A 56,447-nucleotide genomic window follows, 5' to 3' on the forward strand; every position below is an offset into this window, starting at 1 on the left:
AGAAATGACTGCTCCAGGCTTTCATGCCACTGCGGTCGGCCTCGGGGAAGCCATTGCCGCCGTAGTAGACCTTGCCGTCGCTGTCGCTCTGGCGGTGGGTGTAGGCCGCCTTGAGCAGCCAGTCGTTGCCCAGTTGCTGATCGAGGGTGGCGAACACCGTCTGGTCCTTCAGCGGCCAGGACGACCAGGGGGCCGCCAGGTTGGTCGAGCGCGGCAGGTTGGCCTTGCTGCCATCGGCGTTCCAGTAGGGCACGGTGCCCCAGCTGGAGCCCTGGACATGCTTGTTCTGGTAGTCGTAGCCGACCGCCAGCACCGTGCTGTCGGTAAGGTCGGCCTCGAGAATGCCGTAGGCCACCTCACGTTGGGTCTGGTAGTGGTCCATGTACGACTTGTTGTCGCGATAGGCCAGCACCGTGCGCCCACGCAAGCGCCCGTCCCAGCCCAACGGGCCGCCAACGTCCAGGTAGCTGTAGTAGTTGTCGAAACTGCCGGCACTGATGCCGGTCTTCACCGCCAGCTCATGGGTCGGGCGCTTGCGCACCATGGCGATGGTGCCGGAGGGATCACCCGCGCCGGTGGTCAGGCCGGTAGCGCCACGCACCACCTCGATACGGTCATAGATGATGGTGTCGGAGTCGGACTTGAGCCCCGAGAAGGTGTTGAGCATTCCATCGATCTGGAAGTTGTTGATCGAGTAGCCGCGCGCATAGTACGTCGGTCGCTCGGAGTCGTTGCGCTGGACGGTCACGCCAGTGACATGGCTCAGCGCTTCGGAAAGGGTGTCGAGCTGGAAGTCGTCCAGCTGCTGGCGGGTCAGCACCGAGACCGATTGTGGGGTTTCCTTGATCGACAGGTTCAGGCGCGTGGCGGCGCTCATGCTGCCGGTGGTGTAGGAGCCGGTGTGCTCGGTGGTGCTGCCCAGGCCCTGGGCGAGGATTTCGGTGGAACCGAGCTCCAATACGCCTTCCTCGGAACGCTTTTCGCGCTCTTCGGCCAAACCTGCCGGGCTGATGACGGTGGCGCACAGACCCAGGGTCAGGGTCATGCTACGGCTGATGGGCGCGAACATCGCTGCCTTTCTCCTTGTTCGATTCGATGAAAGTCCTGGATACCGGTTGACCGGCACCCATATGACAACGAATCTCGTATGAGAATCATTATCGAATTGTCATCAAAACGGAAACAGAGGATCAGCTTGTAAGGTTCAGAGCCTTGGTCGGGCCGGAATTACCCACAAAATAAAACTATTAATATCAATAAGATAAGAAACATACATGAGGTAATTTATAGAAAACCTCATGTAGTTTCTCAACAGTTGGCAGGCACCTATCGCTTACGCTGCAGTGCCCTGAAGGCGCCTCAGCAACCGGTCAGGGTCGCTGCGCGCCGCTCGCCAGCGAAGAACAGCGGCCGCAGTCGCACACCGATCAGGTTGCCAGTATAAGCCGCCACCAACCACAACCAGCCATGCACGCTGCCCGAGGCGATGCCGCTGAAATAGGCGCCGATGTTGCAGCCATAGGCCAGGCGCGAACCGTACCCCAGCAGCAGGCCACCGATCACCGCGGCGACCAGCGAACGCGTCGGGATCTTCAGGCTCGGCGCGAAGCGTCCAGCCAGGCCGGCGGCGAGCAAGGCGCCCAGTACGATCCCCAGGTCCATTACCGTGGTGATGTCCTGCCACAGCGGTGCAGCCAAGGCCTTGGCGTTGGCCGGCGCCTGCCAGAACACCCAGCTGCCCACATCCACGCCCAACCCGTTCAAGGTCTTGGCGCCCCACAAGGCGAAGGCCGAGGTAATGCCCCAGGGGCGTCCGGCCAGCGCCAGGGTGGCGTAGTTGAGCAGCGCCAGCGCGATTGCGCCCCACACCAGCGGCCACGGTCCGCGCAGGAATCGACGCAGGCCTTGGTGCTCGCTGCCCACGGGTGCTTCCAGTGCGCCATGGCGACGCTTCTCCAGCACCACGGTGACCCAGGCGATCACCCCGAACAGTGCGAGGCTGGCCACCAGCGCAGGCCCCATGCCCCAGGCCTGGACGATCGAGGTGGCCGGGAACGAGGGCAAGGCGAACCACCAGTCGGCATGGTGGGTCGCGGTGACCGAGCCGATGATGAAGAACAGCAGCGTCACCAGCATCCGCGCATTGCCGCCACCGACAGTGAACAGCGTGCCCGAGGCACAACCACCGCCCAGTTGCATGCCGATGCCGAAGATGAACGCGCCGAACACCACCGATACCCCGGCTGGGGCCACAAGACCGGTGACCGGGTTGCCGAACAAGCTGCCCGCCGACAGCGCCGGGAAGAACAGCAGGACCGCCAGCGCCAACATGACCATCTGCGCGCGCAAACCTGCGCCACGGCGTTCATTGATGAACACCCGCCAGGCCGAGGTAAAGCCAAAAGCGGCATGGTAGAGGGTCAGGCCCAGCGCCGCGCCGACCAGCAGCAACAGCACCTGCTTGAAACCGGCATTGAGGTTGAGGAACCAGGCGCCTGCCAGCAGCAGGGCCAGGGCAATCAGCGGCGCGCCAAGGCGACGCGGCTCAGGTGTGACGGTAGCGGAAAAACCCATTGAAATACTCGGATTAACAGTCGAACGGGCGGCGAGTATACCGCCGCACATTCGCGGATGGGAGCAACCGTCTTGCTCACACCCTTGAAAGCAGACCTGCCGCTCAACCGCGCTTCTTCTTCACGCCACCCTGGCGCGCCTTGAAGCGCGGGTTCGACTTGCAGATGACATACAGGCGGCCGCGGCGCTTGACCACCTGGCAGTCGCGGTGGCGCAGCTTGGCGTGCTTGAGGGATGACAAGACTTGCATGGTGATTCTCCGACAGGGCGTTTGATAACGTAATAACATTACATTAACGAGAATCATTAGCGATTGGCAAGCCCCCTCTCCTACTGCGTCAACGCTTGTTCGCCCACACCCCGAAGGCCATGTCGCCGATATAGATCCCCTGCGACTGCATGCGCTCGGCATCCAGCCGTGCCTGTAGCGTTTCGATCCCCACCTGGCGCGCCGTGGCGATGCCGTGCTCGAGGATTCGTGGCAGGCACGCTCGTATGATCGCTGCCAGCCCGTAGGGACTGTCCGGGGTCTGCAACAGGCATTCGGCGCGTAGGCTCTGCACCTGCAGTCCGGCTTCAGTGAGGATGCGATGCAGGTTGAAGCCGATATGCAGGTCCGCCCCTTCGTGGGCGAGCATGCGCTGCAGCCACTGCTGGGCACGGCGATGCAGCGGAAAAGGCGCCAGGCTTGCCGGGGTCAGGGTGCTGTCGTGTTCCTGGAACACCAGCACGCCACCAGGCAGCAACAGCCTGGACAACCTGCGCACAGCCAGGATGACGTCTGGCTGGTACATCAGCACTCGCCGACCGACGATGGCATCGAACAGCCCCAGGGCTTCAGGCAAGCGATGCAGGTCACAGGCGACGAACTCGACCGGGGCATGGCCCGAAACAGGCGAACGCTGGCGCGCCAGCTCAAGCGCGGCCAGAGACTGGTCGACCCCGACCACCGCCCCGTCACGCCCGACCAACTCGGCGAGCAGCACGCTAACATCACCCGTTCCACAGCCGACATCCAGCACCCGCATGCCAGGGCCGATGCCCGCGTCAATCATCAATCGGGTGGTGAAATCCGTCGTCGAAAGTGCCATGCGCTGCTCCTTGTCCGGGGAGGCCAGTGTGGCGGCGGCATGGGTCGATGCACAAGTATCGCGGCAGCGTTGCACTAGAATGCTGTTCATCGCCAATGTGAGCAGGCCAACCGATGCCCGATCCCACCACCCAGTTGCTGGACAGCTGGCAGCGCAATGCCGAGGCCTGGATCGAGGCCGTGCGCAGCGGCAGCATCGCCTCGCGCCGCCAGGTCACCGACCAGGCGATCTTGCTGGCGATCCTCGGCCGCCAGCCGGAGCGTGTGCTCGACCTCGGTTGTGGCGAGGGCTGGCTGCTGCGCGCCCTGGAGAGCCGGGGAATCGAGGCGGTGGGTGTCGACGGCGACAGTACCTTGGTCGAGTCGGCCAAGGCTGCAGGCTCAGCGCAGGTGCACCTGGCCAGCTACGCGCAACTGATTGGCGCCGAGGTGGAGATCGGTCGGGACTATTCGCTGATCTGTGCCAACTTCGCCCTGCTGCATCAGGACATCATCCCGCTGCTCGGCGCCTTGGCGCCAAGGCTGGCACACGACGGCGCACTGTTGATCCAGACCCTGCACCCGTGGAGTGCTGCAGCGGGCAACTATCAGGATGGCTGGCGGGTCGAGTCCTTTGCAGGCTTCGAGGGCAACTGGGAACCCATGCCCTGGTATTTCCGCACGCTGTCCAGCTGGCTTGCCGCACTGGACATGGCAGGCTTCAACCTGTGCACGCTGCAGGAGCCGCAACACCCCCAAAGCCCGGTGCCGCAGTCGCTGCTGCTGATCGCGCAACCCAAGTGAAACGCTTGCCGGCCCTGGGAGGGCTTGCCGCAACGCATTGCCCGCCCAACGGGCCAAGGCTATTGCGCGTCGAGGCTGGCCACATGCGCATCCAGTTCCTGCTCGGGCGGCGACAGGTGCAGGATGCGATCGCGGCCGCCTTCGGCGAGCAGGTAGCCTCCCTTGCCATCGGGCACGATCGACTGCGGCGCCTTGAGGAAGGACAACACGGTATGCCGCTTGCCATCGGCATCGATGCGCAGCAGGCGCGCGCGATGCGTGGAGTCTTCGCTGATCCACAGCCCGCGCTGGTCGCAGAACAGGAAGGTGGGATTGCGCAGCCCCTCGGCCACCACCGGGTCTTCACCCCCTTCGTTCAGCGCGCGGATCTTGCCGGCAGCCTTTTCGGTATAGAGCAACTGGCCACCGCTGCAGCGGGTCAGGCCTTCGGTTTCAGTCAGCGCCGAGCGCAGCACTTCCACCTGGCCGCTCTGCCAGTCGTAGCGCATCAGGCGGCCATCGCCCTTGCGATCCTCGATGGCGTAGAGGTGATCGCCGTCGTTCCATAGGCCCTGCACGCTTTCGCCGTTGAACAAGGCGGTGATCTGGCCATCGCGAGACACGCTGACCGGGGCCAGTCCGCCCTCCTGGCTGAACACCCAGCCGCCCTCGACCGCGACCATGCCGTCAGGCTTGGACAGGCTATCGACCACCACCACCCGCTCGCCCTGTGGGGTGATCTTGAGAATGCTGCCCAGCCCATCGTCCAGCTCACGGCTGACCAACAGGCTGCCATCGGCCAGCGGCAGCAGCGAGGCGGCCTTGGCCACGTCACGGTGCAGCACCTGCACATGCCAGCCATCGGAGGCCTGCACCGGATAGAACGTCTGCCAGGCAAAGAAGCCCAGGGCGCAGGCCACCACGCCTGCCGTCGCCGTCAAGGTCAGCCTGACACCACGCTTGCGCAACACTTGAATCATCGATCGCTCCTTCTTGTGGCGGCGATCCTAGCAAGGGGATGTGAAAAAAATGTCGTGAAGCGCATCGCACCCGCAAACCAGCAAGATCGTTCAAGCCAGGCAGCTTTTTCCTCTGGCATGCTGGACATCCCTGCCCTTGTCCGTAGCCGCCATGTCCAGCAGTCCGCCCCTCGCCCGCCATGCCTTCACCCAAGGCACCGTCGCCATCCTGCCGTTATCGCTCGCCGTTGCGCCCTGGGGGCTGCTGGCCGGCTCCATGGCCATCGAAGCCAACCTCAGCGCCTGGCAAGGTCAGGGGCTGTCTGCGATCGTTTTTGCTGGAGCTGCGCAACTGGTGGCGATCGGCATGCTCAAGAGCGGCGCCGGGCTGCTGTCGATCCTGCTGACCACCCTGCTGCTGACGTCGCAGCACCTACTCTATGGGCTGTCGATGCGCCCTGTGGTGTCCGGCCTGCCGACCCGCTGGCGACTGGGGCTGGGCTTTCTGCTCACCGACGAGCTTTTCGCCCTGACCAGCCACCACGACCAGCAACAGTTCAACCGTTGGTACGCATTGGGCGTGGGCCTCACCTTCTATGTGGCCTGGAACCTGTTCACACTGGCCGGCATCATCCTCGGCCAGAACATCCCGCACCTGGACCAGCTCGGCCTGGACTTCTCGATCGTCGCCACCTTCGTCGCGTTGATCACCCCGCTGGTACGCAGCTTGCCGACCCTGGTGTGCGTGGCGGTGTCGCTGTTCTGCTCGGTGCTGTTCAGCCATTGGCACTGGGAAACGGCGCTGGTGGCCGCCGGCCTGCTGGGCATGGCCGCGGGTTTTGTCTGTCAGAAATTCGCCGGGAGCCGCGCATGATCTGGCTGCTGATCGTCGCCATGGGTGTGGTGGTGTTCCTCAATCGCTACGTCTTTCTCGAGCCGCGCCTGCCCCTGCGCCTGGGCTCCAACGTGCGCCAGTTCCTCGGTTTCGCCGTGCCGGGAATGCTCACGGCAATCTGCGGGCCGATCATCTTCCTGCCCGAGCATCAGCTGAACCTCGATCCGCTCAATCCGTACCTGCTCGGCTCGCTGGTAGCCATCGCCCTGGTGCTGTTGACCCGCAGCGTATTGCTGAGCATGCTGGCGAGCATGCTGATCTTCTTTGTCCTGCGCAGTTGGCTGACATGAGCACGCCCCTGCGCGAACAGATCCACCTGTGGCAGGCACCCGCCCTCGGCGATGTCGAGATGCTGCACGCCCGCTACGTACAGCAGCGCTTTGCGCCGCATGTGCACGAAGGCTATGTGTTCACCGTGATCGAGTCCGGCGCTCAGTGTTTCTGGCACCGTGGCAGTGATCACCTGGCGCCGGTCGGCAGCGTGGTACTGATCAACCCCGACGAATTGCACACCGGCGCCAAGGCCCACGAGGCGGGCTGGCGCTACCGTGCGTTCTATCCGGAACACGAACGTGTCACCGGGGTGCTGGACGAGCTGGAGCTGGGCCGCCACGGCTTGCCGCACTTCAGGCAGAGCGTGGTGCAGGACCCGACCCTGGCGGCGGCCTTCAGCCGTGTGCATCGCCTGTCGGAGGCCGGCGCGAGCGCGCTGGAGCAGCAAACCGCCTGGCGCGAGGCGGTTCTGGCGCTGGTACAACGTCATGGACACTGCAGCGAACCTGCTGCCCCCGGCCACGAACCGCTGGCCGTGGCACGGGCCCGCGAACTGCTGGAGAGCCAACTGGCCGACCCGCCTTCGCTGGAGGCACTGGCCGCGGCGGTCAACCTGTCACCCTTCCACTTTGCCCGGGTGTTTCGCCAGGCCACCGGGCTGCCGCCCCATGCCTGGCTCAAGCAGCGTCGCCTGGCCCGTGCCCGGGAATTCCTGCGCCGTGGCCTGCCGGCTTCGGAAGTGGCCTTTGCACTGGGCTTCGCCGACCAGAGCCACCTCAGCCGGCAGTTCAAACAGGCCTTCGGCGTGACGCCAGGCGCCTACCGCCTCGCCTGCCTGAACCACTGACCCGTCGCCCGGCAATACCGCCAGCCGCTGCTACACTGAGAAGGCTGAACGGAGGAATCCTGCCATGTCAGAACGAGAGCTCACCACCCTCATCACGCTGATGAACCAGCGCCAGGCCTGCCTGAGCAGCGCCTGCAAGGAAATCGCCGACTGGATCGACCGGCAGGGCGATGTGCCCTCGGCCGGCAAGATCCGCGCGAGCCTCAAGGCCCTGGAGGCCGACGAAGCCCAGGTTCGCAAAACCCTGACTTCGCTGACCATCGACCGGCCGCTGCCGCGATTCCGTAGCTGAACGACAGCAAGCAGAAAGAACAAGGGCCGCTTGCGCGGCCCTTGTCGGTACTCAGTGCTTCATGTGCATGTGGTCGTGCCCGGCATCCATCTCGGCGGTCAGCGGCTTGACCGGCGCCTGCACCTCGAGTGTCTGCTTCTGGCCCTTGGCATCTTCGATGGTCAAGGTCAATGGCACCTGCTGCCCTTCCTTCACCTGCTCGTTCAGGCCCATCAACATCACGTGCAAACCGTTGGGATCGAGGGTCACCGGCTTGCCGGCCGGCAGCTCCACGCCCTTCACTTCACGCATGCCCATCACATCGCCATTCATGGTCATCTCGTGCACCTGCACGGTCTTGGCCACCGGCGAAGCCACGTTCACCAGCTTGCTGTCGGTGCTGGCGGTCAGGGTCATGAAGGCGCCGGTGGACTGCTGGTGCGGCACGCTTGCGCGCACCCAGGCGTCGCTTACGGTGGTGTCGGCCAGGGCCGGCAGGGCCAGGCCCAACAGGGCGAGAGCGGCCAGGCCGCGCTTGATCGGTTGCATCGACATTCAGCAGATCTCCATCAAGGTGCGCAGGTCTTCGGCGCATTCCTGGGCATTCAGGGAATGGCCCAGACTCAGGCGCAGGGTGCCACGCGTGTCGTAGACGTAGCTGGTGGACGAGTGGGAAATGGTATAGGTGTCGCCGGCAGGGACCTTTTCGTAGAACACCTTGAACTCCCTGGCCACCTCGTCGATTTCTTCCGGGGTGCCGGTCAGGGCGACGAACGAAGGATCGAAGGCCTTGACGTAGGCGTCGAGCACCTCAGGGGTGTCACGCTCCGGATCCAGGGTGATGAACACCACCTGGAACAGGTCACGGTCACGGCCCTTGAGCAGTTTGCGGATCTGCGCGGCGCGTGCCAGCGTGGTCGGGCAGACCGCCGGGCACTGGGTGAAACCGAAGAAGATCATCGGCATCGAGCCGTAGAAGCTCGACAGGGTACGCTCGTTACCCTGCGGATCCTTGAGCTTGAACTTGCGCCCAAGGATCTCGTTGCTCATGTTCTTGCCGTACTTGAAGTCCAGGCCCCGGGCCGGGTTGCAACCCGCCAGCAGGCCAAGCCCCAGTACGCCCATCCCGGCGACGACCGCGCGCCGGGTCAGTAGATCAGTCATGGAACCATCCTTTACAGGGAAGGTGCCGGCCCTCGAGCAGGGCCGGTCGAAAAACCGGGGCATTCTGGCATGACACCCCGAGACCAGCTACCCGACACCCGGAAGATCGGCCCGCAGCCCTTGATTTACGGGCTGCGGCCTGTTGTCGCAGGGCTTGAAACAGTAACACTTTGTTGCTAGGCGAAGGCATTTTTGGCGGGCGACGAATGCAATCGCGGGCCAAGCCCGCTCCTGCAGGTACGACGCCGTACCTGCAGGAGCGGGCTTGCCCCGCGATAGGGCCTATCAGTAGTAGGCGTTCTCTTTTTGCGTGTGGTCGGTCACGTCACGCACACCCTTGAGCTCCGGGATGCGCTCGAGCAGCGTACGCTCGATGCCGTCCTTGAGGGTGACGTCCGCCTGACCGCAACCCTGGCAACCGCCACCGAACTGCAGCACGGCGATGCCGTCGTCGACCACATCGACCAGGCTCACCTGGCCGCCGTGGCTGGCAAGACCGGGGTTGATCTCGGTCTGCAGGTAGTAGTTGATGCGCTCGTTGATCGGGCTGTCTTCGTTGACCATCGGCACCTTGGCGTTCGGCGCCTTGATGGTCAGCTGGCCGCCCATGCGGTCGGTGGCGTAGTCGACCAGTGCGTCTTCGAGAAACGGCTCGCTGACGGCGTCGATGTAGGCAGTAAAGCTCTTCAGACCCACGGCGGTGTCGTCAGGCTTTTCTTCGCCCGGCTTGCAGTAGGCGATACAGGTCTCGGCGTACTGGGTGCCCGGCTGGGTGATGAAAACGCGGATGCCGATCCCGGGCGTGTTCTGCTTCGAGAGCAGATCGGCCAGATAATCATGGGCGGCGTCGGTAATGGTTATAGCGCTCATGGAAGTTCCTCACAGACTTGCCGCCCAGTGTACGCCAAGCCAGGCCTCGAACAAAGTCCTAGTAATTGACTCGGGATAGTGCAGGCGCCACCTGCCGTGTCCCGCGCGCCCCGAACCAGGCCTTGAGGCGCCGATACAGGCCACGCTCCAGCCACTGGTAGCTGAACCACGACATTAGTCCGATTGACGGTACGCAGAAGGCGAACACCAGATACGGATTGAGCCGCAACCGCTGGCTGATGAACCAGCCGCCCCACAGCACCAGCACGTGGGTGAGATAAACCGAATACGAACAGTCCCCCAGCGCCTTGAGCACCCGATTGCCGCGAAAGTACGGCTCCAGCGCGATGAAAGCCAGCACCACCATCGCACTCGGCAGGCCCCAGTGCAGCAGGCGCTGCGAGGCGTCGAGCTGGTACAGCGCAAACCCCGCCGCCGCCAGCACCGCCAGCGGCAGCCAAAGCCCCTCGCGGATCAGTCCGCGTCGGTACAGCACACCCAGACCGATGCCCAGCAGGAACTCGTAGATGATGTCGTTGTTGTAGAAGCGGCTGAGCACACCCAGGCGCCCCAGCACCTCGCTGACCAGCAGCAGCGCCGCGGTGACCAGCACCAGGTGATGACGCTGGCGTACCAGGAACGCCAGGCCGAACAACAGGTAGAAGAACATCTCGAAGTTCAGCGTCCAGCCCACATTGAGGGTGGGGTAAAGCCCGTAGCCACCCGGGTTTTCCGCTGGCACGAACAACAGCGACAGCACCAGGTGCTGCCACTCGAACACCTGATGCGGCATCCAGCGGCTGGCCACCAGCAACAGCAGCGCCATGAGCAAGGTGTAGAACCAGTACGCCGGGACGATGCGCAAGGCGCGGTTGAGCAGGAATTCGCGCGGGGCGATCTCCTTGTCGCGGGTCGAGAGGTAGATCACCAGGCCGCTGATGACGAAGAAGATGTCGACCCCCACCGCACCGCGCTCGGCGAGCAGGCGGCCGACGGGGCCTTTGGCATTGAAATCGAAGAAGATCTGCATGAAGTGGTGGCAGACCACCACCCAGGCGGCGAACGCCCGAAGCGCTTGAAGCGAATACAGCATGGGTTGTCCTGCGGTTCTTGGTGCATTCAGGCCCACAGGCGAGCATTGCTCGCGCGAATCACGGAACCTGCCTGCTCCCGCCTGTGGGAGCGGGCTTGTTCCGCGATGGGCTGCAACGCATCGCCGGGGCCACCCACAGGTCCGACCGCAGAAAGCCGGGAAAGGTCGGACGCCTTTCCCGGCAATCGATCAGAGGTTCTCGTAGCGGTTCATGTCCAGCACGCCCGCCTCCACCGGCTCGGTCTCCTTGATGTAGGTGTTCAGGTCGTGGAAGTACCGCCAGAACTGCGGGTGGCTGCGGCGCACGCCCCAACGCTCGACGATACGCTCGAACTTGCCTTGGTCGTCACGCGCAGCCTCCATGTCCTCGACGAACTCCGGTACGTCACTGGCCGGAATGTTGAAGATGAAGTTCGGGTAGCTGCTGAGCACGCCCGGATACAGGGTCAGGGTGTCCAGCCCCGGCTGGTAGCGATAGGCCTCGCCCAGCAGGAAGGCGACGTTGCTGTGCGCGCGGTTGCGCAACAGGCTGTAGACCTGACGCTGACCGCCCAGCCCTTCGATGCGCAGCATGGTCGCCTCGGGCAGTTGGCCGATCACCTTGAGCCCTGCCGCCGGGCGCGACACCAGGCGGCTCAGGCTCTGTTCCACATCACGAAACTCTTCGTTCATCTGTGGCCGCGAGCAATAGGCGCCGGTGCAACGGTTGATCGGATCGGGTGCTGCGTTCAGGCTGCCGGTGCGTTGCAGCAGCTTGAGGCCGAAGTCGCGCGTGGCATTGTGTTCGTTCAGTTGCAGGGCGCTTGGGGTATCGGTGTCGATGTCGGTGTAGTCGAGCCACATCTTCACCTTGCCGCTGTTCTGGTACCAGTCGCTGAGGATCGCGCCGCGCTTGTTGGCCGGCATCAGGCGCAGGAAGTTGACCTCGGCGCCGTTGCGGATCAGGTCGAAGTACAGGCGCGTCTGCAACTGGTGCGAGACATTCCCGTACACGTCGAAGTTGACCGCCAGTTGATAGTAGGTGCGCTCCAGCAGCGGGTAGTCGAACAGCCAGATGGTCAACGGCACGTCACCGATCAGCCCCTTGCTCACCGAGGCGCTGTCGAAGTGACGGAAGATGCTGAGCAAGGCGTTGTCGTTGCCTGCCCACAGCGTCGACCAGCTCGGCGCTGGCATTTCGGCGTAGGCCTCGCGGCGCAGGGTCTCGTAGTCGTTGCGCTTGTCGCGGTAGGCACGCCACAGGCTCAGCACGCTGCCGACATCGTCGATCTGCCCCGGCATGGCCAGCAACGGCGTGGCCTGGCCGCGGTAGGCGGCATCGGTGACGTAGCGGTCATGGGCCGGCTCCTGGAACAGCGCCCAGAAGTTGTCGCGGATCACGTCAGTGGCGATCTGCCCGCGGCACACCGGGCCACGGATGAAGGTGCGCACGAAGTACTCGGCGTTGTCGAGCATGAACTGGTAGCGCGCCACCGCCGGGATCGCCTCGAAGGTCTCGAACGGGTTGGCCCGGCGCTGCGGGCCATAGCCCGGCAGCGAGGTGGCGCGCCAGTCGCCGCTGTAGAACAGCTGCTTGACCCGCTTGAGCTTCTGCGGCCCCATCGGGTAGGTGATGTGCGTCTTGTGCACGATCACGCCCTGCACCGGGATCAACCGGTAGTAGAAATCATTGCCCGGCGGGTCGTTGGGGCGGCGCGTGGCGATCACGTCGATCGGCTGGCCACTGGGCGTGCGCGAGCGGACCCACTGGAAGAAGTGCCCCTGCTCGCCGCCGACGAAATAGATGTGCGCCAGGAACAGATGCTCGTACAGCCAGCGCCCGACCAGCGCCTCGGTGGAGCCCGGACGGTTGAGCAGAGCTTCCCAGTCGGCAATCTGCTTCGCTTCGCTGGGGCTTGGCTGGATCGGTTGGTACTCGACCGGTGCACCGGCCGCCAGCCAACGCTGCAGGGTCGAATATTCCTGGTCGGTCAGCCCGGTAACCGCCAGCGGCATGCCCTCTTTCGGGTGCGCACCGGCATAGGCGTCGAACTCGTGCGGCAGCGGGCACATGTTGTTGCGGTTCAGGCCCAGGACGATCTCCTCGGGCAGCTTGGCGTTAGGCGTGAGCGGCGTCTTGTGGCCCAGTTCGAGCATGCGCGCCATCAGCGCGGCCTGGCTGCCCTGATTGTCGAGCACCGAGTAGAAGCCTTTCTTGCGCCAGCCCTCTTCATTCTGCGCGTCATAGAACAATCGCGTGGTGGCGACCGCCTGGCTGCGCTCGCCCTGGTACACCGGCACCTTGGAGGCGCCGCGCTCGGCACCTTCTGCGCTGCCCAGGTTGAGCTGGCAGGCGGCGTCGTTGCAGGCGTGGCAGGCCACGCACTTCTGGGTGAAGATCGGCTGGATGTCACGGGTATAAGAGATGGCCGAGCTCGATTGAGGGGCCTGCGCCAATGCTGCGCCACTGACGAGCAGGGCGAAGATGGCAACGATAAAACGATGCACCATGTGCCGAATGTCCTGGTTCTTGATAGCTGTCACGATTTGCCTTTCTGTCCCTGGGACTGAGCCTTGGCACCACCAACATGAATCAAATTCATGAGACCGGGCGATGCGCCTAAAATCCGTGCAGCTTTGTTATTATTCCGCACTTCCGTTATTTGTCCGACCAGGTAGTTCTCATGTCCGACCGCAGCGCTCGTCTCCAAGCACTCCAGCATGCCCTCAAGGAGCGCATCCTGATTCTCGACGGCGGCATGGGTACTATGATCCAGAGCTACCGCCTCGAGGAAGACGACTATCGTGGCACGCGCTTCGCCGATTGGCCAAGCGATGTTAAAGGCAACAACGACCTGCTGCTGCTCACCCAGCCCGATGTCATCGCCGCCATCGAGAAGGCCTACCTGGACGCCGGCGCCGATATTCTCGAGACCAACACCTTCAACGCCACGCAGATTTCCCAGGCCGACTACGGCATGGAAGCGCTGGTGTACGAGCTCAACGTCGAGGGCGCGCGCATCGCCCGCCAGGTGGCCGACGCCAAGACGCTCGAAACCCCCGACCGCCCGCGCTTCGTCGCCGGCGTGCTCGGCCCGACCAGCCGCACCTGCTCCATTTCCCCGGACGTCAACGACCCCGGCTACCGCAACGTCACCTTCGACGAGCTGGTGGAAAACTACATCGAGGCCACCCGCGGCCTGATCGAAGGCGGCGCCGACCTGATCCTGATCGAGACCATCTTCGACACCCTCAACGCCAAGGCGGCGATCTTCGCCGTGCAGCAGGTGTTCGAAGATGACGGCATCGAACTGCCGATCATGATCTCCGGCACCATCACCGACGCCTCCGGCCGCACCCTGTCGGGCCAGACCACCGAAGCCTTCTGGAACTCGGTGCGCCATGCCAACCCGATCTCGGTCGGCCTGAACTGCGCCCTGGGTGCCAAGGACCTGCGTCCGTACCTGGAAGAACTGTCGACCAAGGCCGGCACCCACGTGTCCGCGCACCCCAACGCCGGCCTGCCCAACGCCTTCGGCGAATACGACGAAACCCCGGCGGAAATGGCCGCCGTGGTCGAGGAGTTCGCTGCCAGCGGTTTCCTCAACATCATCGGCGGTTGCTGCGGTACTACCCCGCCGCATATCAAGGCCATCGCCGAGGCCGTGGCCAAGTACCCGCCGCGCGCCATTCCGGACATTCCCAAGGCTTGCCGCCTGTCGGGCCTGGAACCGTTCACCATCGATCGCCAGTCGCTGTTCGTCAACGTCGGCGAGCGCACCAACATCACAGGTTCCGCCAAGTTCGCCCGGCTGATCCGCGAGGAAAACTACACCGAAGCCCTGGAGGTCGCCCTGCAGCAGGTCGAGGCCGGCGCCCAGGTGATCGACATCAACATGGACGAAGGGATGCTCGACTCCCAGGCCGCCATGGTCCGCTTCCTCAACCTGATCGCCGGCGAGCCGGACATCTCGCGCGTACCGATCATGATCGACTCCTCCAAGTGGGAGGTGATCGAAGCGGGCCTGAAGTGCATCCAGGGCAAGGGCATCGTCAACTCGATCTCCATGAAGGAAGGCGTCGAGCAGTTCAAGCACCACGCCCGCCTGTGCAAGCGCTACGGCGCCGCCGTGGTGGTGATGGCCTTCGACGAGGTCGGCCAGGCCGACACCGCGGCACGCAAACGCGAGATCTGCCAGCGCAGCTACGACATCCTGGTCAACGAAGTGGGCTTCCCGCCCGAAGATATCATCTTCGACCCGAACATCTTCGCCGTCGCCACCGGCATCGAGGAACACAACAACTACGCCGTCGACTTCATCGAGGCGTGCGCCTACATCCGTGACCACCTGCCCTACGCGCTGTCCAGCGGCGGCGTGTCCAACGTGTCGTTCTCGTTCCGTGGCAACAACCCGGTGCGCGAGGCGATCCACTCGGTGTTCCTCTACCACGCCATCCAGAACGGCCTGACCATGGGTATCGTCAACGCCGGCCAGCTGGAGATCTACGACGAGATCCCGCCGGCACTGCGCGAGAAGGTCGAGGACGTGGTGCTCAACCGCACCCCCGAAGGCACCGACGCCCTGCTGGCCATCGCCGACGACTACAAGGGTGGCGGCGCGGCCAAGGAAGTGGAAAACGAAGAGTGGCGCTCGATGCCCGTGGACAAGCGCCTGGAACACGCGCTGGTCAAGGGCATCACCGCCTACATCGTCGAAGACACCGAGGAGTGCCGCCAGCAAGCGTCGCGCCCCATCGAAGTCATCGAAGGCCCGCTGATGAGCGGCATGAACGTGGTCGGCGACCTGTTCGGCGCGGGCAAGATGTTCCTGCCGCAAGTGGTCAAGTCCGCGCGGGTGATGAAGCAGGCGGTGGCCCACCTGATCCCGTTCATCGAGGCCGAAAAAGGCGACAAGCCCGAAGCCAAGGGCAAGATCCTCATGGCCACGGTCAAGGGCGACGTGCACGACATCGGCAAGAACATCGTCGGCGTGGTGCTGGGCTGCAACGGCTACGACATCGTCGACATGGGCGTGATGGTCCCGGCCGAGAAGATCCTGCAGACCGCCCGCGAGCAGAATTGCGACATCATCGGCCTGTCCGGCCTGATCACCCCGTCGCTGGACGAGATGGTCCACGTCGCCCGCGAGATGCAGCGCCAGGACTTCCACCTGCCCTTGATGATCGGCGGCGCCACCACCTCCAAGGCGCACACCGCGGTGAAGATCGAACCCAAGTACGCCAACGACGCGGTGATCTACGTCACCGACGCCTCGCGCGCCGTGGGCGTGGCCACGCAATTGCTGTCCAAGGAGCTCAAGCCTGGCTTCGTCGAGAAGACCCGCCAGGAGTACGTGGAAGTGCGCGAGCGCACCGCCAACCGCAGCGCCCGCACCGAGCGTCTGAGCTACGCGCAGGCGATCGCCGCCAAGCCGCAGTACGACTGGGCCAACTACCAGGCAGTGGTGCCCTCCTTCACCGGCGTCAAGGTGCTGGAGGACATCGACCTGCGCGAACTGGCCAAGTACATCGACTGGACGCCGTTCTTCATCTCCTGGGACCTGGCGGGCAAGTTCCCGCGCATCCTCACCGACGAGGTGGTCGGCGAAGCGGCTACCGCGCTGTACCAGGATGCCTGCGACATGCTCGAGAAGCTGATCAGTGAAAAACTCATCAGCGCCCGCGCGGTGTTCGGTTTCTGGCCGGCCAACCAGGTCGCGCATGACGACATCGAAGTCTATGGCGACGACGGCAAGCCGCTAGCCACCCTGCACCACCTGCGCCAGCAGACCATCAAGCCCGACGGCAAGCCGAACTGGTCGCTGGCCGACTTCGTCGCACCGAAGGACAGTGGCATCAGCGACTATGTGGGCGGGTTCATCACCACCGCCGGCATCGGTGCCGAGGAAGTGGCCAAGGCCTACCAGGACAAGGGCGACGACTACAGCTCGATCATGGTCAAGGCGCTGGCCGACCGCCTGGCCGAGGCCTGCGCCGAATGGCTGCACGAGCGCGTGCGCAAGGACTACTGGGGTTATGCCAAGGACGAGCAACTGGACAACGATGCGCTGATCAAGGAGCAGTACAGCGGCATCCGCCCTGCCCCGGGCTATCCGGCGTGCCCGGATCACACCGAGAAAGAGACCCTGTTCCGCCTGCTCGATGGCACGGCCATCGGCGAAACCGGCCCCAGCGGTGTGTTCCTCACCGAGCACTTCGCGATGTTCCCGGCGGCAGCGGTCAGCGGCTGGTACTTCGCCCACCCGCAGGCGCAGTATTTTGCCGTCGGCAAGGTGGAGAAAGACCAGATCGACAGCTACAGCGCCCGCAAAGGCCAGGATGTCAGCGTGAGCGAACGCTGGCTGGCACCGAACCTGGGCTACGAAGGCTAAGCCAACCGCCCCAGGCTGCCGGTGCCATTTCGCCCCGGCGACGCCGGCGCTCGCCACCAGGTGAGTCGAAGTATCCCGATTGCCTTGCTGTTGCGCTGGATGGCGAAGGTGCAACTTGAGGACAAGCCGGCTCGGCCCCTCCAGGGGCGAGCCGGTCTGTGGGTTCAGGCCTGGCAGTTCAACCTGCCTTGGCCCCCGGCATATGCCTGCCGAACCACGCCATCACCCGCGCCGTAAAATCAAACAGCGCGGGCATGTTGCGCACGCCATGCCCTTCTTGCGGATAGGTCAGCAGCACGCTCTCGACCTCGCCCAGGCCCTGCAATGCCCGATGAAACTCCAGGGCTTGCCCCGCCGGGGTGATCTTGTCCAGGGCCCCACAGACGTGCAGGGTTGGTGTCCTGACCCGGCCTGCGTGGTGAATCGGGCTGCGCGTGAAATATTGGCCCTGGGGGTCGCTCAGCGTGTCGCGTAGAAACAGCTCGCAGAAGGTCGGCACATTGCAGGTCAGGTGCTGGCTGACCCAGTCGGTGACCGGCGACATCGGGACCGCTGCGGCAAAACGCTGGTCCTGGGTAATGAGCCAGGAGGTGATATAGCCGCCATAGCTGTTGCCCATGACCCCGATACGCGCCGGATCGATCAGGCCCTGCGCCATGAGCTCATCCAGGCTCGACAGGTAGTCGTAGGTGTCGGCACCCCCCATGTCACCGAATACCCGCCGTGCGAAGGCCTGCCCGCGACCGCTCGAGCCGCGCGGGTTGGGCAGGAACAACGCATACCCCGCAGCCAGCGCCATGTGCTGCAGCGCCGATCTTGCGATGTACTGCGGCCGGACATACCAGACCGGCCCGCCATGCACCTGCATGATCACCGGATGCGGGCCGTTCCCCCTGGGCAGGAGCAGCCAGCCATGCAGTGCCAGCCCGTCCGGCGCCGTCCAGACGAAGTCGCGCACCGATGCGCCGAGCGCCCGCACCTGCTCATCGAGCCCCGGCGCGCCGAAGCGACGGATGGCACGTTCCCTACCCGCCTCGAACGCCAGCAGCGTGGGCGCCTCCAGAAAGGCTTCGACGAGACAGAGAAAGTCCTCCGGCTGCCGACCCAGCGGCGCGAGCTCCGAAAAGATCGCACCATGGGGCTGCCGATGGCTGTCGCGCCACAGCTCGCAGGCTACACCAGATCGGCGGTCGTATATCCCCGCGACGAAATCGGGCCCCTGCCCCGCACCGAACAGCAGCCGATGCTCGTCACGCCAGATCAGTTGAGTCACGTCCGCATCGAGGGTGGACGCCTGGGTGACCACGCCGCTGGCGACGTCGATCAGACGCAGATCACCGGCCACGAGATTGCGGTCGCTGCAGACCGCCTCGATCACGGCAATGGTGCTGCCCGAGGGTGTGGCCACGGCGCAGTTGAGCTGGTCGTCAGGCTTGAACAGCCTGCGCACGCCGCCATCGGCCACCGCGATCAGGCGCACATCGGCCGTGTACCACCAGGTCTCCTCCGGAAGGTCCGAGCAGATCGCGACGATATGATCAGGCCCGGCCCAACTCGCCTGCCAGACATTGACGCCAGGCAAGGTGAGCTGCTGCACGCTGCCCGAGGCGACGTCATGAATCCACGCACTGCGCCAGGGCGAGGCCTCGGGGGCGCCTTCGACACTGGGCACCCAGTCAGCGTCGGCACCCGGCTCGCGGGCCACCGCAGTGGCCCCCTGCGCGCCCGCAAGGTCCGAGCCGAAGCCTGCGACGCAAAGCAGCAGCGACCGGCCATCAGCCGACCACTGCAGCGACTCCAGCACCCCATCGAGGCGCGGGCCGGCCTTGTCGCGAAGGGTTTTCACATCGAGCATACGCAGCTGGTTCACATGCACCTGCTCACGGTCCGACAGGTAGGCAATCGAGCGGCCGTCCGGCGACCATTGGGGACTGCTGTCCGAACCCGGCCCCAGGGTGACGACCTCGATGGCACCCGTAACCAGGTCCACAAGGGCGAGCCGGGTCGATGGCAATCCCTGCAGCTCCTCGCACACCACGGCTGTGGCAACGGCCATGGCGCCGTCGGGGCTGACCATCAACTGACTCAGGCTCGACGCTTCGCCACTGCCCGGACGCAACCAGGCACGGGTCAGTCGCTCGGCTTCGATGAACGAATGATGGTCGCGAAAATCCGTCTGCATCATCTTCCCCTCGGAATCGAAATCAGGACACCCGGTTGAAGATTCGCACCATCGAACCCAGGCGCTGCATCTTTCCGTTGCTGTCCGGGTCGACGAAGGCCAGGGGGAAGGCATGCGGCACACCGTTCACGCTCATCTGGAACAGGTGATCGCCCACCCGCTCCAGAGCAAAGACCGTACCTTGGGCGTTGTCGGTTTCATAAAGATCCTGCCTTGGCGCCATCCTGGCGAACAGCTGCTCGCCCTCGGTATAGACATCGAAGCGAATCAGCTGGCTCTCGAAGGCACCCTCGTAGGGCGTGGCATCGATAGCCCCCGGGATCGGCACCAGTGGCTCGGACGTCGAGCCCCAGCTTTCGAGCATCGGTTCCACCAGACGGGCGTCGAACGCTCCGTATCGGGAGCAGTTGGTCAGCAGCGCGAACACCCTGCCGCTCTCGGGGTGCGCATAGAGCACCGAGGAAACCCCCGGACCGCCACCGCCATGGAACAGCACGCCGCCCGACAGCAGCATCCACCCCAACCCTATGCGCCAGGTGTGCGGAGACAGGAACCCGGTGGTCTCCTGCGCCATGAGCGCGGCACTGTCTTGCGAGAGGATGCGCGTACCGTTGACGCCCACTCCACCGTTGATCAGCGCGCGGGCAAAGGTCACCAGGTCGGTGGCGGTCATCATCACCGTGGCGCCGGCCGGGCCGAAGCTCAACGGCAGGAACGGCCTGGTGCTCTGCACCAGCTTGCCGAAGCCGTCCACCTGATCGCCGACACTGACCCGGAACCGCGGCAGCTCGGTGATATCGGCCAGCGAATGCTCAAGGCCCAGGGGCTCGAAGATTCGCGACTTGACCAGGCTGTACCATCCCTCGCCGCGCAGCTTCTGGGTGATGTAGCCCGCGATGACGGTGCCAATGTTCGAGTAGGCAGTCGCTTCACCGGGTGCATGCAACTGGGTCTTGGTTGCGCAATCTTCGATGGCCTCGACGATGCGCTGTTCGTCGAAGTCGCGATAGGCCGGGCAGTCATAATCGATGCCATTGGTGTGGTTGATAAGCATGCGACAGGTGATCCGCGGCAGCGCTTGCGGATCGCCCAGCCGTAGCTCGGGCAAGTGCTTGATCACCGGGTCGTCGAGTTCGACCAGGCCGTCGTCGACCAGTTGCATGAACAGGGTGGCATTGATCACCTTGGTGATCGAGCCGATGTGCATCAAGGTGTCGAGCGTCACCGGGTCACCGGTCACACTGTTGCGCAGGCCACCCACGACCTGGTGCATCTGCTCGCCATCCCAATAGGCGAAGGATGCGCCGGTCACCTCGCCGCTTTGTGTGAGCTCAGCGATGACGCTGGCAAAATCGATGGTCATTTCAGTGTCTCCTCGAGTCTGTTGCTCGGATTTGTAGTTGTGGAGCGTGACGTTTCAGATCGCGACGCCAAAGCGCGCTGGCGAGAGCATTTGCGCGTCCAGGCCGATGTCGATGAGATCTTGCGGCAGTGCGCTGCGGGTGCACAGCGCAGCCGTCAGCCGGCCCAGTGCCACGGCGGTCTGAATACCGTAACCGCCCTGGCCGACCAGCCAGAAGAAGCCCTCGGCGACTGGATCGAAGCCTGCCACCGGCGTGCGGTCCGGGCTGAACACCCGCAGCCCGGCCCAACTGTTGGCGATACGCCGGACCTGCGCGCCGGTGGCCTGCTCGAAGCGGTCCACGGCGATGGCCACATCCAGCTCTTCAGGCTGCGCGTCGCAGGGCGGTGAGTCGGACTCATCGGCAGGCGAGATCAGTAGCAGGCCGGCATCGGGCTTGAAGTAGAACTGCTCGTCGATGGCGATGGCGGCAGGCCAATGCGTAGCATCCAGCCCGGACGGCACGTCGATGAGCGCTGCCGTGCGGCGCTTGGGCTGCAAGCCCAGTGGTGCGACACCGCCGCTACGCGCTACTTCGTCGCCCCAGGCGCCTGCGGCGTTGACCACCACGGGTGCACTGAAACGCCCTGCGGGGGTTTCCAGGTGCCAGCGACCGTCGACACGGGAAAGCGCCTGCACCCGCACATTGGTCAGGATCTCGGCACCCAGCCCACGGGCCTGGCGCAGGAAGCCCTGGTGCAGCGCATCGACGTCGATATCCGCCGAACCGGTTTCCAACACGGCGCCGCCCAGGTAGTCGGGAAGGAATGCCGGCACCCGCTGACGCGCCTGCTCGGGCGACAGCACCTGGGTTCTGGCGGCCACCTCGGGCTCTTCGCGCAACCGCTGTAGCAGCTCAAGTTGCTCGGGCGTGCCGAAGAACAGGGTGTCTCGCGGCGTCACCAGCGCAGTCGGGGCAAAGCCTGCAGGAGGTTCGAAGAGGAAGCCTCGGCTGGCACGGGTCAGGCGGCGCACCACCTCGTTGCCATAGATTTCCGAAATCAGCGCCGCCGAACGGCCGGTGGAGTGGTAACCCGGATGCTCCTCGGCCTCGACCAGCAGCACTGCCCCTCGCTCGGCGAGCTGCGCTGCCGCCGACGCCCCGGCGATACCAGCGCCGATCACCACGAAATCAACTTCCCTCACTTGACTCATCGCTGCCACCCATTGGTTGAGATGGGCCGACTATACGAAACAAAACCGTCAATTTGGAAATTAAATTTCCATTTTGGAAATATTTATCATTTCTTGCGCACTGGCAGCCGTGGCTTGTCCTGCTTCTCGGAGAGCGAGACGAAGGTATCGATCATCGGCTCCGCAGCGCCACGTGGCGCTGCCGCGGCAACGATGCGGCAAGGTGTGTCGCTGGCCTTGAGGTAGGCGTGCCCCATTTCGCTGTCGAAATAGAGCGTATCGCCTGCAGACAGACGCACCGGCGCATAGAGGTCAGTGTGGAAGTCCACTTCGCCTTCGATGATGTAGATGAACTCCTCGCCAGGATGGCGGATGAAGTCGCCGAACTCGGCCAGGAATTCTTCCATGGTCCGGGCGTGCACCTCGACGACCATCGGCGTCATCTTCTTGTGCAGCAGTTCCGTGGCAAGATAGGTCTGGCTGTAGCTGCGGGTCTGCACCTGCTGCCCTTCACCGGCACGCTGCACCACACGGCGCCCGAGATTGCTCGGCGGTACCACCACGGCGGGCGCCGGGGCTGGCGGCGGGGCGCCGAGCAGCTCGGTCATGTCGACGCCCAGGCCACGGCTGATGGTCATCAGCTTGTCGAACGAAAGGGAGATGTGGCCGGCCTCCAGCTTCGACAAGGTCGAGGCGGCCATGCCGGTCTTGGCGCTCAGTTGGGCGAGCGTAATGTCCGCGTTGCGGCGCAGCGCCCGGATCGTCGCGCCCGGGTTGCCGTTGCGGTTGTCTTGAGTGGGATCGGTCGTCTTCTTCATGGCGCGAACTGTAGCAGGCGTATTTCATTCCCCCAAATAAAATCAGCCTTGGGGAATGTACTTTTCTGAAATTTATTTTCCGTTTTGGAAAATTAGTTGCTACGATGCAGCCACCTGGCAGGCATCAGCGGTCGCTCACAGGGATTATCCAATCGCACTGACAGACGTGTTCTCCAACAAGGAGTCCGAATGACTGAGATTTCTTCCCCGGCCGTCGCAGGCAATTCCGGCACCACTGCATTGGACGCGTTGTTCCAGGCGGTAAACCGCAGTGATGCACCAGGCCTGGTCGCAGGTGTCGCCCAGCACGGCAAAACCCTCTATCGCCGTGGTTTTGGCCTGGCCAGTGTCGAGCTGGGTGTGGCCAATACGCCAGGCACCCGCATGCGCATCGGCTCGAGCAGCAAGCACTTCACCTGCCTGGCTGCACTACTGCTGGCCGAAGACGGCGAGCTCGACCTCGATGCCAGCGTGCGCCGCTACATTCCCGAGCTGCCATCGCTCGACGCCGAGCCCAGCCTGCGCCAACTGATGACACATACCGGCGGCTATCGCTGCCATCTCGACCTGGGCTTCATCGCCAACGGCATGGCTATACAACCTGAAGGTTTCGGGCTGGCCATGCAACTGCGCCAGAGCACCGCGAACTTCACACCGGGCACGTCAGCGCTTTACTGCAACAGCGGCTACCACCTGCTGTCGCAGGTGATCGCCCGGGCCAGCGGCATGCCATTCGAGCAGTTCCTGCAAACACGTATCTTCACGCCCTTGGGCATGCTCGACACCACGCTGGCACCGAGCGACCTGCAGATCCACCGCGCCATGGCGACGCTGCACCTGGCGCAGGCCGATGGCCGCTGGCAACGCGGCATCTTCCCCAGCGAAGAGGTGCTCGGCGAAGGCGGGATAATATCCACGCTCGACGACATGCTGCTGTGGCTCGCTCACCTGCGTAACCCGAAAGCCCTCGGTAGCGCCGCCACCTGGGCACAGATGACGACACTGGCAACGCTTGAAAACGGCACGACCCTGCCCTACGCCCTGGGGCTCATGCGCCACGATTATCGCGGCGTCGAGGTGATCCATCATGCCGGCGGCGTGATCGGTGGCTCTTCGCAGATACTCACCGTGCCAAGCCACGAACTCGATGTGGTGATCATGACCAACGGTGCACTGGTCAACCCCATCGCACTGGCCAACCAGATCGTGGATCTGCTGCTCGGCGACGTTCTCGGCCCGCCTGCCAGCAAGCCTTCCACCGAATGCTTCCAGGCGCTGGTAGGCACCCGCTACCACGCACCGGGCGACGGCCGCGTCATCGGTTTCGCCGATGTAGGCGGCACCCTGGGGCTGTCGTTCCTGAACAGCCCCGCGCTCCCGCTGGCCGACAGCGGGGATACGCTGTGCATCGGCTTCCAGACGCTGGCCGTAGGCCCCTTGAGCGTGCCGGTCGGGCAACTGGCCGAGCTCCAGCAAGCCCCCGCCTCACTCACCTTCAGTGAGGGCGGCCAGGCCGCAGTGTTCGAACGTCTGCCGGAGCCGCCGCCATCAGTGGCGCAAGCGGGGGCAGCACTGCTGGGGCACTACCATTGCCTCGACCTGGACGCCGATGCCTGGGTGCGCTTCGACGGTCAGACCTTGAACCTGCATGTCCACGGTGCGCTGGGAGTGTCGGTGATGCCGCTCGAAGCCCTCAGCACCGAGGTGTTCAGCATGAAATCACAAGTCCCGGCGCTGTCGCTGTTCGGAATCATCAACCTCGAACGACAAGAAGGCCGCGTCACGGGTTTCTCCCTCGACACCCTGCGCACCCGGCATCTGCACTTCCAACGGAAAGACTGACGATGAACGCACAAGAACAACAAGCGCCTTCGCTGTCCTCGATGCTGGTATGGGACAACCACGTCTGCATGCCACTGCGTCCACACGACCACAGTTTTCTCGACCAGCTCCAGTGGCATCACCGCAACGGTACCGACGTCGTGATGTTGAATGTCGGCTTCGGCGACGATTCGATCGAAGCGCACCTGCGCATGCTTGCCAGCCTGCGTGCCTGGCTGGCCGCACGCCCCGCCCAGTACCGGCTGATCCGTTCGGTCGCCGACATCCATGCCGCCCGGGCGACCGGGCAACTGGCGGTGGGCTTCGACATCGAAGGGGCCAACGCCATCGGCGACCAGCTCAGCCTGATCGAGTTGTACCGCGACCTGGGCGTGCGCTGGATGCTGCTGGCCTACAACCAGAACAACCGCGCCGGCGGTGGCTGCCAGGACGATGATCCAGGCCTCAGCGATTTCGGCCGCGCGATGCTTGAGGAAATGGCCCGTGTCGGCATGATCGGTTGCTGCTCGCACACCGGCTACCGCACCGCTCGCCAGGCCATCGACGCCTCGCCCTCGCCGCTGATCTTCTCGCACTCGAACCCTCGCGCGCTGTTCCAGCACCCGCGCAATATCCCTGACGACCTGATCCGCGCCTGTGCGGCACGTGGCGGGGTCATCGGCATCAACGGCATCGGCCTGTTCCTCGGCGGCAATGACGCCTCCCCGAGCAATGTGGCGCGGCATGTGCTGTATGTCGCCGAGCTGGTCGGGATCGAGCATGTCGGCATCGGCCTGGACTTCATCCACGACCGCCAGGAGGTCGATGCCTTCCTCGCCGCGAACCCAGACAAATTCCCCCCGCACCTGGGCTACAGCGCCGGCATGGACATGCTGTCGCCTGCCGAACTACCGGCACTGGCCAACGAACTGGCCACGCACGGCATGAGCGAAGCCGACCTTGCGGCCGTGTTCGGCGGCAACTGGCTGCGCATGGCCGAGCAGGTCTGGCGCGACTAGCGGCTACAGCGCGCGCTACCCGATGACACCGTCGGCCCGCCTGGGCAGGGGCAACTGTGCCCTGAGTCCCCCGGCGATCCGCCCCCCGTTACTTCAACCAGAGGCATGTCATGAGCAAAATAGAACGTATCGACGTCGGCCCACGCATCTCCCAGATCGCCATTCACAAGGGCGTGGCGTACCTCGCCGGGCAGATTCCCTCAGACCTGAGTGCCGACGTGCAAGGCCAGACCACACAGGTTCTGCACGCCATCGATGCGCTGTTGGTCCGCGTGGGCACAGACAAGGCCAAGATCCTGCGGGCGGAGATCTTCCTGGCCGATATCACTGATTTTGCCGCGATGAACGCAGCCTGGGACGCCTGGGTGCCCGCCGGCCATGCGCCACCGCGCGCGACAGTCGAAGCCCGTCTGGCGATCCCGGAAATCAAGGTGGAGATTGTCGTCACCGCTGCGGTGAGTGAAGTCTGAATGCTCTCGGCGACCGTATCTACGGTCGCCACACTGGGCTGAGCAGCCCTTGAGCGTGACTCTCGAACAACAAGAAAGGAAATCAGATGAAACAGGTCATCGTGCATTCATCCTTCGCGTCAGGCGCCACCACCCGGCAAACATCGCGCTCGCGCGTACTCACGTCTGCACGCAAGGGGCTTCAATACTCAGGCTTGTGCCTGCTTCTGTATTTGCTCGTTTCGGTGTTGCTCATTGACCCGGCCGCTTACGCTGCCGATCCCCAGACCACCGATGAAACATCGCTCGTCGCGCCAGTCGCCGAGGCCGCTGATGCCCAAAATGCAGCCACGCCGGAAACGCCTGCCTGTCTGAAATACGATCGCTACAACCACAAAGGTTCCGAAGCCCCCTTCCCGTCCAACTGCGAATCGATCAGTCCAGAGTTGGGCGGGCTTCGTGAAGCCCTTTACGAGGCAGGGTGGAACGCTCAGTTGATCTACACCAACGGCCTGACCTACGACCTGAAAGGCCACGATGGTGGCAAGCAGGTCTATAGCGGTCAGAAACCCTCCTACACCACGACCGGTTCGTTGCTGCTCACTCACGACCTGGAGAGACACGGGCTACCGGCGGGCTCCCTGTTCACGCTGGGCGGCTCCTTCAACTACAACAGTTTCCGCGGCGATGGACTGCGCGAAGCCTTCATCAGCCAGTTTTCCGCACGCGTACCGCTGTATGACGACCGCGTCATCATTCAGGCAGGTTACTTCGCGCTGGCCAACCAGTTCTACGGGACCTTGCTGGGCAACAACATCGCCGCCTCGACGCTGGGCCCGAGCAGCGGCCTGCTGGCACAAGTCGGAGCCTTGGGTTTCAAGCCTTCGCCTACGGTCGACGTGCGCCTGTACAGCGAAGACAAACGCTACTACTACCATGTCGGCGTGGCACGCAGTATCAGCCCGCAAGGCTTGTTTCCCGACGCGAATGAAAACCGCTATGGCTTGAAGTTCAAGGTGAAAGGCGCCAAGACCATCGTCCTGAACGAAGTCGGTTATCGCGTCGAGTCGGGGCCTTCGCAGAAGAAGGTCTGGCTGCGTACCGGTGTGGCCTACAACGACTCCGACTACACCCGTCTGGACGATCCGAACAAGACCAATAACAACTACGGCGCCTACGCTGTGGGGGATGTGCAGCTCACTCAACCGGACTCAATGTTGCCCTACAAGGGCTGGTACATGAACGCCTACGTCAACCAGGGACGGGAAAACGTCAACTACCTGCCCGGCGCCTTCGGCGCCTCGATCTACAGCCTTGGGCCGTTCGATTCGCGTCCGTACGACCTGTTCGCGCTGGGCGTTTCCAAGAACCAGTACAGCAGTTGGGCACGACGCAATGCGGCGGACGCTGATATCGACTACGCGAAGGCCTCGAGCAGCATCTCGCTGTCGTACGCCTACCGGATCAGCCAGGGGATTTACCTGCAATCGGCCCTGATCCATACCGACAATCCAACCTTCGCGCCCAAGCTCGACAGTTCGCTCAATGCCAACATGACGCTGGTGCTGGTGTTCTAAGCCGCTCGGCACAGGCCTCGCAGCCTGTGCCGATGCCCCTGTTTCACCCTGCGCCCACTTTCCCCAGCTCACCGATTTTCTCCAACCGCGCCCGCACGATGTTGCGGCTGATATTGAGCAAACGCCCAGTCTGCAACTGGTTGCCATGGCAGTAGCGGTAGGCGGCGCGAAACACCGTCTCCTCGATATGCTCGTACAGGTTCGGCACGTTCTGCTCGAACAGCGCCAGCAGTGCGCTTTCCAGGCTCACCGGCGCCGCTGCCGCTGCTGGCAATCCTGCCGTCACGGCCACTTCTCCCGGCAACACCGCCTGCGGGCGCATGTCCACCAGGTGCAGGTCCTGCGGTGCCACCACCTGCTGCCTGCACACCAGCAGCGCGTGATGGATGGCGTTTTCCAGCTCGCGGATGTTGCCAGGCCAGCTATGCGCCAGCAGCTTGCGCTCAGCCTCGAGACTCAGTGACGCGCGGTCATAGCCCAGGCGTCGGCAGTGCTCTTCGATGAAGAATTCGGCCAGCGGCAGGATATCCCCAGGTCGCTCGCGCAGTGGCGGCAGGCGGATGGTCGCCACGTGCAGGCGGTAGAACAGGTCCTCGCGAAAATGCCCGGCCACCACCGCGTCGGCCAGGTTGACGTTGGTCGCCGCCACCAGCCGCACGTTGATCGGGATCGGCGTGCGTGAGCCCAGGCGCACAACCTCGCGCTCCTGCAGTACGCGCAGCAGCTTGACCTGCATATTCAACGGCAGGTCACCGATTTCATCCAGAAACAGCGTGCCGCCATTGGCGGCCTCGAACCAGCCGGCCTTGTTCGAGGTTGCGCCGGTGAAGGCGCCCTTTTCGTGGCCGAACAGTTCGCTCTCCACCAGGGTTTCGGCGAAAGCGCCGCAGTTGACCGCTACGAACGGCTCACGGCCACGGCGGCTCAGGTGATGAATGTGGCGGGCAACCAGCTCCTTGCCGGTGCCGGTCTCGCCGATGATCAGGGTGTTGGCCTCGCTCGGGGCCAGGCGCTCGATGCGGCTGAGCAGCTCCTGCGAGCGTGGGTCCTTGAAGACGAGCACGGTGGCACGTACCGACTTGGTCAGCTCTCGGGCATTGGGGTGAGTGATCAGCGACATGATGCATTCCTGGCAGTTGAAGCGCGCCCTCATAGTGCACGAATAAATTTAGACCCAAAAATTATTAATAAATATTTATATATTCGAAATTGACATATTGAAAAAATCAACACCTCGATTGCTGCTGGAGCAGCAGCGGGCCAGCAACGGCCTGCGCAGGGATCAGCAGCCAGGCCATCGCGAGGGCTCTGGGTCGAGGGCCTGAAGGCCTAGTGCCACCGGGGCTGGAGCGGATCCGGGCCGGTGCTGGCATGCATTTCGCTCAAGGGGAGGTAACACCCTGTTGGTGGTTGGGGCCGCTGTGCGGCCCATCGCGGGCAAGCCCGCTCCTACAGGTTCAGCGCAGGTCCTCAGAACCGCGCAGTACCCGTAGGAGCGGGCTTGCCCGCGATGGGCTGCACCGCAGCCCCGACCCCACCACCACCTCCTGGAGCCGCATATGAACAACCCCTGGCGTCACGCCCTGGCCCTGCTCACCGGCCTGCTACTGAGCTTCTCCACCCTCGCCGCCGAAGCCCCGCCCGCCGTGCGCATCGCCATCGTCGCCTTCACCCAGGGCGGCGCGCCGGTATTCGGCGGCATCCCTGGCCGGGTCATCGAAGAGGGCTGGCTGGCACAACAACTGGCCGAGCGCGGCGTCAAGCTCGAATGGGTCGCCCTGCCCCACGCCGGCGCCGGCCCGCAGATCAACGAGGGCTTCAGCAACAACAGCCTGGACTTCGCCGTGCGCGGCGACCTGCCGACCGTGATCGCCGGTGCCGGTGGTGTGCCGGGCAAGCTGGTCGTGCCCGGTGGCAGCGGCAACAACATCTACCTCGTCGTACCCACCGACTCGCCAGTGCGCAGCATCCAGGACCTCAAGGGCAAGCGCCTGGCCCTGCACCGTGGCCGTCCGTGGGAGTTCGCCTTCAGCAATTTCCTGCACAGCCAGGGCCTGAGCCTGGCCGACTTCAAGATCGCCAACCTCAACCCGCAGGTTGGCGCCGCCGCGGTGTCCGCCGGCAAGGTCGATGCCGCCGTGCTGCTCAACGAAGCCTATGCCCTGGAAGACAAAGGCGTGGCGCGCATTCTCTGGTCGACCAAGCAAGGCGCCAACGACTGGCGCCTGGTCTCCGACCTGTTCGGCACCGACCTGTTCGTCGAGCAGCACCCCGACCTCACCCAACTGGTCGCCACCGCCTGGGTCAAGGCCGCCTGGTGGATCTCCCAGGCAGAGAACCGCGACGCCTACTACAAGCTCTCCTCTCGCGCCGGCATTGCCGAAAGCGTGCTGCGCCGCGATGACCAGGACGACCCGGTGGCCTGGAAAGACCGCTGGGCACCGAAGACCGACGCCCAGCTCGAAGCCCATTACCAGGCCCTGGCCCGCTACGCCCTGGAGAACCGGCTGATCCGCACGCCCTACGACATTCGCCACGACCTCGCCACCCACTTCACCCGCCAGGCCCTGCAAGACCTGCAGCTCACCGGCTACTGGCCTGCGGTCGCCACGCAATTGAGCAAACAACCCTGAATTTCCGAAAAGAGACCCGTCCATGAAACTGCCTGCCACCCTCGTCTTCAGCCTTAGCGCCCTGGCCTTTTCGATCAGCGCCCTGGCCGCCCCGACCTACGCCCCCAAGCCCGACCCGCAGCAAGGCGACGGCCGTGTCTCGGCGTTCTACAGCTGGAGCGAAGTGATCCCCGCCGCCCCCGGCAAGCTGCTACGCAGCGAGCCGCTGGAGCAGACGCTGAGCCTGCCCAGCGCCGCCAGCGCCCAGCGGATCCTCTACAGCTCGTTGGACGGACGCGACGGCAAGACCCCGGTCGTGGTTTCCGGGGCGCTGTTCATCCCCAAGGGCAAGGCACCCGCTGGCGGTTGGCCGGTGCTGAGCTGGGGCCACGGCACGGTCGGCGTTGCCGACATCTGCGCGCCGTCCTGGGCCGGGCGCTCCTACCGTGACGTGCAATACCTCGACCGCTGGCTCAAGGAGGGCTTCGCCATCGTCGCCACCGACTACCAAGGGTTGGGCGTGCCCGGTGGTCACCCATTGCTGAACAACCGCACCGCGGCCTACGGCATCCTCGACGCCGCGCGTGCCGTGGTGCACGGCGTGCCGGGCCTGGCCGACAAGGTGCTGATCGTCGGCCAGTCCCAGGGCGGCGCCGGGGCCTTCGCCGCAGGCGCCTATGCCGCCACCTACGCGCCGGAGCTGGGCGTCAGGGGCAGCATCGGCACCGGGGTGATCTACACCGTCGGCTCGAAGAACGTCGGTGAACAGGACAACAACAAGGTCGACCCATCCCTGGCCTATGGCTTCTACACCTTGCTCGCCGCGCAGCAGTACGACCCGAGCATCGACCCTCGTGATCACTACACCGACAAGGCCCTGCCACTGTTCGAGCAGGCCCGCAGCAGTTGTCTGTCCTCGCTGGTCAGCGACGTGGTCGGTACCGGCCTTACCACCGCCAACACCAAGAAGGACTACCAGGGCGACAAGCTCAAGCCATGGCTGGCGCAGGTCTCCTACCCGACGCTGAAGCTGGCGCAGCCGATCTTCATCGGCACCGGCGCCGAGGACCAGACTCCCACCGCCGCCAGCCAGGCCAAGCTGATGCAGGACGCCTGCGACGCCGGGTCCATCGTCGAAGGCCACCTGTACAAGGGCCTGGGCCACAGCGAGACCGTCAACGCATCGCTCAAGGATTCGATCCCCTTCGCCCACAAAGTCATCAACGGCGAACCCATCACCCCGATCTGCAAACCTACGGTCCAGTAAAGGAGGCCCGGCATGAGCATCGAGTTCTTTACCCGCCTGCCACTGCATGGCGAAACCCAGTTTCTTCCCGGCGACAGCCGCAACCGCGGCGACTGGCACCCGGGCGGGCCGAGCACCGGCGCGGTATCGGGGTTCGCCGTGGGTGATCACTTCACCTACATCGACTACCTCGGCCAGGTGGCCCGCGCAGCCGAGATCAACGGCTTCGGCGGCGCGCTGATGGTCAACGCCCCCAGCGGCGAGGAGCCCTGGACGGTGTGCTCGCTGCTGGCCCGCGAGACCCGGACACTGAAGTTCGTCACGGCCTTCCAGCCCTATCACTACACGCCCTGGGTCGCGGTGCAGCAGGCGGCGACCTACCAGCGAGCCACCGGCAACCGCCTGGTCTGGAACATCATCAACGGCGGCTCGGACGCGATCCAGCGCCAGGTCGGCGACTACGAAAGCCACGATGACCGTTATGCGCGCGCCACCGAGTTCATGGATGTCGTCAGGGGTTACTGGCACAACGAGCAGTTCCACTACGACGGGAAGTACTACCACGCCGACGGCGGTGGCCTGCGCGGACCGCTGAAGAAGGCCGAGTTGCCGTTGATCTGCACCGCCGGCTCGTCGGTCGCGGCGCGTGAGTTCGCCGCCAAGCATGCCGACTTCTACCTGATGCGCGCCGAGCACCCGGACGAAATCGCCGCGCTGATCGCCGACATCCGCGCCCGCGCATTGAAGTACGGACGCAACGACATCCGCTTCGGCCTGTCGATCGATGTGATCGCCCGCGAGACCGAGACCCTGGCCCGCGCCGAGGCGCAGCGCTTCTTCGACGAAGGCATCGCCAAGGGCGCGGTCAAGGCCAGGGCCGCCCACGCTGGCCTGCGCACGGCACGCAAGCTCAGCTACGAGCAAGGCTTTACCGACAAGGGCGATACCCCCGGCATCGACGACTTCTTCATCCATCCGAATGTCTGGACCGGCTTCGGCTACATCGGCATCCCACCCGGCTGCGCCCTGGTCGGCAGCTACGAGAACGTGGTGGCGCGGATCCGCGAGTACAACGCCATCGGCGTCGACCTGTTCTTCCTCGCCGGCTACCCGCACCTGGAAGAGGCCTATCGGATCGGCGAGCACATCCTGCCGCACTTCCGTGGCGAGCGCGCCGCCCTCGCCCGCCTGCCTGAAACGCCCGTGCAACTGCACGCGGCCAACGGAGCCTGAGCCCATGACCAGGGACGGTTACCCCCTGAGCCGGCGCAGCTTCCTCGGCCATACCGGCGTGCTGGCGGGCGGGCTGCTGGTCGGTTGCGGCCCCAGCGACACCCCGGCCACCGCTGTCGCCGACCAGCCACGCCACGGCGGGCGCCTGCGCCTGGGTGTCATCGACGGCAACCAGAGCGGCAACCTCGACGCCCACAAGCCCATCGGCAGCGGCATCGTGCGAGGCTTTGCGCTGTACAGCAAACTGTGGGAATGGGACGAGCAGATGCAGCCGCGCCTGGCCCTGGCCGAGTTCGCCGAGCCCAACGCCGATGCCAGCGGCTGGACCCTGCGCCTGAAGCAGGGCCTGGAGTTCCACCATGGCAAGACCATCGATGCCGACGACCTGATCTTCTCCATCCGCCGCCTCACCGATCCGCAACTGGCCTCGCCCTATGCAGCGCTGCTGCACTGGGTCGATCGTGACCATCTGGAGAAGCTCGACGAGCGCACCGTGCGCCTGCGTTTTCGCGAAGGCCGTAGCTACCTGCCGCTGCCCGAGACCTGGGTCAATTTCGGCGGCATCGTGCCGGTGGACTACCATCCGGTCAGCAATCCAGTCGGCGCCGGGCCGTTCAAGCTCAAGAGTTTTACCCCTGGGCAACGCTCGCTGTTCACCCGTTTCGACAACTACTTCAAGCCGAACAAGCCTTACGCGGACGAGTTGGAGATCATCGACTTCAAGGATCAGACCGGGCGCCTGGCGGCCCTGCGCGCCGGGCAGATCGACATGGCCAACGTCATGTCCACCGAGCACCTGCAGGTGCTGCAGGCCGACCCGCGGCTGACCCTGCTCAAGTCGGTGAGTGGCAACTGGCTGTCGTTCGACATGAACACCGCCAAGGCGCCGTTCGACGACCCACGGGTACGCGAGGCCTTCCGCCTGCTGGCTGACCGTGAGGAACTGGTACGCCGTGCGCTGAACGGTCAGGGTCGCGTGGCGAATGACCTGTACGCCCCCTTCGACCCAACCTTCAACAACGCCCTCGGCCCGCGGCCGCACGACCCGCAGCGGGCCGCGCAGTTGCTGCGCGAGGCAGGCCACGAACAGCTCGAGGTGGAGCTGGTGACGACACCCGGGCCGGGGCTCGCCTCGGCGCTGGTGCTGGCCGAGCAGGCCAAACGCATCGGCGTCACCCTCAAGGTGCGCCAGGTTGACCTGGCAACGTTCCAGGGGCCGCAGCGCGACGACTGGACCTTGAGCACCGGGGGCAGCATCGGTGCGCCGTTCCTGGCCAGCGCCATCCATACCGATGCGCCGTTCGCGGTGGCCAACAAGACCCACTTCCACGACGCGCAATTCAGCGAGGCGTTTCTCGCCGCCATGGCCCAGCCGGACCTGGAAAAGCGCAAATTGCTGGTGCATCGCGCGCAAGAGATCCAGTACCAGCGCGGCGGGATGCTGATCTGGGGTTACGCCGACCTGCTCGACAGCGTCAGCAACCGCGTCGGCGGGGCGCAGCCGGAGCGCTCGCTGTTCAGTACCTGGCGGTTCGAAAGTTTGTGGCTCAAGTCATGATCACGCGCTGTCTGGGCCGGCCCTATCGCGGGACAAGCCCGCTCCCACCGATACCCCACCGATCTCCCAGACCACGGGGTACCTGTGGGAGCGGCGGTTTGGCGCGCCGACTTGTCCCGCGATAGGGCCGGCACAACCCCCACATAACCCCAAAAACAACCGCAGGCGCGGCTGCGCCCCACCTCCATTCCACCTTACCCGAACGAGGCCCACTCCATGCCCCGCGCAGCCCTGCACCCTGCATTCGCCCTGCTGGCCCTGGCCAGCACCCCGTTGCTGGCCGACGACACGGTCCTGCAAACCGTCACCGTCCAGGCCGAACAACCCGACGACGACGCCCTGCCCACTCGCCCACCCTCATCGATCTACGGCGGCCTCGAAGCCAAGGTGCTCGACACCCCACGTTCGGTCACCCAGGTCAACGCCGAGCAACTGGCTCGCGACCCGATCCGCAGTGCCGACGACCTGGTCAAGTACGCCCCCGGCATCACCCGCGGCGGCGGCCAGAACGCCGGTATCGCCCCGCAGATGCGCGGCCAGAACAGCGAAGTGTTCCAGGACGGCCAGCGCGCCTATGGCGTACGCCACCCTGCCAACTTCAACGCCTATGAGGGCGCCGACATCGTGGCCGGCCCCTCCTCGGTCACCTACGGCTCGGTCAGCGGCAGCGGCGGCTACGTCAACTACCTGAGCAAGAAGCCCGACTTCGAACGTTTTCGCACCAAGCTCTCCGGCGAAATCGGCAGCTGGATCCCCGACGGCGAATCGCGCGATGCGACCAAATTCAGCATCGACAACACCGGCCCAATCAGCGACAACCTCGCCTACCGGGTCAGCATCACCCGCCAGCGCCAGGAAGACTTCTACGACAACGTCGAGAACAACTTCGACGCCTTCTACGGCGCCCTGGCCTTTCGCAACGACCATGTGCGCGTGGACTGGAACGCCGCCTACGACGATTACTACGACTACAACATCACCCACGGCTGGAACCGCGCCACCCAGGACCTGGTCGACCACGGCAAGTACTACGCCGGCCGCGCCACACCGATCATCCAGAACGGCAATACGCTGTGGTCGCCGGTGCTGTCCTCCGGTGCCAGCGACGCCCAGGTGCTGGGCTGGGTGCAACGCCAGCGCAATGCCCAAGGGCAGTATTCGGTGGTCAACGGCAGCTTCCAGGGCGCCTCGCCCAACACCCAGGCCAACCCCGGCAGCCTGCGCGGCTGGGTCTACGACCCGTCGCTGGAAGGCAACGGCCTGACCTCGCTGTCGTCGCAGACCGGCCAGCGCGCCCAGGATGAGAACCGCTCAAGACGCTTCACCACGCAACTGCGCATCGAAGGAGAGCTGACACCGTCGATTACCCTGGCCAACAGCACCTTCTACCAGCACTCCACCGACACCACCGATGCGGTAGGCGCCTTCCAGGTCCAGGGCAAGGACGACATCTTCGACAACCGCTTCGAGTTCCGTGCCCGCGGGCAATGGCAGCTCGGCGGCCTGACCCTGGTCGACGACAGCAACAGCGGCCTGATCTATCGCCGCGAATCGAACCAGTCGATCGCCGCCAACAACAGCTTCGGCTCGACCATCAACGCCTACGACCTGACCCAGGACCCGCGCCTGAAAAACCCAGGCGACCTGCTCGGCCTCGCCGGTCGCAACCCCGCCGGCGGCAACGCGGCCTGGATCGGCCAGCCCGGTGTGGCGCAGTTCTCCAACCTCTACGGCTGGCTCAACCTGTCGGCCATGTACCCGGCCGGGCATGGCTTGTACGCCGAATCCATCGCGCCGTATACCGCCGACAGCACCTGGACCACCAAGACCCTGTTCAGCCAGCACAACCTGCGCCTGGGCGAACGTGCAGGCCTGAACATCGGCGCCAGCCGCAGCTGGATCGACGCACGCATCGAGAACCCCTTCGTGGTCAATGGCGCCAGCCAGCGCAAGGATGCAAACAACTACCGGCTGTTCTCGGTCCAGGTCAGCCCCTACGTCAAGCCCACCGACAACAGCACCCTGTACTACACCTTCGACCGCTCGCTGGCGGTCAACACCGGTTTCTTCACCAACGGCCTGGGCTGGGGCAGCGGCGCCGGCGCCAACCAGCTCAACCCCCTGGCGTTCCAGAGCCTGAGCGTATTGCACGAGCTTGGGCTGAAGGTCGAAGCCGTGCCCGATCAGTTGTTCCTGACCCTGGCGGCCTATCGTCAGGCCCGCGACCAGGCGCCGGACAGCAACAACAACATCGCCCGGCTGATCGTCAAAGGCCTGGAAGCGACGCTGCGCTACCAGGACGAACACCTGCGCGGAGGCCTCAATCTCAGCCGCATCAGCGCCTACAACGAGTTCACCAGCCAGGCCGGCTTCGCCTCTGCCGGGTTCATTCCCGACAACGGCACCGTGTTCGGCGACAACAACAGCCTCAACCAGCGCCCCTCGGGCAAGTTCGATGCCGTGCAGATCCCCGAGTACAACGCCGGGGGCTATGTGGACTATCGCTTCGACTCAGGCTTTGGCGTGGAGCTGTCCGGCTGGTGGACCAGCAGCTGGTACCTGAACCTGAGCAAGACGGTGAAGGTGCCCGACGAATACAACCTCGACCTGGCCGTGTACTACCGCCAGCCGCAGTGGGGGGTGACGCTGCGCATGCTCAACGTTACCGACGAGCTGAATTTCGTCAGCGGCCTGGCCGGCTCCACCAACACCTTCCTGCAACCCATGCCGGGCCGAACCCTGCTGGCACAGGTCGATTACCAGTTCTGACCCTCAACCCCACACCCGGGAGGCTTTGCCATGTCCATCGAATTCGTCGGTATGATCTTTCCCCGCCAGTGGTCCGAGACTCGCGGCGTACGCACGCCCGACTTCGACCTGCCGTTCATTCGTCATCATGCCCGCGCCCACGAGCACGCCGGGTTCGACCGGGTGCTGATCGCCAGCGGCCCCGGCAGCGCCGACAGCTTGCAGATCGCCGCCTACGCCGCCGCGCACACCGAGCGCCTGGGCTTCATGATCGCCCACCGCCCGGCCCTCACCGCCCCGACCGTGGCGGCGCGCGCCTTCGCCACCCTCGACCACACCACCGGCGGCGGGCGTATCCGCCTGCACGCGATTACCGGGATCACCGCCGAACCCCAGGAAGGCGACACCCTGCTGGACAAGACCGAACGCTACCAGCGCACCGACGAATACCTGGAAATCGTCCGCCGCACCTGGACCGCCGAAGCGCCGTTCGATTTCGAGGGGCGCTACTTCAACATCAAGGGCGCGTTCTCGCCGGTCAAGCCGCTGCAACAGCCGCACATCCCGATCTCGTTCGGCGGCTCGTCGGACATCGCCTACCAGATCGCGGTCAAGCACGCCGACCTCTACGCCCTGTGGGGCGAGCCGTTGAGTGGCGTGGCCGAGCAGATCGCCAAGCTCAAGGCGGCCGCCAGCAGCGCCGGGGTGGCAGCGCCGCGGGTAAGCCTGTCGGTACGCCTGATCCTCGGTGCCACCGAGGAGCTGGCATGGCAGAGAGCGGAGCAGATCCTGGCGCAGATCAAGGCCAACCCGCAGTTCGCCGCCGACAGCCCGTGGAGCAAGCGCATCAAGGGCACCGGCTCCGAGCGCCTGCTCGCTGCTGCAGCACGCGCAGACCGGCATGATCGTGCTCTGTGGATGCCGACCGCGACCGCGGTCGGTGCCTATGGCGACACCACTGCGCTGGTCGGCACACCGGAAACGGTGGCGCAGGCCCTGCTCGACTATGTCGACCTGGGCGTGACCACCTTCCTCAACCGTGGCTACGACCCGCTGTACGACACCGTGGACTATGGACGCTGGGTGATTCCGGCGGTGCGAGAAGAAGTGCGGCGACGCCAGGCCCGCATCACACGCTGACCGTCAGCGCCGCCACAGGTGGGGCGCTGCCCGGTGTGCGGCGCCCAACCTGCGGGCGCCAGCAACATCTCAGGCATGTACCCAGCGCCGATGCAGCCCGCGCGCCAGCGCATCGAGCATGAAGCCCAGCACACCGATCAGCAGCACCATCGCCATCAGCTCCGAATAGGCCAGGCGGTCACGGGTGTCGAGGATGAAGTACCCAAGGCCCGCGCTGACCCCGAGCATCTCGCACGGCACCAGCACGATCCACAGGATGCCGATCGCCAGGCGCACACCGGTCAGCACATGGCCAATCACCCCTGGGATGATCACCTTGCACAGGGTTTCCCAGCGCGTGGCACTCAAGCTGCGCGACAACTGCAACCAGCGCGGGTCGAGCTGACGCACGCCTGCGGCGGTGTTGAGCAGGATCGGCCACAGCGCGGCGAACGCGAGGAGGAAGTAGATCGGCTGATCGCCCACCCCCATCAGCATCACCACCACCGGCATCCACGACAGCGGCGAGATCATCCGCAGGAACTGGAACGCCGGCGTGGTCGCCGCCTCCAGATGCCGGTAGCTGCCCACGAGCAAACCCAGCGGTACACCGATCAGCAGCGCCAGCAGCAGGCCGATGAGAATACGCTTGAGACTCACCCAGATGTGCCCGTAGACCTCGCCATGGCCCAGCAGCTCGACCAGGCTCTCCAGCGTCGCCTGGGGCGAGAAACGCGCCGACAGGCCGTCGGCCTCGCCGAACACCCGCACCCCCGCCCACCACAACAGCAACAGCACCGCCAGCCCGGCAAGGCCCAGCGCACCATGTACGACATGCTTGCGCATCAGACCGCGAACTCCTCGCTACGCTCGAAGTTGTCGGCGATGCCGAACACCGACGGGCCACCCACGGCGGCGATGGCGTTGCGCACGAAGCGGTCGTCCACCAGGTCGCGCGCGGTCTGCGCCGGATCCAGCCCGGCGAGGAAGCCGCTCTCGCCCTCGATCAGGGTGTTCTTCAAGCGCTTGACCAGCTCCTCGGTGTAGCTGGGGAACGGGTACGGCTGGAAGTCGATGCGCTTTTCGTCCCACTGCTGATGCTGGATCGCACCGCTGGCGATGTAGCCGGCGCGGTCTTCGGCCGAAGGCGCCAGGACCTTGGTCAACACCGCAGGCTCGTGCGGGGTGTATTTGTTGGGACCGGCCTTGGACAGCAACGCCGCGGCCTCGGCGCGGTGATCGCGGGTCCATTGCTGCGCCTTGACGATGGCGTTGACCACCTTCTGCGACCACTCCGGGCGATTGTTCAGGTCATGCTCGTGCATGAACACCACACAGCATGCATGGTTGCGCCAGACATCGCCGGTGAAGCGCTGCACGCGCCCGACCTTGAGATTCTCGGCCAGGGCATTGAAGGGTTCGGCGACGATGTAACCGGCGATGCGCTTGCTGGCGAGCGCTGGCGGCATGTCCGAAGGCGGCAGTACCAGCAGGTTGACCTCGTTGGCCGCCAGTTGCGCGTTGGCAGGCTTGGACACAGGCGTCAGGCCGTTGTCACTGAGCATCTGTTGCAACACCACGTTGTGGATCGAGTACCAGAACGGAATGGCGACGGTCTTGCCACCGAGCTGTTTCATGTCGGTGATGTCCGGCGCAACGGTCAGGCCCGAGCCACCGACGTGGTTCCAGGCCACGACCTTGGCCGGCACCTTGCTGCCATAGCGGGCCCAGACCGTCATCGGTGACAGCAGGTGAATCACGTTGACCTGCCCGGAGATGAACGCTTCGATCACCTGCGCCCAGCTGCGCAGCAGTACCGGACGCTCGGCCTTGATGCCTTCGGCCTCGAACAGGCCATTGTTGTGCGCCACCAGCAAGGGCGTGGCGTCGGTGATCGGCAGGTAGCCGATGCGTACCGGCGCGTCCGGCTCGGCGGCAGCGCGCGCCTGCAGGCTCGACAGCATCGGCAAGGCGCCGGCGGCGGTGAGCATGGCGCTGAGCTTGATGAAATCGCGACGCGACGTGGAAGAGCAGCAATCATCCATGCACATGGGCAGGCTCCGACGACAGGGGGGAAGTAGATGTTGAGGTGGGGCGGCTCGCCTGCCGTAGGGTTTTCAGGATCTCGATGCGCAGCGCGCCCAGCTCCTCGACCCGCTGCGCGCGCGGCTGCGGCAGGTCGATGTGCCATTGCCCGAGGGTGCGCGCCGGGTGGTTGCCCAGTAGCAGCACGCGATCGGACAACAGCAGGGCTTCGTCGATATCGTGGGTGATCAGCACCGCCGCAGTGTTGTGGGTGGCGATCAGTTGCAGCAGCAGTTGCTGCATGTCGGCGCGGGTCACTTCATCGAGTGCGCCGAAGGGCTCGTCCAGCAGCAGCACTTCGGGCTGGCGCGCCAGGCAACGGGCCAGCGCCGTGCGCTGGGCCATGCCGCCCGACAGCTGCGCCGGATACTGGCTGCGCGCATGGTTCAGGCCCACTGCCTCGATGGCGTGGTCGATCCGCGCACGACGCTCGGCCGCCGCCAGCGCAGGCTGACGGGCGAAATCGAGGCCAAAGGCCACGTTCTTTTCAAGGCTCAGCCAGGGCAGCAGGCTTGGATCCTGGAAGGCAACGGCCAGACGCGGGTGCGGCCCCTGCAGGGGCTCGCCGTGCAGTGACACCGCACCGCCACCAGGCTGCTGCAGACCGGCCAGCACGCGGAGCAGGCTGGACTTGCCGACACCGCTGGGGCCGAGGATGGTCACCACTTCGCCCGGCGACAGCTTGAGGTCGAACTGTTCCAGCACCGCCTGCCAGCCGCCCTCGCGGGGGTAGCCCAGGCTGATGGCGCGGGCTTCGAGCAACACGTCGGTCATACGTTCGCCGCCTGGCGTTGCAGTTCGGCGCGCAGTTGCACCAGGCTCGGCGTGACGATCGGCACGAAGGCCGACTCGCGCCAACGCCGGGCGAAGCCTTCGCCATAGGCGGTGAGATAAGCCTTGCCGCCGCTGGCCTGAAGCTCCATCTGCACCGCATCGGCGGCGCTTTCGGCCAGGGTGATGCGCAGCTTGAACAGTGCCGCGGGCTGGTTGAGGAAACGCCCGTCGAGCAGGCCCTGCTTGAGCTCGCCGACGGTATTCTCCAGGCGCTCGCGCAACACCTGTTCCGCTTCGGCGAGGAACGAACCGCGCCCTTGCAGGTGTTCGCGCACTTCATCCAGGGCGCGACGGGTCAGGCCGATGGACATGCCGCACTGCAGCGCCAGGAATGCCGGCCGCACCCGAGGCAGGAACTCGCGGGCGTTCTCGTGCAACAGCCAGGTCCGGTCCAGAGCGACCTGGTGGAACGCCAGCGCGGCGGTGCTGCTCGACTGCAGGCCCATCAGTTGCAGGTCGTCGGAACGCTCGAGGCCCTGACTGCTGGACGGGATCGCCAGCACGAAAGGTGCCTGGCCCGCTTCAGCCTCGATCGCCGCCGCTACCACGAAGCCACTCTTGCGCAGGTTGGTCACCCAGTGCAGGCGGCCTTCAAGGGTCCAGCCCTCGCCCTCGGCACGCGCCTGCACTTGCAGGGCTTCGATACCGGAGAGGAACTTCATGGCATTGGACAAGCCAGTGGCGCCGGCCAGTTCGCCGGTCAGCAGGTCTGGCAGCAGCCGCTCGCGCAAGGCCTGGTTGGGGCTGTGCAGCAGGTATTCGATGAAGGCCCGCTGCCCCCAGCAGACGAAGGCCGAGGCCAGCGAGCGGCTGGCGATGGCAGCGATGGCCTCCACGGCGTCGGTGACGTCACCGCCCGAGCCGCCAAGTGCCGGATCGACGCCAACCCGCAGCAACTGCGACTCGGCGATTTGGGCCAGCACCAGGTGCGGGTCGCACTGGCCCTGGTCGATTGCCTCGGCATTGGCATCCAGCCATTGTCGAAATGCAGAATCAAGCATGTCCCTACTCCTTTGAAAACGCCGGCGCGCCGGCACCAGGCGTGGATTACGCCGAAGGCTGCCAGCGGTACTTGCTCAACTCGTCGTTGAGCGGCGTCTGGGCGAACACATTAGCAAAGTTGCACAGGGTTGCGAGACTCACGCCCAGAATCACTTCCAGAGCATTGCCTTCGCTGAAACCTGCATCGCGGAAGGCCTGATAGGTGGCATCGCTGACATTGCCACGGGTGGCGATGACTTCACGGGCGAACTCGGCCAGGGTTTCGTAGCGCGCATCAGGCAGCTCGCCACGCGCACGCAGGGCATCGACCACCTCCTGCGGCAGCTTGGCCTTGTTCAGGGCCACGGCGGTGTGGCCGGCAACGCAGAAGTCGCAACCGTGCTTGGTAGCAGCGATCAGTTGCACCACTTCGCGCTCGGCCAGGGTCAATTCGGACTTGCCGTTGAGGGCCGAAACCGTGACGTAGGTTTCCAGGGCCGCCGGGGCGTTGGCGAGAATGCCCAGCAGGTTGGGGATGAAGCCGGAATTCTTCTGGGCGGCTTCAAGGAAGGGACGTGCAGCTTCCGGGGCGCTCTGCAGAGTGTGTAGAGTAATGCGCGAGGACATGGAGTAGTCTCCTTTGATGTGTGTCCATACAGTCTGTTGGTTATAAGAAATAGCATCCATATTCATCAGTCGCCTTTCCTTGCTCCTGAGTCTTTGCATTAGATGATTTCGTCCTGCCACCTTGTCGATTGGTTATTAGAGGGCCTGGAGCTCGACGCCAGCCTCTTTCATGTCGGCCGCTACTGCGGCGGCTGGCATGCGAGCACCCAGGGCATGGGCCGGGCCAGCTTCCACCTGGTGGTTCAGGGGCACTGCTGGCTGCACATCGACGGGCAAGCGGAGCCGATCCGCCTGGACAGCGGTGATGCGGTGTTTTTGCTGCGCGACCTGGCCTACAGGCTTTCCAGCGACGCCGACCCCGTCGATGCCTGCGCCCAGCCGCGGCGCACCATGCAAGCGCTGGAACTCGACGCAGGGGATGGCGTGGGCCTGGTGTGCGGGTTCTTCCAGTTCCAGTCGGGGCTGTCGTCGCTGATCGTCGAAGGGCTGGCCGACTGGATCCTGCTGCGGGCCAACGATCCGGCCGGCAGCGCCGCGCGAGCACTGTTCGAACTGATCCTGGAAGAGTGCCGCCGCCAGCCGACACCGTCGCAGACGTTGCTCGAACGCCTGACCCACCTGCTGTTCCTCTATGTGCTGCGCCAGCAGGCAAATGGCGGCCAATCGCTGGGCGGGCTGATCGCCCTCGCCCGCCAGCCGGCCTTTGCCGACCTGCTCGAACGCCTGATCGAAGACCCGGGCCAGAGCTGGTCGCTGGAGAGCATGGCGGCCTGCACCGGGCTTTCGCGTTCGGCGTTCTTCAAGCGTTTCAACGAACTCGCCGGGCAGTCGCCGGGCCAGGTGCTGCTGGCCTTGCGCATGCGCCATGCCTGCCAGTTGCTGCGCGCAGGCAATACCGTGGAACAGGTCGGCGCCCAGGCGGGCTATCAATCCGTGGCGGCCTTCACCCGGGCATTCGCCAAGGCGATCGGCATGCAGCCGGGGGCCTACCGCAAGCAACACGAACTCAAACGCTGATTCCGACGTAATGCGACCTTGCGCATGCGACGTTGGTCGAATGTGTAAGCAATGTCGTTCGCCCAAAGTTAGCTACATTTAGCCGCTGGATTACTGGTTTTTCCCGAAGAAAAGCTTGTAAGCGCCTGCGACAATCCGTCACCGAATAAAATGTACTAACTTGTTAATTAGCTTGCTAAGGGCTTAGACTTCACGCATTCCACCTGCGAGATCCCTGGCATGAACGACACACCCCGCGCTTCTGGCGCCTCCACATTCCTCCTGGTCGGGTTGGGCGTGATCATCGCCCTGCTCGGTCTGCTCCTGGCCGCAGGCGGCGTCAAGCTGGTCGGCCTGGGCGGTTCCTGGTACTTCTTGATCGGCGGCCTGGCGATGGCCATCGCCGGCCTGCTCATCGCCCGTCGCAAGCCTGCCGGCGCATGGCTCTACGCCGTGTTCCTGCTCGGCACCGTTATCTGGGCACTGGCCGATGTAGGCCTGGTGTTCTGGCCGCTGTTCTCGCGGCTGTTCATGTTCGGCGCCATAGGCCTGGTGGTCACGCTGATCTATCCCCTGTTGGTGCGTGCCAACGGCGGCAGTCGCGGCCGACGCGCCTATGCTTTGGCTGCAGCACTGGCAGTGGTACTGGCCATCGCCGCAGGCAATATGTTCGTCGCTCACCCCAGCGTCGCACCGACCGGCAACGGCCCTGGCCTGACCGCCGTGGAACCGGGCAAAGAGCAGAAGGACTGGGCGCACTACGGCAACACCGAAGGCGGCAGCCGCTTCGCCGCGCTGGACCAGATCAACCGCGCCAACGTCGACAAGCTCAAGGTGGCCTGGACTTACCACACCGGTGATGTCGCGATCAGCGACGGCAATGGCGCCGAAGACCAGCTCACCCCGCTGCAGGTCGGCGACAAGGTGTTCATCTGCACCCCGCACAACAACCTGATCGCCCTGGATGCCGACACCGGCAAGGAGCTCTGGAAAAACGCCATCAACGCGCAATCCAAGGTCTGGCAGCGCTGCCGTGGCCTGGCCTACTTCGATGCCACCGCGCCAATCGTCCAGCCGACCCAACCGCACAGTTCGCCGATCACCGTTGCCGCGCTGCCGGCGGGCGCCAACTGCCAGCGCCGCCTGCTGACCAACACCATCGACGGTCGCCTGATCGCGGTGGATGCCGACACCGGCGCCCTCTGCGAAGGCTTCGGCAACAACGGCCAGGTCGATCTGAAGGACGGCCTGGGTGACGTCCCGGATTCCTACTACCAGCTTTCCTCGGCGCCACTGATGGCTGGCACCACCGTGGTGGTCGGCGGGCGGGTCGCCGACAACGTCCAGACCGACATGCCCGGCGGCGTACTGCGCGGCTTCGATGTAATGACCGGGCAGATGCGCTGGGCCTTCGATCCGGGCAATCCGCAGGACCGCAACGCCCCCGCCGACGGTAGCACCTACGTGCGCAGCACCCCCAACAGCTGGGCGCCGATGTCGTACGATCCGGCGATGAACACGGTGTTCCTGCCGATGGGCTCCTCCTCCACCGACATCTACGGCGTGGAGCGCAGCAAGCTCGACCACACCTACGGTGCCTCGGTGCTGGCCCTGGACGCCACCACCGGCAACCAGAAGTGGGTCTACCAGACCGTGCACAACGATCTCTGGGACTTCGACCTGCCGATGCAGCCAAGCCTGATCGACTTCACCAAGGACGACGGCAGCACGGTGCCGGCAGTCGTGATCGGCACCAAGGCCGGGCAGATCTACGTGCTCGACCGCGCCACCGGTACACCGCTGACTCAGGTCGATGAAGTACCGGTCAAGCCGAGCAACATCCCCAACGAGCCCTACTCGCCGACCCAGCCCAAATCCGTCGGCATGCCGCAGATCGGCGCGCAGACCCTGACCGAGTCAGACATGTGGGGCGCCACCCCGTACGATCAACTGCTGTGCCGCATCGACTTCAAGAAGATGCGCTACGACGGCCTGTACACCGCCCCCGGCACTGACCTGTCGCTGAGCTTCCCCGGCTCGCTGGGCGGCATGAACTGGGGCAGCCTTTCGACTGATCCGGTGCACGGCTTCATTTTCGTCAATGACATGCGCCTGGGCCTGTGGATCCAGATGATCCCTTCGCAGAACAGTGGCCAGGCAGCCTCCGGTGGCGAGGCGCTGAACACTGGCATGGGTGCCGTGCCGCTCAAGGGCACGCCTTACGCGGTGAACAAGAACCGTTTCCTGTCGGTGGCCGGCATCCCCTGCCAGGCGCCGCCGTTCGGTACCCTCACCGCGATCGACATGAAGACCCGGCAGATCGCCTGGCAGGTGCCGGTCGGCACCGTCGAGGACACCGGCCCCCTGGGTATTCGCATGCACCTGCCGATCAAGATCGGCCTGCCGACGCTGGGCGGCACCCTGTCCACCCAAGGCGGCCTGGTGTTCATCGCCGGTACCCAGGATTTCTACCTGCGTGCCTACGACAGCAGCAACGGCAACGAGATCTGGAAGGCGCGCCTGCCGGTCGGCAGCCAGGGCGGGCCGATGACCTACGTATCGCCCAAGACCGGCAAGCAGTACGTGGTGATCACCGCCGGTGGCGCGCGACAGTCGACTGACCGTGGCGACTATGTGATTTCGTACGCCTTGCCATAGACCGCGTTGCTCCCTTCGCGTGCAAGTCGCTGCGGCCTGCACGCGAAGGGGCCCTCACAGACCATCCGAGACCCTGCAATGTCCCCCGCTTTTCGCTTGACCCCTCTTGTCTTCGCCCTGACCAGCACCGCTTCGCTCGCCGCCGACAACACCCTGACCGGTGACTGGGGCGGCCTGCGCCAGCAACTGGAAGAAGACGGCATCCACATCATCGGCGACTACAGCGGCGAGACCGCCTACAACGCCCACGGTGGCCTGCACCGCTCAGCGCGTTATTCGCAGAACCTCAAGTTGGGCGTGCAATTCGACCTGTCGAAACTGTATGGCCTGGACAACGGCGGCAAGGTCCAGCTCACCGTCAACGACCGCCGCGGCAACAGCGCCTCTGAAGACCTGGTCGGCAACCGTCTGCCGATCCAGGAGAACTACGGCGGCCTTTATACCCGCCTCACCGAACTGAGCTACGAGCGCAACCTGTTCACCCCGGCCTTGAACCTCAAGCTCGGCTACATGGCCATGGGCAACGACCTCGGCGGCCTGGACAGCGGCATCCTGTGCAATTTCATGAATGCCGGCTTCTGCGGCCACCCGCTGAACATGTCCGGTGGCAGCGGCTGGACCAACTACCCCAACGCGCACCTCGGTGCCCGGGTCAAATACGATCTCTCGCCCTCCTGGCAACTGCGCGTGGCGGCCTTCAACGTCGATCCGCAGAGCAACGGCAACTCCAGCCGCGCCTGGCACCTGGGGCCCAAGCACAGCACCGGCACCGTGGTGCCTGTGGAGCTGGTCTACAAGGTGCAGGGCGAACGGCCGGGCGAGTACAAGCTGGGCTACTACTACGACAGCTCCAACGTGAAGCGCATCGGCAGCGACCAGGACGTGGCCGGACGCAGTGGCCATTACCTGCTGGTCGACCAGGCGTTGTGGAACGACCCAGCCTCTGCGGGTCGCAGCCTGCATGCGTTCGGCCAATATTCAGCGTCGAGCAAGGCCGCCTCGCCCTTCACTCGCTGGTATGGCGCCGGTGTGGTGCTGTACAAGCCCTTCGAAGGACGACCGCGCGACACCCTGGCGCTGGGCTACGGGCGGGCGGTGCCGAATCCGCGCAGCCGTCAGTTGCTGGAAACCACCGCGCTGGATGCCGGGCGTGACTTCCCCGGCCTGGACAGCGCCGAGCAACTGATCGAACTCAGCTATGGCTACCAGGCCACGCCATGGCTGAACCTGCGCCCGGATGTGCAGTACATCATCGAGCCGGGCGCCTTCTCCGGCGAAGCGATCGACAACGCGCTGGTCGTCGGGCTGCAGGTCAAGGCGACGTTTTGACCGGCAAGATCCGCTTCTGCAGGTTCCAGCGCATTCATGATGAGCCGCTATGCAAGGCGGGCGGAACGTGGCATATATCCTGGCATTCCCCCAGGAGAACTTTCCCATGCTCGGCGTAACCGACTACGGCGCCTTCGTCATCGCCTTCATCGTCCTCCTGGCCATTCCCGGCCCCGGCAACTTCGCCCTGATCACCGCGACCGGCAAAGGCGGGATCAAGGGCGGGCTGGCGGCGACCCTCGGGGTGATCCTCGGCGACCAGGTGCTGATGTGGCTGGCCGTTGCAGGCGTCGCCACCCTGCTCGCCGCCTACCCGGCGGCCTTTCACGTCGTGCAGTGGGCTGGCGCCGCCTACCTGGCCTGGCTCGGCCTGCGCATGGTGCTGAGCAAGCCCGGCACTGGGCCGCGTGAAAGCCGCATGGACAGCGGCCACTACCTGCGCCAGACCATGATGATCACCCTGCTCAACCCCAAGGCGATCATGTTCTACATGGCCTTCTTCCCGCTGTTCATCGATCCGGTACAGCATCAGGGCTTCATCACTTTCGCCTTCATGGCGGTGACGGTCGCCGGGCTGACCCTTCTCTACGGCCTGTTCGCGGTGCTGCTGACCCACCACCTGGCCGAGCGCATGCGCGCCAATCCGCGGGTCTCCAATCTGCTCGAGCGGCTGGCCGGTGCTTGTCTGGTCGGGTTTGGCATCAAGCTGGCGGCAATGCGCTGAGACTCAGGCACCGCCAAGCAGGTCGTGGGCATCGAGCAGCCGGAAGGCCACTTCCGGATTGCGCTCCAGGCCTTTGCGAATGGCGGCCGGGATCGACTGGCGGGTCTTGCGGCACAGCCCCGGCTGGTCGTCCAGCTCGATGACGAAGCCGCGCATGGTACGCACCTCGTTGTAGCCTGGTGCGATATGCACGCGAATGCCCAATTGCTCGTAGAGGCGTGACTGCAGGCGCTGCAGGTCTTCCAGGCTCTGGAGGTTTTCCAGACGTTCGAGCAGGCGCTTCTCCTCCTGGCGGTTGAGCAGAAGAATGCGTTGGGCCTGGGGTGGGTGCGCGTGCAACTGCTCGCGCCCGCAATCACAGGCGCCGGGAGGGCAAGGCTGGCGCAAGGCAGGTGTGCTGGACATGGGCCAAGCATAGCGCTTTCAAATGAAAGTTCGCCTCCCCTGGAAATCGTCGCTAGAGACTGACCCCCAGTACCTTGCGCAGCTGCTCGCTACGGGCATCATCCGCCGCACTGACCAAGGCGAAATTGTAGTCACCATGGGACCAGTAGCGCGCCTCGAGCTGCCCATCGACGCGCTGCCCGCTGGGCATCTGGTCGTAGCGCCCGCCTGGGGAGCGCATGAACAGGCTGATGCGTTCGCCTTTTTTGTCCTGGAACACCAACAATGCCGCCGGGCCGTCCTCGTTGGCCAGCAGGCGTGCACCCACAGGCTGGAAGCCGTATCCGCTGAGATCCGGCACCTGGCCGACCCGGTTGAAATGCCGCCCCAGCCACGACTGCAACTGCGCAGGGTCATCGGCCTGGACATCGAGGGCCGTGGCATCGGCGAACAGCTTGTGTGCCTGCACCGCGTCGGCCATCGGCAAATCGCCTGCCAGCATCGTCGATTCACGTGCCTGCCAGCCCCCTAGCCCGCCAAGCCCCAACGCCAGCAGCAGGACAGCGGCCGACGCGAAGCGCTGCTGGCGACGCTGACGCACCCGTCGTCGCAGGTGGGCGAGTTCCAGTTGCGGGTTGTGGGGCATGTCGTTGAAACCGGCAAGCGCCGCGCGCAGGCGCCGGGCATCGCTGCGCCAGGCCTCGATCCGCGCGGCCTGCTCCGGGTTGGCCGCAAGCCAGGCCTCGACCTCGGCCCGGCGTACAGGCTCCAGTTGGTCGTCGACAAAGGCGTGCAACTCTTGCTCGGTGGGGATCAGGCGAGTCATTTCAGTCTCCGCAAGGCCGGGGACGATGGCTTGCCCTCGGTCAGTTCACGCAACGCGGCACGGGCGCGCGACAAGCGCGACATGACGGTGCCGATCGGTATATCCAGGGCCTGGGCGACTTCCTTGTAGCTCAAGCCCTCGACGCTGACCAGCAGCAACAGTGCGCGCTGTTCGCTGGGCAGGCGGGCGAAGGCCTGCAGGTCGGCCTGGGCCAGCACGATGCTCTCGGTCTCGTAGCCCAGCGGCTCCTCGGCCTGCCCGCCGCGACCGAACCAGTTCAACCAGCGCGAGTGCAGGCGATCGCGGCGCTTGCCGTCGAGGAACAGCCGATAGAGGATGGTGAACAGCCAGGCACGCCGGTTCTGTTCCTCTCGCTGTTGACCGCTGCGGGTGAGCGCACGCTCGACGGTGGCCTGGACCAGGTCGTCGGCACTGCCGCTTTCGCGGGTCAGCCACAGGGCGAAGCGCCGCAGGCTTTGCAGCAGTTCGCGCCATTGTTGTTCATCCAGGTCATGCATGGTCAGGCCCCGGCCCCATGGGCTGTCAGTGTAATGGGCAGACGGGGCGCGACGAAATCTATTCCCGTCGAGGGAATAAATTTTTCGCTCCCACGTCATACCGGCTCATTCACTGACTCGGAACGTCACCATGAACACACCCCTGCAAGGCCCTGCCAAGGCCCTGCGCCTGGCCGCCATAGGCGCCACGGTCGTGGCGCTGGGTGCGGGCTTCGCCTATGCCGCCGGATGGATCGGCACCCCTGCCCTGACGCCACAGCGCATTATCGATACCTTCGAAGCCCAGGCCGGCCACCATCCCGGCTACCGCAAGAACCACGCCAAGGGCCTGTGCGTCAGCGGCTACTTCGAAAGCAGCGGCCAGGCGCAGGCGCTGTCGAGCGCGCGGGTATTCAGCCAGGCACGGGTGCCGGTGATCGGCCGCTTCGCCATCGGCGGTGCCAACCCCTACAGCCCCGACGCCGGCGTACCGACCCGCAGCCTGGCGGTCCAGCTGAGTACCGACGACGGCCAGGTATGGCGTACCGGCATGAACAATCCACCCGTGTTGGCGGTAAGCACCCCGCAAGCTTTCTATGAACTGGTCGTGGCCAGCGGCCCGAGCCCGGCCACCGGCAAACCGGACCCGGCCAAGCTGCAGGCGTTCTTCGCCGCCCACCCGGAAAGCGCAGCCTTTCGCCAATGGGCCGCCAGCGCCAAGCCCAGCGACAGCTTCGCCAACACCGACTACAACAGCATCAACGCCTTTCGCCTGATCGATGCCAGTGGCAAGGCGCAAGCCGTGCGCTGGCGCATGGTCGCGCAAACACCCTTTGCCCCTCTGCCCGCCCAGGTCGAGGACAACCTGTACCTGCAACACGACCTGCAACAACGCCTGAGCCAGGCGCCGTTGCGCTGGACACTGCGCCTGACCCTCGCCGAACCCGGCGACGCCATCGACGACCCGGCCAGCCAATGGCCCGACTCGCGCCGCAGCATCGATGCCGGCACCCTGGTGATCGACCACGTCGATGCACCTGAACAAGGCGCCTGCCGCGACCTCAACTTCGACCCGCTGATTCTGCCCAGCGGCATCGAAGCCTCCGCCGATCCGATCCTCGCCGCGCGCTCGGCCGCCTACTCGGAATCGTTCAACCGCCGCAGCCGTGAAAGCCTCGGCGCAGGAGCCCGCCCATGAAACCGTCCGCCTTCCACCCCCTGGCCCGCCTGGTGCACTGGCTCATGGCGATACTGATCCTGGCGATGCTGTTCATCGGCGTGAGCATGGTCGGCGACCTGTCGCCACGTCACCCCTGGCTGGTGGAGCTGCACAAGGCCACGGGCCTGGCGCTGCTGGCACTGGTGGTGCTGCGCATCATCCTGCGCCTGACCCTGCCGCACCCGCCACTGCCCGCCGACCTGCCACCGCTGCAGCGTTTCGCTGCCGGCGCCTCGCACCTGGCGCTGTACGGGCTGATGCTGGCCATGCCGTTGCTCGGCTGGGCGATGCTCTCGGCCGGCGGCTACCCACGGCCCTTGCAACTGCCGGCGATCATGCCTCACGACCTGCAGTTGTATGCCGTGCTGCGCCAAGCGCACGGCTGGGCGGGCTACCTGCTGTTCGTCACCATCCTGGCCCACCTCGGCGCAGCGCTGTTCCATGCACTGGTGCGTCGCGATGGCGTATTGCGTAGCATGTGGCCAGGGCCCTTGCGCCGCAGCGACTGAAAAACGCCTGCAGGCGGAATGGGGCCGATACCTTTCCGCCTGCCATGGATGTTTCAATGACCACCGCGAAGGACACTGCATCTCCCACCCCGCCCCAAGCCCCCGCCCTAGACCTGCGCCCGCTGCTGCTGGTGAACATGGCCTGCACCATGTCGATGATGGCGTTCGTCGCCTTGATCGGCCCCATCGCCCGCCTGCTGGGGATGGCCACCTGGCAAGCCGGTGCGGCGGTCACCGTGGCAGGCGTGGTCTGGGTCATTCTTGCACGCCCATGGGGCCGGGCCGCCGACCGCCTGGGCCGGCGACGCATCCTGCTGATGGGCAGTGCCGGCTTCACCGTCGCCTATTGGCTGCTGTGCCTGTTCATCGATGGCGCCTTGCGCTGGCTGCCGGGCGCGACCCTGGCCTTTCTCGGCCTGATGCTGACCCGCGGCCTGATCGGCGCCTTCTATGCCGCGCTGCCGGTGGGCGGCAATGCGCTGATCGCCGACCATGTCGAGCCCGAGCGCCGCGCCCGTGCCATGGCCTTGCTCGGCGCAGCCAATGCCGTAGGGCTGGTGCTCGGCCCGGCACTGGCCGCGTTGCTGGCTCGCCATAGCCTGAGCGCCCCGTTCTTCATCATGTCGCTGCTGCCGGCCAGCGCATTCCTCGTGCTGCTGTTCAAGCTCAAGCCTCAGCCGCTGCCCCACAACCACGCGCCAAGCCCTGTGCGCCTGGGTGACCCGCGCCTGCGCCGACCGTTGATCGTGGCCTTCAGCGCCATGCTCAGCGTGACCGTGTCGCAGATCACCGTGGGCTTTTTCGCCCTCGATCGCTTGCAACTGAACAGCGCCGATGCCGCCCAGGCCGCAGGCATCGCCCTGACCGCCGTGGGCGTGGCGCTGATTGGCTCGCAGATTCTGCTGCGCCAGTTGGAGTGGCCACCGCTGAAGATGATCCGCGTGGGCGCCAGCATCAGCGCGCTGGGCTTTGCCGCCGGGGCCTTGGCCACCACTGCTCCGGCATTGTGGGCGTGCTTCTTCGTCGCCGCTGCCGGCATGGGTTTCGTCTTCCCTGCCTTCTCGGCGCTGGCCGCCAATGCCATGCAAGCCAGCGAACAAGGGGCCACCGCGGGGTCAATCAGCGCTGCTCAAGGCATGGGAGCGGTGATCGGGCCGCTGGCCGGGACGCTGGTCTACGCCGTCGATCCGCGCCTGCCGTTCCTGGCCGTGGCCGTGCTGTTGCTGCTGGTCGGGCTGTGGCCTGCCCCCGCCGCCCAGCGCACCTGACAAGCACAGCGCGTTGCCGGTCAGAGTGTGTTTTAATGCGCTGCCCATTATTTTTGACACCTCTGATCACTCACTACTCAAGGCGGCTATGGACACGGGGACACGACTCAAACTGGTGCGTGAACGCAACAACCTCTCCCAGCGGGAGCTGGCCCGCCGCAGCGGCCTGACCAACTCGACGATCTCGCAGATCGAGCAGAACCGCGTCAGCCCCTCGGTCAGTTCCCTGAAAAAACTCCTCGAAGGCATCCCCATGAGCCTCGCCGAGTTCTTCAGCTTCGATGAACCTGCACGCGAAGAGCGCTACGTGTTCCGCGGCGGCGAGCAACCTGACCTGGGTCGCAACGGCCTGCGCATGCTGCTGGTCGGCGCCAGTGTCGAAGGCCGACAGATGCGCATGCTGCGCGAGCTCTACGCACCGGGTGCCGACTCGGGCGAGCCGATCGTGCATGCCGAAGGCGAGGAATGCGGGCTGGTCACCCGGGGGACGGTCGAGTTGTGGGTCGATGGCCAGGTCAGCGTGCTCAACTCGGGCGACGGCTACTACATCCCCACCACGCTGCCGCACAGCTTCAAGAACATCGGCCCGGACGAAGCAGAAATCATCAGCGCCAATACCCCGGCGAACTTCTGACCGTTCATGTCCGCCCCCAACAGCCGTGAGATCTACCAGTGCCTGCGCGACGCCGCCCTCGGCGTCCAGGCGCTGGAAGTGCACGAGCACCTGAGCGACGGGCGGGTCAGGATACAGATCGGCCACTGGCAACTGATCCTGACCCTCGACGACGAAGGCATCGCCCATTGCAGCGAATGCCGCGCCCCCGATGGCCGCGAGGCCGAGCGCGGCCACTGGCAGCGCTATGGCACCGACCCGGTCGAGCTGCTCAGCGTCTGGGAGCGCACGCAACTGGAGCGGCTGTTAGGTTAATGCTTCTTCGATGAAGTCCAAGCGGTCCTGACCGAAGAACATCTCCCTACCGACAAAACAGATCGGCGCGCCGAACACGCCCCGCTCGACCGCCTCCTGGGTCACCTGCTTGAGCCGCTCCTTGACCTCGACGTCGGCCGCCAGGGCACGAAACGCCTCGGGGTCCATGCCTGCTTCGCGCAGCGTCGCATCGAGCACCTCAGGGTCCGACAGATTGCGCTGTTGCACCCACAGCCCGTCGAACAACGCCTTGAGCAAGGGTTCGAGGCGCTCGGGCGAACGCATCTGCGTGCCGAGCACGCCACGCATCAGGTTCAGGGTATTGACCGGAAACCCTGGCGGGAGGCTGAACGGCACGCCATAACGGGCAGCGAAGCGTTTCAGGTCACCGATCATGTAGCGCCCCTTGGCCGGTATCGTCGCCGGCGAGGCATTGCCGGTGGCCTGGAACACACCGCCCAGCAGCATTGGTCGCAGCGCCAGGGTTGCGCCTCGGCGGGCACACAGGGCGGGCAACTGGGTCCAGGCCAGGTAGCTGGCCGGACTGCCCAGATCAAAGTAGAACTCGACGCACTTGCTCATGCAGCACTCCTTGTGGCGGAAGGTGGTTGGGCACAGCGGATCACCAGCGTTCGATCCAGGGGCGCAAGTCAAGTTCGAAGGTCCAGGCGTCCCGGGGCTGGGTGTGCAGGTACCAGTAGCTGTCGGCGATATGCGCCGGGTCAAGGATGCCATCCTGGTCCTTCAGGGCGTAGCGTTCAGGGAAGGTATCGCGAATGAACGCCGTGTCGATGGCGCCGTCGACCACCACGTGCGCCACGTGGATGTTTCGCGGCCCCAGCTCGCGTGCCATGCTCTGGGCCAGTGCACGCAGGGCGTGCTTGGCACCGGCGAAGGCGGCAAAGCCGGCGGCGCCCCGGATGCCGGCAGTGGCGCCGGTGAAGATCAGGGTGCCGCGTTCACGGGTGACCATGCGCCGCGCCACTGCCTGGGCGGTGAGAAAACCGGCGAAGCAGGCCATTTCCCAGATCTTGAAGTATTTGCGCGGCGTTTCGTCGAGGATACTGCAGGGCACGTTGGCACCGATGTTGAACACGAAGGCCTCGATCGGGGCGATATCACGCTCGATGGTTTCGATCAGCTCGGCCACCGCCTCTTCCTTGCGTGCATCGGAGCCGAAACCGTAGGCCTGACCGCCAGCCGCACGGATCTCGTCCACCAGTGGTTGCAGCTTGTCAGCGTCGCGGCGGGTCACACAGGCGATATAACCTTCGCGGGCAAAACGCTTGGCGATCTCGCCGCCGGTGGCATCACCCGCCCCTATCACCAGGACCGCTTTTCGTTGTTCTGTCACCGGCACCTCCATTGATGAACGATCATTTAGTAAATGAACGCTATGCTATGATCGCTGCACCGTCAAGCCAGCACACCGAGGGTCACGGATGCGCTACTCCACCGATCACAAGCAACAGACTCGCGAGAAGCTGCTGGCCAGCAGCGGCGTCCTGGCCAAGCGTGGTGGTTTCGCCAGTACCGGGGTCGCCGAGTTGATGAAGGCCATCGGCCTTACCGGTGGCGCCTTCTACAATCACTTCCCGTCCAAGGATGACCTGTTCAGCGAGGTGGTGCGACGCGAGCTGTGCAATAGCCCGTTCGCTCGCCTGGCCAGCCAGGGCGCCGACCGCGAACGTCTGCGCCGCTGCCTGAAGCAGTACTTGAGCCTGGCCCACCTGCACAATCCCGAAGGTGGCTGCCCGCTGCCGCCGCTGGGGGTCGAGATCGCTCGCGCCGAGCGACCGGTCCGTGAACAGGCCGAACACTGGCTGCTCGAACTGCAGGCCGCGTGGAGTGAAACGCTTGGGGACGAGCGCAGGGCCTGGGCGCTGATCAGCCAGTGCGTCGGTGCTCTGGTGGTCGGGCGCATGTTGGCCAGCGAGGAAGTACAGCAGCAAGTGCTGGACGCCAGCCGCGACGTGGTCGAGCAGGCGCTGGAGGAAGATTGAAAGCCGGGGCAGACCGTAGCGGCCTGCCCCGGTTTTTTCAGAGGAAGGTGAACACCGTCTCGGCCGGCAGCCGCGACTTGCTCAGGCCGGCATTGAAGTCATCTTCACTGCGATACCCCAGGCTCAGCAGCACGACGCTGGTGAAGCCACGCTCGCGCAGGCCCAGCTCGGCGTCCAGCGCCTTGCTGTCGAAGCCCTCGATCGGGGTCGCATCGAGCCCGTGGGCGGCAGCGCCCAGCAAAGCGGTGCCCAGGGCCAGGTAGGTCTGCTTTTCCATCCAGTGCTGCGCATCCTTGAGATCGTAGCGGTGCAGGTTCACATAGCCACGGCGCGTCGTGTCCTGGCCGGCACGGGCCTGATCATCGCGAAAACGGCCGTCGGCCGCTTCCTGGTCAAGCACGGCGTGCAGGTGCGCCTCGGTCATTTCGGTGCGTGTGGCGAACACGATTACGTGCGAGGCGTTGAGAATCTTGGGTGTGTTGTAGGCGAAGG

Annotated in this window: 52 protein-coding genes (2 of these 52 cut by a window edge); 26 read left to right on the forward strand and 26 right to left on the reverse strand. The window is 65.0% G+C overall.

Going from position 1 to position 56,447, the window contains the following annotated elements:
- The 4 genes from F6X62_RS13400 to F6X62_RS13415 all read right to left on the reverse strand — a co-directional run.
- Positions 1-1,069 carry the 5' end (the start) of a TonB-dependent siderophore receptor gene (locus tag F6X62_RS13400; RefSeq protein ID WP_153773796.1) on the reverse strand. Its footprint begins 1,157 nt before the window's first position, so only the first 1,069 of its 2,226 coding nucleotides appear in the window; the start codon lies at positions 1,067-1,069; the stop codon falls past the left edge of the window.
- 290 nt (positions 1,070-1,359) lie between these two features.
- A complete protein-coding gene (locus F6X62_RS13405) occupies positions 1,360-2,574 on the reverse strand; it encodes a YeeE/YedE family protein (protein ID WP_153773797.1) in 1,215 nt (404 codons plus the stop codon).
- A 103-nt stretch (positions 2,575-2,677) separates the two neighbouring features.
- Complete coding sequence (ykgO, locus tag F6X62_RS13410; protein ID WP_054890826.1) at positions 2,678-2,824, reverse strand: type B 50S ribosomal protein L36; 147 nt, start codon at positions 2,822-2,824, stop codon at positions 2,678-2,680.
- A gap of 88 nt (positions 2,825-2,912) precedes the next feature.
- Entirely contained in the window at positions 2,913-3,665 is a 753-nt protein-coding gene (locus tag F6X62_RS13415) for a methyltransferase domain-containing protein (RefSeq protein ID WP_153773798.1), read from the reverse strand.
- Positions 3,666-3,778: 113 nt separating this feature from the next.
- Here F6X62_RS13415 and F6X62_RS13420 point away from each other — a divergent pair, with 113 nt between their 5' ends.
- A complete protein-coding gene (locus F6X62_RS13420) occupies positions 3,779-4,447 on the forward strand; it encodes a bifunctional 2-polyprenyl-6-hydroxyphenol methylase/3-demethylubiquinol 3-O-methyltransferase UbiG (protein WP_153773799.1) in 669 nt (222 codons plus the stop codon).
- Between the two features lie 59 nt (positions 4,448-4,506).
- Here the strand turns inward: F6X62_RS13420 and F6X62_RS13425 are convergent, their stop codons facing one another.
- Positions 4,507-5,406, reverse strand: coding sequence for a hypothetical protein (locus F6X62_RS13425; RefSeq protein WP_153773800.1), 900 nt, complete (start codon positions 5,404-5,406; stop codon positions 4,507-4,509).
- Positions 5,407-5,557: 151 nt separating this feature from the next.
- On the opposite strand from F6X62_RS13425, the gene F6X62_RS13430 reads away from it, so the two are divergent.
- From F6X62_RS13430 to F6X62_RS13445, 4 genes are all read left to right on the forward strand, one after another.
- Positions 5,558-6,259, forward strand: coding sequence for an AzlC family ABC transporter permease (locus tag F6X62_RS13430; RefSeq protein ID WP_153773801.1), 702 nt, complete (start codon positions 5,558-5,560; stop codon positions 6,257-6,259).
- Positions 6,256-6,570, forward strand: a complete 315-nt coding sequence (locus F6X62_RS13435) for an AzlD domain-containing protein (protein ID WP_054890831.1) — start codon at positions 6,256-6,258, stop codon at positions 6,568-6,570. The genes F6X62_RS13430 and F6X62_RS13435 overlap by 4 nt, the downstream gene beginning before the upstream one ends.
- Positions 6,567-7,400 (forward strand): AraC family transcriptional regulator, encoded by an 834-nt coding sequence (locus F6X62_RS13440; protein ID WP_063545097.1) that lies wholly within the window; start codon positions 6,567-6,569, stop codon positions 7,398-7,400. Before F6X62_RS13435 ends, F6X62_RS13440 begins: the two co-directional genes overlap by 4 nt.
- Positions 7,401-7,464: 64 nt before the next feature.
- Complete coding sequence (locus tag F6X62_RS13445) at positions 7,465-7,692, forward strand: hypothetical protein (protein ID WP_054890833.1); 228 nt, start codon at positions 7,465-7,467, stop codon at positions 7,690-7,692.
- Positions 7,693-7,743: 51 nt separating this feature from the next.
- Here F6X62_RS13445 and F6X62_RS13450 read toward each other — a convergent pair whose 3' ends face one another.
- The 5 genes from F6X62_RS13450 to F6X62_RS13470 form a co-directional block, all read right to left on the reverse strand.
- Entirely contained in the window at positions 7,744-8,226 is a 483-nt protein-coding gene (locus F6X62_RS13450; protein WP_153773802.1) for a copper chaperone PCu(A)C, read from the reverse strand.
- Positions 8,227-8,835 carry an SCO family protein gene (locus tag F6X62_RS13455; RefSeq protein ID WP_054890835.1) on the reverse strand — a complete coding sequence of 203 codons (609 nt, stop codon included), beginning with the start codon at positions 8,833-8,835 and terminating at the stop codon, positions 8,227-8,229.
- Positions 8,836-9,120: 285 nt separating this feature from the next.
- The gene (gene nfuA, locus F6X62_RS13460; protein WP_063545100.1) at positions 9,121-9,705 is read right to left on the reverse strand and encodes a Fe-S biogenesis protein NfuA; all 585 of its coding nucleotides are present in this window, start codon (positions 9,703-9,705) and stop codon (positions 9,121-9,123) included.
- Positions 9,706-9,763: 58 nt separating this feature from the next.
- Positions 9,764-10,798 (reverse strand): acyltransferase, encoded by a 1,035-nt coding sequence (locus tag F6X62_RS13465; RefSeq protein WP_054890837.1) that lies wholly within the window; start codon positions 10,796-10,798, stop codon positions 9,764-9,766.
- A gap of 189 nt (positions 10,799-10,987) precedes the next feature.
- Positions 10,988-13,288, reverse strand: coding sequence for a fatty acid cis/trans isomerase (locus tag F6X62_RS13470; protein ID WP_153773803.1), 2,301 nt, complete (start codon positions 13,286-13,288; stop codon positions 10,988-10,990).
- Positions 13,289-13,461: 173 nt separating this feature from the next.
- Between F6X62_RS13470 and metH the strand changes: the two genes are divergently transcribed.
- Positions 13,462-17,169, forward strand: coding sequence for a methionine synthase (gene metH / locus F6X62_RS13475; protein WP_153773804.1), 3,708 nt, complete (start codon positions 13,462-13,464; stop codon positions 17,167-17,169).
- A gap of 178 nt (positions 17,170-17,347) precedes the next feature.
- Here the strand turns inward: metH and F6X62_RS13480 are convergent, their stop codons facing one another.
- The 4 genes from F6X62_RS13480 to F6X62_RS13495 form a co-directional block, all read right to left on the reverse strand.
- Positions 17,348-19,354, reverse strand: a complete 2,007-nt coding sequence (locus F6X62_RS13480; RefSeq protein ID WP_178117551.1) for a prolyl oligopeptidase family serine peptidase — start codon at positions 19,352-19,354, stop codon at positions 17,348-17,350.
- A 19-nt stretch (positions 19,355-19,373) separates the two neighbouring features.
- Entirely contained in the window at positions 19,374-20,714 is a 1,341-nt protein-coding gene (locus tag F6X62_RS13485) for a serine hydrolase (RefSeq protein WP_153773806.1), read from the reverse strand.
- A 54-nt stretch (positions 20,715-20,768) separates the two neighbouring features.
- Positions 20,769-21,908 carry an FAD-binding oxidoreductase gene (locus F6X62_RS13490; RefSeq protein WP_153773807.1) on the reverse strand — a complete coding sequence of 380 codons (1,140 nt, stop codon included), beginning with the start codon at positions 21,906-21,908 and terminating at the stop codon, positions 20,769-20,771.
- Between the two features lie 86 nt (positions 21,909-21,994).
- The gene (locus F6X62_RS13495) at positions 21,995-22,705 is read right to left on the reverse strand and encodes a helix-turn-helix domain-containing protein (protein ID WP_153773808.1); all 711 of its coding nucleotides are present in this window, start codon (positions 22,703-22,705) and stop codon (positions 21,995-21,997) included.
- Between the two features lie 189 nt (positions 22,706-22,894).
- Between F6X62_RS13495 and F6X62_RS13500 the strand changes: the two genes are divergently transcribed.
- The 4 genes from F6X62_RS13500 (at position 22,895) to F6X62_RS13515 (ending at position 27,571) form a co-directional block, all read left to right on the forward strand.
- Positions 22,895-24,547, forward strand: coding sequence for a serine hydrolase (locus F6X62_RS13500; protein WP_153773809.1), 1,653 nt, complete (start codon positions 22,895-22,897; stop codon positions 24,545-24,547).
- A 2-nt stretch (positions 24,548-24,549) separates the two neighbouring features.
- Positions 24,550-25,545, forward strand: coding sequence for a dipeptidase (locus F6X62_RS13505; protein ID WP_153773810.1), 996 nt, complete (start codon positions 24,550-24,552; stop codon positions 25,543-25,545).
- 110 nt (positions 25,546-25,655) lie between these two features.
- A complete protein-coding gene (locus tag F6X62_RS13510; protein WP_153773811.1) occupies positions 25,656-26,015 on the forward strand; it encodes a RidA family protein in 360 nt (119 codons plus the stop codon).
- Positions 26,016-26,488: 473 nt separating this feature from the next.
- A complete protein-coding gene (locus F6X62_RS13515; RefSeq protein WP_178117552.1) occupies positions 26,489-27,571 on the forward strand; it encodes a carbohydrate porin in 1,083 nt (360 codons plus the stop codon).
- Between the two features lie 43 nt (positions 27,572-27,614).
- Here the strand turns inward: F6X62_RS13515 and F6X62_RS13520 are convergent, their stop codons facing one another.
- Complete coding sequence (locus F6X62_RS13520) at positions 27,615-28,691, reverse strand: sigma-54-dependent Fis family transcriptional regulator (RefSeq protein WP_065862718.1); 1,077 nt, start codon at positions 28,689-28,691, stop codon at positions 27,615-27,617.
- Between the two features lie 439 nt (positions 28,692-29,130).
- Here F6X62_RS13520 and F6X62_RS13525 point away from each other — a divergent pair, with 439 nt between their 5' ends.
- The 6 genes from F6X62_RS13525 to F6X62_RS13550 all read left to right on the forward strand — a co-directional run bounded on the left by F6X62_RS13525 (position 29,131) and on the right by F6X62_RS13550 (position 38,108).
- Positions 29,131-30,204 (forward strand): ABC transporter substrate-binding protein, encoded by a 1,074-nt coding sequence (locus F6X62_RS13525; RefSeq protein ID WP_153773813.1) that lies wholly within the window; start codon positions 29,131-29,133, stop codon positions 30,202-30,204.
- Positions 30,205-30,226: 22 nt separating this feature from the next.
- Positions 30,227-31,450 (forward strand): lipase family protein, encoded by a 1,224-nt coding sequence (locus F6X62_RS13530; RefSeq protein ID WP_153773814.1) that lies wholly within the window; start codon positions 30,227-30,229, stop codon positions 31,448-31,450.
- Positions 31,451-31,462: 12 nt separating this feature from the next.
- On the forward strand, positions 31,463-32,662 hold the full coding sequence (locus F6X62_RS13535; protein WP_153773815.1) for an LLM class flavin-dependent oxidoreductase: 1,200 nt from the start codon (positions 31,463-31,465) through the stop codon (positions 32,660-32,662).
- A gap of 4 nt (positions 32,663-32,666) precedes the next feature.
- On the forward strand, positions 32,667-34,220 hold the full coding sequence (locus F6X62_RS13540; protein WP_153773816.1) for an ABC transporter substrate-binding protein: 1,554 nt from the start codon (positions 32,667-32,669) through the stop codon (positions 34,218-34,220).
- 216 nt (positions 34,221-34,436) lie between these two features.
- Complete coding sequence (locus F6X62_RS13545) at positions 34,437-36,989, forward strand: TonB-dependent receptor plug domain-containing protein (protein WP_153773817.1); 2,553 nt, start codon at positions 34,437-34,439, stop codon at positions 36,987-36,989.
- A gap of 30 nt (positions 36,990-37,019) precedes the next feature.
- On the forward strand, positions 37,020-38,108 hold the full coding sequence (locus F6X62_RS13550) for an LLM class flavin-dependent oxidoreductase (protein ID WP_153773818.1): 1,089 nt from the start codon (positions 37,020-37,022) through the stop codon (positions 38,106-38,108).
- A 69-nt stretch (positions 38,109-38,177) separates the two neighbouring features.
- Here the strand turns inward: F6X62_RS13550 and F6X62_RS13555 are convergent, their stop codons facing one another.
- Genes F6X62_RS13555 through F6X62_RS13575 form a run of 5 tightly spaced genes read right to left on the reverse strand, consistent with a single transcriptional unit; the run spans position 38,178 to position 42,614 of the window.
- Positions 38,178-38,933, reverse strand: coding sequence for an ABC transporter permease (locus F6X62_RS13555; protein WP_153773819.1), 756 nt, complete (start codon positions 38,931-38,933; stop codon positions 38,178-38,180).
- Positions 38,933-40,138 (reverse strand): ABC transporter substrate-binding protein, encoded by a 1,206-nt coding sequence (locus F6X62_RS13560; protein WP_153773820.1) that lies wholly within the window; start codon positions 40,136-40,138, stop codon positions 38,933-38,935. The genes F6X62_RS13555 and F6X62_RS13560 overlap by 1 nt, the downstream gene beginning before the upstream one ends.
- On the reverse strand, positions 40,125-40,946 hold the full coding sequence (locus tag F6X62_RS13565; RefSeq protein WP_153773821.1) for an ABC transporter ATP-binding protein: 822 nt from the start codon (positions 40,944-40,946) through the stop codon (positions 40,125-40,127). The genes F6X62_RS13560 and F6X62_RS13565 overlap by 14 nt, the downstream gene beginning before the upstream one ends.
- A complete protein-coding gene (locus tag F6X62_RS13570) occupies positions 40,943-42,007 on the reverse strand; it encodes an acyl-CoA dehydrogenase family protein (protein ID WP_153773822.1) in 1,065 nt (354 codons plus the stop codon). Before F6X62_RS13570 ends, F6X62_RS13565 begins: the two co-directional genes overlap by 4 nt.
- 46 nt (positions 42,008-42,053) lie before the next feature.
- Complete coding sequence (locus F6X62_RS13575) at positions 42,054-42,614, reverse strand: carboxymuconolactone decarboxylase family protein (RefSeq protein WP_153773823.1); 561 nt, start codon at positions 42,612-42,614, stop codon at positions 42,054-42,056.
- Positions 42,615-42,716: 102 nt separating this feature from the next.
- On the opposite strand from F6X62_RS13575, the gene F6X62_RS13580 reads away from it, so the two are divergent.
- From F6X62_RS13580 to F6X62_RS13595, 4 genes are all read left to right on the forward strand, one after another.
- Entirely contained in the window at positions 42,717-43,631 is a 915-nt protein-coding gene (locus tag F6X62_RS13580) for an AraC family transcriptional regulator (protein ID WP_153773824.1), read from the forward strand.
- 219 nt (positions 43,632-43,850) lie between these two features.
- The gene (locus F6X62_RS13585) at positions 43,851-46,268 is read left to right on the forward strand and encodes a glucose/quinate/shikimate family membrane-bound PQQ-dependent dehydrogenase (RefSeq protein ID WP_153773825.1); all 2,418 of its coding nucleotides are present in this window, start codon (positions 43,851-43,853) and stop codon (positions 46,266-46,268) included.
- Between the two features lie 78 nt (positions 46,269-46,346).
- Positions 46,347-47,597 (forward strand): carbohydrate porin, encoded by a 1,251-nt coding sequence (locus F6X62_RS13590; RefSeq protein WP_153773826.1) that lies wholly within the window; start codon positions 46,347-46,349, stop codon positions 47,595-47,597.
- Positions 47,598-47,703: 106 nt separating this feature from the next.
- On the forward strand, positions 47,704-48,321 hold the full coding sequence (locus F6X62_RS13595; RefSeq protein WP_112898434.1) for a LysE family transporter: 618 nt from the start codon (positions 47,704-47,706) through the stop codon (positions 48,319-48,321).
- A 3-nt stretch (positions 48,322-48,324) separates the two neighbouring features.
- Here the strand turns inward: F6X62_RS13595 and F6X62_RS13600 are convergent, their stop codons facing one another.
- From F6X62_RS13600 to F6X62_RS13610, 3 genes are read right to left on the reverse strand one after another with little or no spacing between them, the layout of a single operon-like run.
- Entirely contained in the window at positions 48,325-48,726 is a 402-nt protein-coding gene (locus F6X62_RS13600) for a hypothetical protein (RefSeq protein ID WP_054890856.1), read from the reverse strand.
- A 52-nt stretch (positions 48,727-48,778) separates the two neighbouring features.
- Entirely contained in the window at positions 48,779-49,531 is a 753-nt protein-coding gene (locus F6X62_RS13605; protein WP_151924832.1) for an anti-sigma factor, read from the reverse strand.
- On the reverse strand, positions 49,528-50,049 hold the full coding sequence (locus F6X62_RS13610; protein ID WP_054890858.1) for a sigma-70 family RNA polymerase sigma factor: 522 nt from the start codon (positions 50,047-50,049) through the stop codon (positions 49,528-49,530). Before F6X62_RS13610 ends, F6X62_RS13605 begins: the two co-directional genes overlap by 4 nt.
- Positions 50,050-50,179: 130 nt before the next feature.
- Between F6X62_RS13610 and F6X62_RS13615 the strand changes: the two genes are divergently transcribed.
- From F6X62_RS13615 to F6X62_RS13635, 5 genes are all read left to right on the forward strand, one after another.
- The gene (locus tag F6X62_RS13615) at positions 50,180-51,226 is read left to right on the forward strand and encodes a catalase family peroxidase (RefSeq protein ID WP_153773827.1); all 1,047 of its coding nucleotides are present in this window, start codon (positions 50,180-50,182) and stop codon (positions 51,224-51,226) included.
- Complete coding sequence (locus tag F6X62_RS13620) at positions 51,223-51,756, forward strand: cytochrome b (RefSeq protein ID WP_125929736.1); 534 nt, start codon at positions 51,223-51,225, stop codon at positions 51,754-51,756. The genes F6X62_RS13615 and F6X62_RS13620 overlap by 4 nt, the downstream gene beginning before the upstream one ends.
- A gap of 56 nt (positions 51,757-51,812) precedes the next feature.
- Positions 51,813-53,024: an MFS transporter gene (locus F6X62_RS13625; protein ID WP_153773828.1), complete on the forward strand. Its 1,212-nt coding sequence runs from the start codon at positions 51,813-51,815 to the stop codon at positions 53,022-53,024.
- An 88-nt stretch (positions 53,025-53,112) separates the two neighbouring features.
- The gene (locus F6X62_RS13630; protein WP_054890862.1) at positions 53,113-53,658 is read left to right on the forward strand and encodes a cupin domain-containing protein; all 546 of its coding nucleotides are present in this window, start codon (positions 53,113-53,115) and stop codon (positions 53,656-53,658) included.
- A gap of 6 nt (positions 53,659-53,664) precedes the next feature.
- Positions 53,665-53,952 (forward strand): hypothetical protein, encoded by a 288-nt coding sequence (locus tag F6X62_RS13635; RefSeq protein WP_153773829.1) that lies wholly within the window; start codon positions 53,665-53,667, stop codon positions 53,950-53,952.
- Here the strand turns inward: F6X62_RS13635 and F6X62_RS13640 are convergent.
- Both F6X62_RS13640 and F6X62_RS13645 read right to left on the reverse strand, forming a co-directional pair.
- Entirely contained in the window at positions 53,944-54,534 is a 591-nt protein-coding gene (locus tag F6X62_RS13640) for a 2-hydroxychromene-2-carboxylate isomerase (protein WP_054890864.1), read from the reverse strand. The genes F6X62_RS13635 and F6X62_RS13640 overlap by 9 nt on opposite strands.
- Positions 54,535-54,574: 40 nt before the next feature.
- The gene (locus tag F6X62_RS13645) at positions 54,575-55,306 is read right to left on the reverse strand and encodes an SDR family oxidoreductase (protein WP_153773830.1); all 732 of its coding nucleotides are present in this window, start codon (positions 55,304-55,306) and stop codon (positions 54,575-54,577) included.
- Between the two features lie 88 nt (positions 55,307-55,394).
- Between F6X62_RS13645 and F6X62_RS13650 the strand changes: the two genes are divergently transcribed.
- Complete coding sequence (locus F6X62_RS13650) at positions 55,395-55,955, forward strand: TetR/AcrR family transcriptional regulator (protein ID WP_054890865.1); 561 nt, start codon at positions 55,395-55,397, stop codon at positions 55,953-55,955.
- Positions 55,956-55,992: 37 nt separating this feature from the next.
- Here the strand turns inward: F6X62_RS13650 and nfsB are convergent, their stop codons facing one another.
- Positions 55,993-56,447, reverse strand: partial view of an oxygen-insensitive NAD(P)H nitroreductase gene (gene nfsB, locus F6X62_RS13655; protein WP_153773831.1) — the 3' portion only. Its footprint extends 196 nt past the window's final position; only the last 455 of its 651 coding nucleotides appear in the window; the start codon falls outside the window, past its right edge; its stop codon occupies positions 55,993-55,995.

The sequence above is a fragment of the Pseudomonas sp. MNR3A genome (genome assembly GCF_009650575.1).
GTDB classification, from domain to species: Bacteria; Pseudomonadota; Gammaproteobacteria; order Pseudomonadales; family Pseudomonadaceae; genus Aquipseudomonas; species Aquipseudomonas machongensis.

Excerpts from the sequence above, each read along its gene's own strand:
- nfuA (WP_063545100.1), bottom strand. The coding sequence starts at position 9,705 with ATGAGCGCTATAACCATTACCGACGCCGCCCATGATTATCTGGCCGAT.
- F6X62_RS13595 (WP_112898434.1), top strand. The coding sequence starts at position 47,704 with ATGCTCGGCGTAACCGACTACGGCGCCTTCGTCATCGCCTTCATCGTC.
- F6X62_RS13470 (WP_153773803.1), bottom strand. The coding sequence starts at position 13,288 with ATGGTGCATCGTTTTATCGTTGCCATCTTCGCCCTGCTCGTCAGTGGC.
- F6X62_RS13445 (WP_054890833.1), top strand. The coding sequence starts at position 7,465 with ATGTCAGAACGAGAGCTCACCACCCTCATCACGCTGATGAACCAGCGC.
- F6X62_RS13530 (WP_153773814.1), top strand. The coding sequence starts at position 30,227 with ATGAAACTGCCTGCCACCCTCGTCTTCAGCCTTAGCGCCCTGGCCTTT.
- F6X62_RS13590 (WP_153773826.1), top strand. The coding sequence starts at position 46,347 with ATGTCCCCCGCTTTTCGCTTGACCCCTCTTGTCTTCGCCCTGACCAGC.
- F6X62_RS13425 (WP_153773800.1), bottom strand. The coding sequence starts at position 5,406 with ATGATTCAAGTGTTGCGCAAGCGTGGTGTCAGGCTGACCTTGACGGCG.
- F6X62_RS13575 (WP_153773823.1), bottom strand. The coding sequence starts at position 42,614 with ATGTCCTCGCGCATTACTCTACACACTCTGCAGAGCGCCCCGGAAGCT.
- F6X62_RS13545 (WP_153773817.1), top strand. The coding sequence starts at position 34,437 with ATGCCCCGCGCAGCCCTGCACCCTGCATTCGCCCTGCTGGCCCTGGCC.
- F6X62_RS13455 (WP_054890835.1), bottom strand. The coding sequence starts at position 8,835 with ATGACTGATCTACTGACCCGGCGCGCGGTCGTCGCCGGGATGGGCGTA.
- F6X62_RS13535 (WP_153773815.1), top strand. The coding sequence starts at position 31,463 with ATGAGCATCGAGTTCTTTACCCGCCTGCCACTGCATGGCGAAACCCAG.
- F6X62_RS13605 (WP_151924832.1), bottom strand. The coding sequence starts at position 49,531 with ATGACTCGCCTGATCCCCACCGAGCAAGAGTTGCACGCCTTTGTCGAC.
- F6X62_RS13495 (WP_153773808.1), bottom strand. The coding sequence starts at position 22,705 with ATGAAGAAGACGACCGATCCCACTCAAGACAACCGCAACGGCAACCCG.
- F6X62_RS13565 (WP_153773821.1), bottom strand. The coding sequence starts at position 40,946 with ATGACCGACGTGTTGCTCGAAGCCCGCGCCATCAGCCTGGGCTACCCC.
- F6X62_RS13630 (WP_054890862.1), top strand. The coding sequence starts at position 53,113 with ATGGACACGGGGACACGACTCAAACTGGTGCGTGAACGCAACAACCTC.
- F6X62_RS13485 (WP_153773806.1), bottom strand. The coding sequence starts at position 20,714 with ATGACCATCGATTTTGCCAGCGTCATCGCTGAGCTCACACAAAGCGGC.
- F6X62_RS13435 (WP_054890831.1), top strand. The coding sequence starts at position 6,256 with ATGATCTGGCTGCTGATCGTCGCCATGGGTGTGGTGGTGTTCCTCAAT.
- F6X62_RS13550 (WP_153773818.1), top strand. The coding sequence starts at position 37,020 with ATGTCCATCGAATTCGTCGGTATGATCTTTCCCCGCCAGTGGTCCGAG.
- metH (WP_153773804.1), top strand. The coding sequence starts at position 13,462 with ATGTCCGACCGCAGCGCTCGTCTCCAAGCACTCCAGCATGCCCTCAAG.
- F6X62_RS13650 (WP_054890865.1), top strand. The coding sequence starts at position 55,395 with ATGCGCTACTCCACCGATCACAAGCAACAGACTCGCGAGAAGCTGCTG.
- F6X62_RS13620 (WP_125929736.1), top strand. The coding sequence starts at position 51,223 with ATGAAACCGTCCGCCTTCCACCCCCTGGCCCGCCTGGTGCACTGGCTC.
- F6X62_RS13510 (WP_153773811.1), top strand. The coding sequence starts at position 25,656 with ATGAGCAAAATAGAACGTATCGACGTCGGCCCACGCATCTCCCAGATC.
- F6X62_RS13490 (WP_153773807.1), bottom strand. The coding sequence starts at position 21,908 with ATGAGTCAAGTGAGGGAAGTTGATTTCGTGGTGATCGGCGCTGGTATC.
- F6X62_RS13585 (WP_153773825.1), top strand. The coding sequence starts at position 43,851 with ATGAACGACACACCCCGCGCTTCTGGCGCCTCCACATTCCTCCTGGTC.
- F6X62_RS13625 (WP_153773828.1), top strand. The coding sequence starts at position 51,813 with ATGACCACCGCGAAGGACACTGCATCTCCCACCCCGCCCCAAGCCCCC.
- ykgO (WP_054890826.1), bottom strand. The coding sequence starts at position 2,824 with ATGCAAGTCTTGTCATCCCTCAAGCACGCCAAGCTGCGCCACCGCGAC.
- F6X62_RS13505 (WP_153773810.1), top strand. The coding sequence starts at position 24,550 with ATGAACGCACAAGAACAACAAGCGCCTTCGCTGTCCTCGATGCTGGTA.
- F6X62_RS13600 (WP_054890856.1), bottom strand. The coding sequence starts at position 48,726 with ATGTCCAGCACACCTGCCTTGCGCCAGCCTTGCCCTCCCGGCGCCTGT.
- F6X62_RS13580 (WP_153773824.1), top strand. The coding sequence starts at position 42,717 with ATGATTTCGTCCTGCCACCTTGTCGATTGGTTATTAGAGGGCCTGGAG.
- F6X62_RS13525 (WP_153773813.1), top strand. The coding sequence starts at position 29,131 with ATGAACAACCCCTGGCGTCACGCCCTGGCCCTGCTCACCGGCCTGCTA.
- F6X62_RS13465 (WP_054890837.1), bottom strand. The coding sequence starts at position 10,798 with ATGCTGTATTCGCTTCAAGCGCTTCGGGCGTTCGCCGCCTGGGTGGTG.
- F6X62_RS13430 (WP_153773801.1), top strand. The coding sequence starts at position 5,558 with ATGTCCAGCAGTCCGCCCCTCGCCCGCCATGCCTTCACCCAAGGCACC.
- F6X62_RS13555 (WP_153773819.1), bottom strand. The coding sequence starts at position 38,933 with ATGCGCAAGCATGTCGTACATGGTGCGCTGGGCCTTGCCGGGCTGGCG.
- F6X62_RS13440 (WP_063545097.1), top strand. The coding sequence starts at position 6,567 with ATGAGCACGCCCCTGCGCGAACAGATCCACCTGTGGCAGGCACCCGCC.
- F6X62_RS13540 (WP_153773816.1), top strand. The coding sequence starts at position 32,667 with ATGACCAGGGACGGTTACCCCCTGAGCCGGCGCAGCTTCCTCGGCCAT.
- F6X62_RS13520 (WP_065862718.1), bottom strand. The coding sequence starts at position 28,691 with ATGTCGCTGATCACTCACCCCAATGCCCGAGAGCTGACCAAGTCGGTA.
- F6X62_RS13450 (WP_153773802.1), bottom strand. The coding sequence starts at position 8,226 with ATGTCGATGCAACCGATCAAGCGCGGCCTGGCCGCTCTCGCCCTGTTG.
- F6X62_RS13610 (WP_054890858.1), bottom strand. The coding sequence starts at position 50,049 with ATGCATGACCTGGATGAACAACAATGGCGCGAACTGCTGCAAAGCCTG.
- F6X62_RS13635 (WP_153773829.1), top strand. The coding sequence starts at position 53,665 with ATGTCCGCCCCCAACAGCCGTGAGATCTACCAGTGCCTGCGCGACGCC.
- F6X62_RS13560 (WP_153773820.1), bottom strand. The coding sequence starts at position 40,138 with ATGTGCATGGATGATTGCTGCTCTTCCACGTCGCGTCGCGATTTCATC.
- F6X62_RS13500 (WP_153773809.1), top strand. The coding sequence starts at position 22,895 with ATGACTGAGATTTCTTCCCCGGCCGTCGCAGGCAATTCCGGCACCACT.
- F6X62_RS13480 (WP_178117551.1), bottom strand. The coding sequence starts at position 19,354 with ATGATGCAGACGGATTTTCGCGACCATCATTCGTTCATCGAAGCCGAG.
- F6X62_RS13420 (WP_153773799.1), top strand. The coding sequence starts at position 3,779 with ATGCCCGATCCCACCACCCAGTTGCTGGACAGCTGGCAGCGCAATGCC.
- F6X62_RS13615 (WP_153773827.1), top strand. The coding sequence starts at position 50,180 with ATGAACACACCCCTGCAAGGCCCTGCCAAGGCCCTGCGCCTGGCCGCC.
- F6X62_RS13640 (WP_054890864.1), bottom strand. The coding sequence starts at position 54,534 with ATGAGCAAGTGCGTCGAGTTCTACTTTGATCTGGGCAGTCCGGCCAGC.
- F6X62_RS13415 (WP_153773798.1), bottom strand. The coding sequence starts at position 3,665 with ATGGCACTTTCGACGACGGATTTCACCACCCGATTGATGATTGACGCG.
- F6X62_RS13405 (WP_153773797.1), bottom strand. The coding sequence starts at position 2,574 with ATGGGTTTTTCCGCTACCGTCACACCTGAGCCGCGTCGCCTTGGCGCG.
- F6X62_RS13570 (WP_153773822.1), bottom strand. The coding sequence starts at position 42,007 with ATGCTTGATTCTGCATTTCGACAATGGCTGGATGCCAATGCCGAGGCA.